47 protein-coding genes (2 of these 47 running past the window's edge) are annotated in these 57,671 nt (G+C 35.6%); 17 read left to right on the forward strand and 30 right to left on the reverse strand.

Annotated features, from left to right (window positions below; all coding sequences use genetic code 11):
* The 7 genes from NHE85_RS16345 to NHE85_RS16375 all read right to left on the reverse strand — a co-directional run.
* Positions 1 to 829 carry the 5' portion of a SpoIIE family protein phosphatase gene (locus NHE85_RS16345; protein ID WP_252813212.1) on the reverse strand. The gene continues 188 nt to the left of window position 1, outside the view, so only the first 829 of its 1,017 coding nucleotides appear in the window; its start codon is at positions 827 to 829; its stop codon lies off the left edge, out of view.
* Positions 822 to 1,238 carry an anti-sigma regulatory factor gene (locus tag NHE85_RS16350; protein ID WP_252813213.1) on the reverse strand — a complete coding sequence of 139 codons (417 nt, stop codon included), beginning with the start codon at positions 1,236 to 1,238 and terminating at the stop codon, positions 822 to 824. The genes NHE85_RS16345 and NHE85_RS16350 overlap by 8 nt, the downstream gene beginning before the upstream one ends.
* The gene (locus tag NHE85_RS16355; RefSeq protein WP_252813214.1) at positions 1,216 to 1,614 is read right to left on the reverse strand and encodes an STAS domain-containing protein; all 399 of its coding nucleotides are present in this window, start codon (positions 1,612 to 1,614) and stop codon (positions 1,216 to 1,218) included. The genes NHE85_RS16350 and NHE85_RS16355 overlap by 23 nt, the downstream gene beginning before the upstream one ends.
* The gene (locus tag NHE85_RS16360) at positions 1,614 to 2,471 is read right to left on the reverse strand and encodes an STAS domain-containing protein (RefSeq protein WP_252813215.1); all 858 of its coding nucleotides are present in this window, start codon (positions 2,469 to 2,471) and stop codon (positions 1,614 to 1,616) included. The genes NHE85_RS16355 and NHE85_RS16360 overlap by 1 nt, the downstream gene beginning before the upstream one ends.
* 433 nt (positions 2,472 to 2,904) lie before the next feature.
* A complete protein-coding gene (locus NHE85_RS16365) occupies positions 2,905 to 4,068 on the reverse strand; it encodes a sugar MFS transporter (protein WP_252813216.1) in 1,164 nt (387 codons plus the stop codon).
* Positions 4,069 to 4,081: 13 nt separating this feature from the next.
* Positions 4,082 to 6,436 carry a GH92 family glycosyl hydrolase gene (locus tag NHE85_RS16370; protein WP_252813217.1) on the reverse strand — a complete coding sequence of 785 codons (2,355 nt, stop codon included), beginning with the start codon at positions 6,434 to 6,436 and terminating at the stop codon, positions 4,082 to 4,084.
* Positions 6,437 to 6,485: 49 nt separating this feature from the next.
* Positions 6,486 to 9,164 carry an ROK family protein gene (locus NHE85_RS16375; RefSeq protein ID WP_252813218.1) on the reverse strand — a complete coding sequence of 893 codons (2,679 nt, stop codon included), beginning with the start codon at positions 9,162 to 9,164 and terminating at the stop codon, positions 6,486 to 6,488.
* A 183-nt stretch (positions 9,165 to 9,347) separates the two neighbouring features.
* On the opposite strand from NHE85_RS16375, the gene NHE85_RS16380 reads away from it, so the two are divergent.
* From NHE85_RS16380 to NHE85_RS16435, 12 genes are all read left to right on the forward strand, one after another.
* Positions 9,348 to 10,076 carry a GntR family transcriptional regulator gene (locus NHE85_RS16380; RefSeq protein ID WP_252813219.1) on the forward strand — a complete coding sequence of 243 codons (729 nt, stop codon included), beginning with the start codon at positions 9,348 to 9,350 and terminating at the stop codon, positions 10,074 to 10,076.
* A gap of 248 nt (positions 10,077 to 10,324) precedes the next feature.
* Positions 10,325 to 11,074, forward strand: coding sequence for a ZIP family metal transporter (locus tag NHE85_RS16385; protein WP_252813220.1), 750 nt, complete (start codon positions 10,325 to 10,327; stop codon positions 11,072 to 11,074).
* Positions 11,075 to 11,235: 161 nt separating this feature from the next.
* Positions 11,236 to 12,588: a sigma-54 dependent transcriptional regulator gene (locus NHE85_RS16390; protein WP_308219368.1), complete on the forward strand. Its 1,353-nt coding sequence runs from the start codon at positions 11,236 to 11,238 to the stop codon at positions 12,586 to 12,588.
* Positions 12,589 to 12,727: 139 nt separating this feature from the next.
* On the forward strand, positions 12,728 to 13,078 hold the full coding sequence (locus NHE85_RS16395) for a hypothetical protein (RefSeq protein WP_252813221.1): 351 nt from the start codon (positions 12,728 to 12,730) through the stop codon (positions 13,076 to 13,078).
* A gap of 38 nt (positions 13,079 to 13,116) precedes the next feature.
* Positions 13,117 to 13,194, forward strand: coding sequence for a potassium-transporting ATPase subunit F (locus tag NHE85_RS16400; protein WP_162075973.1), 78 nt, complete (start codon positions 13,117 to 13,119; stop codon positions 13,192 to 13,194).
* A 3-nt stretch (positions 13,195 to 13,197) separates the two neighbouring features.
* Positions 13,198 to 14,901, forward strand: a complete 1,704-nt coding sequence (kdpA, locus tag NHE85_RS16405; RefSeq protein ID WP_252813222.1) for a potassium-transporting ATPase subunit KdpA — start codon at positions 13,198 to 13,200, stop codon at positions 14,899 to 14,901.
* A 12-nt stretch (positions 14,902 to 14,913) separates the two neighbouring features.
* Positions 14,914 to 16,953, forward strand: coding sequence for a potassium-transporting ATPase subunit KdpB (gene kdpB / locus NHE85_RS16410; protein ID WP_252813223.1), 2,040 nt, complete (start codon positions 14,914 to 14,916; stop codon positions 16,951 to 16,953).
* An 11-nt stretch (positions 16,954 to 16,964) separates the two neighbouring features.
* Positions 16,965 to 17,522 carry a K(+)-transporting ATPase subunit C gene (locus NHE85_RS16415; protein WP_252813224.1) on the forward strand — a complete coding sequence of 186 codons (558 nt, stop codon included), beginning with the start codon at positions 16,965 to 16,967 and terminating at the stop codon, positions 17,520 to 17,522.
* Positions 17,522 to 18,625: a porin gene (locus tag NHE85_RS16420; protein WP_252813225.1), complete on the forward strand. Its 1,104-nt coding sequence runs from the start codon at positions 17,522 to 17,524 to the stop codon at positions 18,623 to 18,625. The genes NHE85_RS16415 and NHE85_RS16420 overlap by 1 nt, the downstream gene beginning before the upstream one ends.
* On the forward strand, positions 18,625 to 19,746 hold the full coding sequence (locus NHE85_RS16425; RefSeq protein ID WP_252813226.1) for a sensor protein KdpD: 1,122 nt from the start codon (positions 18,625 to 18,627) through the stop codon (positions 19,744 to 19,746). The genes NHE85_RS16420 and NHE85_RS16425 overlap by 1 nt, the downstream gene beginning before the upstream one ends.
* A 3-nt stretch (positions 19,747 to 19,749) precedes the next feature.
* On the forward strand, positions 19,750 to 21,468 hold the full coding sequence (locus NHE85_RS16430) for an ATP-binding protein (protein WP_252813227.1): 1,719 nt from the start codon (positions 19,750 to 19,752) through the stop codon (positions 21,466 to 21,468).
* A 250-nt stretch (positions 21,469 to 21,718) separates the two neighbouring features.
* Complete coding sequence (locus NHE85_RS16435; RefSeq protein ID WP_252813228.1) at positions 21,719 to 23,356, forward strand: S8/S53 family peptidase; 1,638 nt, start codon at positions 21,719 to 21,721, stop codon at positions 23,354 to 23,356.
* A gap of 81 nt (positions 23,357 to 23,437) precedes the next feature.
* On the opposite strand, the gene NHE85_RS16440 is transcribed toward NHE85_RS16435, so the two are convergent.
* Both NHE85_RS16440 and NHE85_RS16445 read right to left on the reverse strand, forming a co-directional pair.
* Positions 23,438 to 24,940: a family 43 glycosylhydrolase gene (locus NHE85_RS16440; RefSeq protein ID WP_252813229.1), complete on the reverse strand. Its 1,503-nt coding sequence runs from the start codon at positions 24,938 to 24,940 to the stop codon at positions 23,438 to 23,440.
* A 41-nt stretch (positions 24,941 to 24,981) separates the two neighbouring features.
* A complete protein-coding gene (locus NHE85_RS16445) occupies positions 24,982 to 26,592 on the reverse strand; it encodes a glycoside hydrolase (protein ID WP_256474590.1) in 1,611 nt (536 codons plus the stop codon).
* 396 nt (positions 26,593 to 26,988) lie between these two features.
* On the opposite strand from NHE85_RS16445, the gene NHE85_RS16450 reads away from it, so the two are divergent.
* Genes NHE85_RS16450 through NHE85_RS16460 form a run of 3 tightly spaced genes read left to right on the forward strand, consistent with a single transcriptional unit; the run spans position 26,989 to position 29,388 of the window.
* Positions 26,989 to 27,690 carry an SDR family NAD(P)-dependent oxidoreductase gene (locus NHE85_RS16450; RefSeq protein WP_252813231.1) on the forward strand — a complete coding sequence of 234 codons (702 nt, stop codon included), beginning with the start codon at positions 26,989 to 26,991 and terminating at the stop codon, positions 27,688 to 27,690.
* Between the two features lie 2 nt (positions 27,691 to 27,692).
* Positions 27,693 to 29,111 (forward strand): SDR family oxidoreductase, encoded by a 1,419-nt coding sequence (locus tag NHE85_RS16455; RefSeq protein ID WP_252813232.1) that lies wholly within the window; start codon positions 27,693 to 27,695, stop codon positions 29,109 to 29,111.
* Position 29,112: 1 nt separating this feature from the next.
* A complete protein-coding gene (locus tag NHE85_RS16460; protein WP_252813233.1) occupies positions 29,113 to 29,388 on the forward strand; it encodes a TIGR03643 family protein in 276 nt (91 codons plus the stop codon).
* 40 nt (positions 29,389 to 29,428) lie between these two features.
* Here NHE85_RS16460 and NHE85_RS16465 read toward each other — a convergent pair whose 3' ends face one another.
* The 4 genes from NHE85_RS16465 to NHE85_RS16480 all read right to left on the reverse strand — a co-directional run bounded on the left by NHE85_RS16465 (position 29,429) and on the right by NHE85_RS16480 (position 32,034).
* Positions 29,429 to 30,220: an oxygenase MpaB family protein gene (locus tag NHE85_RS16465; RefSeq protein WP_252813234.1), complete on the reverse strand. Its 792-nt coding sequence runs from the start codon at positions 30,218 to 30,220 to the stop codon at positions 29,429 to 29,431.
* Positions 30,211 to 30,522, reverse strand: coding sequence for a potassium transporter KefB (locus NHE85_RS16470; protein ID WP_252813235.1), 312 nt, complete (start codon positions 30,520 to 30,522; stop codon positions 30,211 to 30,213). Before NHE85_RS16470 ends, NHE85_RS16465 begins: the two co-directional genes overlap by 10 nt.
* A 312-nt stretch (positions 30,523 to 30,834) precedes the next feature.
* Positions 30,835 to 31,125, reverse strand: a complete 291-nt coding sequence (locus NHE85_RS16475; protein WP_252813236.1) for a chaperone modulator CbpM — start codon at positions 31,123 to 31,125, stop codon at positions 30,835 to 30,837.
* Positions 31,126 to 31,131: 6 nt separating this feature from the next.
* Complete coding sequence (locus NHE85_RS16480; protein WP_252813237.1) at positions 31,132 to 32,034, reverse strand: DnaJ C-terminal domain-containing protein; 903 nt, start codon at positions 32,032 to 32,034, stop codon at positions 31,132 to 31,134.
* 151 nt (positions 32,035 to 32,185) lie between these two features.
* Here NHE85_RS16480 and NHE85_RS16485 point away from each other — a divergent pair, with 151 nt between their 5' ends.
* Positions 32,186 to 33,004 (forward strand): universal stress protein, encoded by an 819-nt coding sequence (locus tag NHE85_RS16485; protein WP_252813238.1) that lies wholly within the window; start codon positions 32,186 to 32,188, stop codon positions 33,002 to 33,004.
* 53 nt (positions 33,005 to 33,057) lie between these two features.
* Here the strand turns inward: NHE85_RS16485 and NHE85_RS16490 are convergent, their stop codons facing one another.
* Complete coding sequence (locus tag NHE85_RS16490; protein ID WP_252813239.1) at positions 33,058 to 33,531, reverse strand: hypothetical protein; 474 nt, start codon at positions 33,529 to 33,531, stop codon at positions 33,058 to 33,060.
* Positions 33,528 to 34,061: a DUF892 family protein gene (locus tag NHE85_RS16495; protein ID WP_252813240.1), complete on the reverse strand. Its 534-nt coding sequence runs from the start codon at positions 34,059 to 34,061 to the stop codon at positions 33,528 to 33,530. The genes NHE85_RS16490 and NHE85_RS16495 overlap by 4 nt, the downstream gene beginning before the upstream one ends.
* Before the next feature lie 242 nt (positions 34,062 to 34,303).
* Here NHE85_RS16495 and NHE85_RS16500 point away from each other — a divergent pair, with 242 nt between their 5' ends.
* Positions 34,304 to 34,693, forward strand: coding sequence for a hypothetical protein (locus NHE85_RS16500; protein ID WP_252813241.1), 390 nt, complete (start codon positions 34,304 to 34,306; stop codon positions 34,691 to 34,693).
* Between the two features lie 91 nt (positions 34,694 to 34,784).
* Here the strand turns inward: NHE85_RS16500 and NHE85_RS16505 are convergent, their stop codons facing one another.
* The 15 genes from NHE85_RS16505 to NHE85_RS16575 all read right to left on the reverse strand — a co-directional run.
* Positions 34,785 to 35,690 (reverse strand): glycerophosphodiester phosphodiesterase family protein, encoded by a 906-nt coding sequence (locus NHE85_RS16505; RefSeq protein WP_252813242.1) that lies wholly within the window; start codon positions 35,688 to 35,690, stop codon positions 34,785 to 34,787.
* A 7-nt stretch (positions 35,691 to 35,697) separates the two neighbouring features.
* Complete coding sequence (locus NHE85_RS16510) at positions 35,698 to 37,272, reverse strand: calcineurin-like phosphoesterase C-terminal domain-containing protein (protein ID WP_252813243.1); 1,575 nt, start codon at positions 37,270 to 37,272, stop codon at positions 35,698 to 35,700.
* 2 nt (positions 37,273 to 37,274) lie between these two features.
* Complete coding sequence (locus NHE85_RS16515; RefSeq protein WP_252813244.1) at positions 37,275 to 38,705, reverse strand: SusD/RagB family nutrient-binding outer membrane lipoprotein; 1,431 nt, start codon at positions 38,703 to 38,705, stop codon at positions 37,275 to 37,277.
* A 12-nt stretch (positions 38,706 to 38,717) separates the two neighbouring features.
* Entirely contained in the window at positions 38,718 to 42,161 is a 3,444-nt protein-coding gene (locus NHE85_RS16520) for a SusC/RagA family TonB-linked outer membrane protein (RefSeq protein ID WP_252813245.1), read from the reverse strand.
* Positions 42,162 to 42,232: 71 nt separating this feature from the next.
* Positions 42,233 to 43,171, reverse strand: a complete 939-nt coding sequence (locus NHE85_RS16525; protein ID WP_252813246.1) for a FecR family protein — start codon at positions 43,169 to 43,171, stop codon at positions 42,233 to 42,235.
* Between the two features lie 98 nt (positions 43,172 to 43,269).
* The gene (locus NHE85_RS16530; protein WP_252813247.1) at positions 43,270 to 43,848 is read right to left on the reverse strand and encodes an RNA polymerase sigma-70 factor; all 579 of its coding nucleotides are present in this window, start codon (positions 43,846 to 43,848) and stop codon (positions 43,270 to 43,272) included.
* Between the two features lie 80 nt (positions 43,849 to 43,928).
* Positions 43,929 to 45,881, reverse strand: a complete 1,953-nt coding sequence (locus NHE85_RS16535) for a glycoside hydrolase family 97 protein (protein WP_252813248.1) — start codon at positions 45,879 to 45,881, stop codon at positions 43,929 to 43,931.
* A gap of 104 nt (positions 45,882 to 45,985) precedes the next feature.
* Positions 45,986 to 48,166 (reverse strand): GH92 family glycosyl hydrolase, encoded by a 2,181-nt coding sequence (locus NHE85_RS16540; protein WP_252813249.1) that lies wholly within the window; start codon positions 48,164 to 48,166, stop codon positions 45,986 to 45,988.
* Positions 48,167 to 48,194: 28 nt separating this feature from the next.
* Entirely contained in the window at positions 48,195 to 49,625 is a 1,431-nt protein-coding gene (locus NHE85_RS16545; protein ID WP_252813250.1) for a glycoside hydrolase family 125 protein, read from the reverse strand.
* A gap of 39 nt (positions 49,626 to 49,664) precedes the next feature.
* Positions 49,665 to 51,962: a GH92 family glycosyl hydrolase gene (locus NHE85_RS16550; protein ID WP_374676569.1), complete on the reverse strand. Its 2,298-nt coding sequence runs from the start codon at positions 51,960 to 51,962 to the stop codon at positions 49,665 to 49,667.
* A gap of 3 nt (positions 51,963 to 51,965) precedes the next feature.
* Positions 51,966 to 53,774, reverse strand: coding sequence for a glycoside hydrolase family 2 protein (locus NHE85_RS16555; RefSeq protein ID WP_252813251.1), 1,809 nt, complete (start codon positions 53,772 to 53,774; stop codon positions 51,966 to 51,968).
* On the reverse strand, positions 53,774 to 54,424 hold the full coding sequence (locus NHE85_RS16560) for an SGNH/GDSL hydrolase family protein (RefSeq protein ID WP_252813252.1): 651 nt from the start codon (positions 54,422 to 54,424) through the stop codon (positions 53,774 to 53,776). Before NHE85_RS16560 ends, NHE85_RS16555 begins: the two co-directional genes overlap by 1 nt.
* Positions 54,425 to 54,570: 146 nt before the next feature.
* On the reverse strand, positions 54,571 to 55,746 hold the full coding sequence (locus NHE85_RS16565) for a glycoside hydrolase family 76 protein (RefSeq protein WP_252813253.1): 1,176 nt from the start codon (positions 55,744 to 55,746) through the stop codon (positions 54,571 to 54,573).
* Between the two features lie 66 nt (positions 55,747 to 55,812).
* Entirely contained in the window at positions 55,813 to 56,940 is a 1,128-nt protein-coding gene (locus NHE85_RS16570; protein WP_252813254.1) for a SusE domain-containing protein, read from the reverse strand.
* 35 nt (positions 56,941 to 56,975) lie between these two features.
* Positions 56,976 to 57,671, reverse strand: the 3' portion of a protein-coding gene (locus tag NHE85_RS16575; protein ID WP_252813255.1) for a RagB/SusD family nutrient uptake outer membrane protein. It continues 936 nt past the right edge of the window; only the last 696 of its 1,632 coding nucleotides appear in the window; the start codon falls outside the window, past its right edge; it ends in the stop codon at positions 56,976 to 56,978.

Below are 57,671 nucleotides of genomic sequence, written 5' to 3' on the forward strand. Positions count from 1 at the left end.
AATTATTAAGTGTTCTTGGAATGTTATGCCCAAGAATACCGTTATATGGTGTATAATTTTTGCTGGTTATACCAGTATAAAGAATAGTGGAAATATTTCCAATGCCACATATATGCCATTTCTGAGATTCATAATCCAGATAAGCTATTGTACACACAAGTCCTCGTGTTTTTTTTACACATTGGTGTATATATCTAAGGGTTTCAGACGGGCTTTTTTCCCTGCATTCCTGAAAAGCAGTTACAGCTTCCTGAGCGGCTTCATTCGCATTACTGCCATGACCTAATCCATCGCCCATAAAAAACTGATAGCCGTTACCTATTTTTTTTATATGGTATGCATCACCGCATACTTTTTCACCAGGGTAACATACCTGTACAGCACCCAGTTCAAAATGTTTTTTAGTATTGATTAATGTTACCTGATTTTTATATATTCTACTGTACACAACTGTTCCCCATTCAGGCAACGTATATATAGCAGAATTATCACTAAGCCTGTTTATAGCTCCTAATCCCTGTCCTAATGTATTTGAAGAAGAAATCCCATCCTTGATCATTTGTGAAAGATTTCGAATGCCATTACCGTTATCAAGACAGTACATTTCGAAGAAACAACCGTTTTCATCATTGCAGATACGATAAATTAATTCTCCTTCCTGCGCAAATTTTACAAGATTAGAGGTAACTTCTGATACAATTATATCTATCTCGCCGATCTTTTGTGTACTAAAACCCTCTGCCACAACCATGTTATGAATTTCTCTTTTTACAAAGGATACATAACTCCTGTCTTCAATTTTATAATTAAAGAAAACGGTATCATCCATTCTTCCATTTTATTATTGTAACTATAGTACCCTCACCTACAGCAGATTGTATATTAAATTCATTCACCAGCCTTTTAGTTCCAGGAAGACCTAAACCAAGGCTTTTTCCTGTACTAAAACCGTCTTTCATAGCAAGGTCAATATCCTGAATACCGGGCCCATTATCCTTAAAAACAAGCCGTATTCCATTTTCTCTTCCATTATTTACTACTTCAATCTCAGCTGTACCGCCACCACCATATTTAAGGAGGTTACGCACAAGTTCGCTTGCAGCAGTTATCAACTTGGTCTGGTTCAATATTCCCATACCAACCTTTACTGCGGCTTCCTTAACCTGATTCCTGAAAGGAATCACATCTTGGTCCCGAACAATTAAGAAATCCTGTTTACTCAGTGTTGTTGTTATCATAATAACCTTTGCCCTCACTTAATACAATTTTAGAACGCAAAAGTTCCATACCTTTTTCAACATTAAGTGCAGTAGAAACACCTGTAAGAGTGAGTCCAAGTTCTACCAAAGTCATAGCTACAGCAGGCTGCATGCCTACAATAACTGACTGGGCACCCATAATTCTGGACATTACACCAATGTTACCGAGTATACGCCCCATAAATGAATCAATAATAGAAACAGAGGAAATATCTATAAGTACTCCTTTAGAGTTGAATTTTTTTACAGAGTTTACTAAATCAGATTCCAGATTTTCGGCCAGCTGATCGTACAAATCTACCTGAATGGTGACCAATAAAAAATCACCCATTTTAAGAATTGGAATTCTTTCCATTAATCTACCCTGTTTATATAAGTTGTTTTTTTGTTATTTACCTCAAGCTGCAACATATTAAATGCAGCCTGTAATGCACTCGCCAATGTAGATTTGGTTATTATATTTGAAAGGTCTATTCCTAAATGTACAACTATTTGAGCAATTTCCGGCCTTATGCCGCTAATAATACATTCAGCTCCCAATAATCTTGTGGCACTTACCGTTTTAATTAAATGCTGGGCTACAAGCGAGTCAACTGCCGGTACTCCTGATATATCAAGTATAGCGATAGTGCTACTGGTTTCAACTATTTGCTGAAGCAGGTTTTCCATCACTACCTGTGTTCTTGCGCTGTCAAGCGTGCCAATGATAGGAAGGGCAACAACACCATCCCATACGCGTATAACCGGTGTAGATATTTCTGTTATCTCGTCAGTCTGTCTTGCAATTACATCTTCACGCCCTTTAATATATCCTTCAAAAGTAAGAATAGCCATATTATCAATAATCTTACTAATTTTCAGGCTGTCTTCATACAGTTTTGCAGGATCAGAAATATCTTTTGAAAGCACTTCTAATAAAGCCTCTTTAAATGTAAACATATAAATAGCTGTTTCCCGAGGTGTAAATCCCCGTTTAGCTCTTGAAACAGATATTCCCATAAGAATATCGTGTACTTTTTCAAATCCTTTACCATTTTGATCATTAATAACAGACTCATTTATAGTCCCTAAAAATGCATTAAGAAAATCTTCAGAATCTTCTTTTTGATCTTCTGCGTTAAAATAACTATCCTGAGCCATTTGTTTAGTAATCCAAAGTTCAAGAATTGATTCTTTTTTTTCTTTCAAAATTTGTGTTGATTTATGTTCCATTAGTAAATAATTCGTTTCTAAATTAGCTAACTGCTGTTTGATTAAGAGTCACCTTATTTTTAGGTATGCGCAATCTTAACAAATATAATCTTTCATAAAACCAAAATGTTATATTTTAAACAAATTTTCTTATAGTTTAGCATTTAGGGTATATTATAAGATCTATAATAGCGTCATACAGGTATAGATATTTAGTAAAATAAAAATATAGGGCTACCTAAAAACTAAGCGCCCTATTAGGAATGTTTAATAAAGTATTCGAATAAGAATCTGACCCTTTATTAACATAGGTGTATTATAATTTTATTTAAGACTAAACTTAAAAAAACTTAAATATAGTTTTCGAAAAATTTATAGATTTCTAGATAGTATGACCTTTAATATGCAGAGCCAACAACCATCCAAATGTAAAAAATATAGCAGAATTATTTAATCAGGCATCTTGAGTACTGACTCCAAGCTTAAAAGAGCAATATAGCAAATATGCACCGCATAATAATATTATCCCAACAGCTCCCTGTTGTGATCGTGCCATATCAGTAGCTAAACCCATGAGAGGGGGTATTATAGCACCACCTGCCACACCGGTAATCATAAGCCCCGATATTTCATTTGTAAGGAGGGGTTTAGACCTAAGGGCTAATGTATATATAACAGCAAAAATACTTGAAGACGTAAAAGCTATTATACATACTAAAAAGAGTATTAAAGCCTTTTCATTTGCAAATAACAGCCCTACAAGTGACAGCATTACAATAAACATATTTACCCTAAAGAAATATTTTACAGAAAACTTACTTAATAAAAATACACCACAAATGGTACCTATAGTACGGGCAGCAAAATACCAGCTTGACCCATATGTTGCAGCTTCTTTAGCCAACCCAACTCGCTCTATAAGTAATTTAGGTGTTACGGTATTCATACCAACATCAATTCCTACAATACACAAGATGCCTATAAAAGCTAATAGTATATTTTTATTATTAAGCAATCCAATAGTTTTGGTAAAGCTTGCAGTTTTCTTTTCTGTTACACCTTCTTCTATTCTGGTAAAAAAAAGCCACAATAACGACAATGATGTCAAAGCTGTGTATATATAGAAACTTTTCTCCCATGAACCGTATCGGAGTGAAAAAAAACCAACCAGTATTGGCCCTATAAATGATGATATAGCTTTAATAAATTGTCCCAGTGTAACATAACTGGCAAGCTGTTTTCCACTAATTATGTTTGTAAGCAATGGATTTACAGCCACCTGTAGTATAGTGTTACCAATACCTAACAGTATAAATGTAATATAACATGTTGTTTCAGTAAAAACTACAACAGGTATAAGAGTAGCTAAAAGAGTAAAAAACAATCCTGATAAAACCATTTTTTTTCGACCATATACGTCCATCGCCATAGCAGCAGGAATGGATAATATAAAAAACCACAGGAAAACTAATGAAGGTAAAAATCCTGCCTGAGTTTCTGTCCAGTTAAACTGCGCTTGTGCATAAGTAACCGATATACCCACGAGGTCGCAAAAACCCATTATAAAAAAGCTAAATAAAACGGGTAAAAGTTGTATTGCAGATTGTTTTTTTTGCATAATCTTAATTTCTCTAATTAGACCATTTTTGACTTGGTGCCGATCCAACTTTCATTTTTACAAAACCCCCTTTTGCAATATCTTTTAAATCCAGAGATAATTTGCTTAAATCTTTGCCGTTAAATTGTACTTCCTTAAGGTAAACATTAGTCTTAGAATTATTGCTTACCTCAATAACAAAAGGCTTTCTGTTTAAACCTTTCGGCAGTTTAACAGTAACTTTATCAAATAACGGACTGCTTACCTGAAATGATGGATTAATCTCTGTTAGCCCCTTTACATCAAACAGACCTATAGAAGACATAACATACCAGGCACCCAGTTGTCCCTGGTCTTCATCCTGACCGTATCCGTATCCGTGAATACCTTCCGTACCATAAAATTCATCGCATATTGCATGTACCCATTTTTGGGTTAGATAAGGTTTACCCGAAAAATTAAACATCCATGAAATATGGAGATTAGGCTGATTCCCATGATTATAAAATCCTGATAGCCCTGCAAATGCATCAATTTTAGTTCCGCCGCCAAATACATTTTTCTGAGATATCTCAAATATATTTTCAAGCCTATCATTAAAGGTATCTTTACCTAATGTGCTTACTAACTCTTCAACAGCGTGAGGTACATAAAAAGTATATTGCCATGCATTGCCCTCCTGAAATCCTCTCCAGGGTTGTGATGGATCAAAATTTGCTACAAAATTACCATTGGCATCTTTAGGCCTAATGAATTTAGTTTCCTTATCATATAATAATTTCCAGCCTTCCGACAGTTTCATAAGCTGTTCATAATCTTTAGTTTTGCCTAATGCTTTGGCAAATTGCGCTACAGCAAAAGCACTATATGAATATTCTAAAGTATGTGAGGCAGAAAATCCTGATCCATTTGCAACTGTATCAAAACCAATAGTATCAATTTGAGGTGAATAGCCATGTTCTACAAACTGCTTCACATCCATTTTCCCTGCTCCTTCTATTCTATCCTTCCATTCAAGTTCATTTTTAAGAGCTGCCGCATAGGCTACATCAACATCATAATTTGTAATTCCGCAGTTATAAGCAGATGCTATAGCAAGACCTGTAAAGTTTGTACCTACACCCGACACATACTTACTTGATGCAATACCATCGCCAAGCCAGCCTGCATCTTTATAAACAAGCAATTGGGCTTGTATCCAGTCGGCATAATATTCAGGATAAGCCAGTGCCCATAGCTGGGTTAAATTCCAGAAGCCTCCCCAGATAGCATCAGTATTATAATAATTATATTGTGGCTTGCCTTTATCATCTAAAGGTATCTGCCCGGTTTTACCGTTATTCATCGGGTAGGCACCATTAACATCACTTCCGAGTCCACGTCCAAGTAGTGCATGGTATAATCCTGTATAAAACTTTATTTTATCCGCTTCGTTTTTACCTTCTACAGTTATTCTTCCTAAATAATCATTCCATGTCGTCAGGCTTTGCTTTTTAGCTTTATCAAAACTCAGGTTTTTAGCTTCTGTCTCAAGATTAAGTCGGGCATTTGCTACAGATGTATATGATAATCCAATTTTAACGGTAATCGTTTCATTCTCTTTAGTATCAAAAGTTAAATAAGCTCCTGCGCCTTCACCCGCAATTTCTTTTGCACCTGCCTGAGTTCCTTTTTTACTGAACACTCCTGAAGAAACCGGATTTTTATCTACAACAGCCGAGAAATACATAGCAACATCTGCACCTGCCTGATATTTTTTCACATATTCAGGAATGGTTATAACATAACCTTCTATCCTTCCGTCCTTAGTAATAGTAACTTTTGCCTCTTTAACAGCCCCACTTTCACCCTGCCTGTTGCCAATATCAAAAATAATATTTGATTGGGATGATTTAGGGAAAGTATATCTTTGAAATCCTACCCTTTTTGTAGCTGTAAGTTCCGCCTTTATCTTATAGTCTTTTAATAAAACTGAATAATAACCAGAGGTGGCATATTCATATTTACGGTCAAACCTTGATCTGTAGCCTTCATCAGGATTGTCAAGACTGCCGGGTATAGTTTGCAAAGCACCCACCGATGGTGCAACTACTATACCGCCAATCTGAAATTCGTGCAAACATGCAAAACCTTCTATAGAAGTATCCCTGTCATCATAACCGGTAGCTTCCCATCCCTGTTCATTACCTAGATGCGCATTTGTAGACGGGCCCAGTTTTGCCAAACCAAAAGGCATAGCGGCAGGTGTGTAAAAAAACCATCGGCTATGGGCAGTACCAATATTTGGATCTACATAGTCTGATAATTTTTTATTTGTTTTCTGACTAAATATAGCTTGCGATGTAAAGACCATAGCAGCTATAAATAAGAAGCTTGAAATATTTTTCATATGTAAATATAAAATAGTTATTTTTTTGATTTGTACTACAACCGTGGTTCTACTTAACAAATGATTTTACCATAATTACATTGCTGACGGGGCTAAGATTATAAATAGTATAGCTTTTTGCCGATGCGGGTATTACAAATGTTTCGGCATAATTAAATATCTGGCTAATGCCGTTTTCGGTTACTACTTTTACTGACTGACCTTCTACAATCATCCAAACATGGCATTTATTGTTTGTTTCGATATATGCTTTACCTGTAATGTGGTAACGATAAATATCATAAAAATGTACCGGATGCGTAGGGAGATGTTCTATAGTATACTCATCATTTTCAACTAACAAATAAGGTTGAGAAATAAGCTCTTTTATAACCACATCACCACTTCGCTCAAAATTTAGATTCTCCATACCGCGCTCTATATTAATAGGTCTTGGTTTGCCATCAAGATCTAAACGAAGCCAGTCGTACATTTTAAAGGTAAATATGTAAGGAGCAGCACTAATTTCAAGTACCATATTGTTACTGCCTGATGCATGAATTGTACCATTTGGAATAAGAAAAAGATCGTGTTTTTTTGCTTTGAATTTTTGTATATACTTATCTACATCAAGCTTTTCTACATGTTTCTGGCTGTAAGTAAGTGCATCTCTAAACTCCTGTGGATTTATGCCTTCCTGAAATCCTAAATATACTACCGGGTCTTCTTTACAATCAAGAATATAATACGTTTCATCTTGAGTAAAAGGCATCCCAAAATGCTCTTTAATATATTCTGTACCAGGGTGGCACTGAATAGAAAGATTACCACCATCAAACGTATCTAAAAAGTCAAAACGTATTGGAAAATCATATTTAAATGTTTCGGCACAGTCTCCTAAAACGTCTTTATAATTTGAAAACATTATAGTATCAAAAGAAACTTCAAGCAAATAGCCGTCACTTTCAAATAGCAAACCATTTTCAAGCACCATAAGTTCAAATGACCAAGCCAGATTATCAACATCTTTGTTAAGACCATCCATGTGCTCTTTCATCCAGGTTCCTCCCCATGCACCAGGCTCAAACCATGGCCTCGGCCTAAACACATTAGTAGCCATAGCAGCAAGCCCGTTCCTTAAATCATTTCCTTTTATAAACAGATATTCATCAGGACGCTGCTCATCTACCATGAGATCTATTTTCGAAAATATATCATTTTTATGCTTATTGAGTACAACCCAGTCTATAAAAAAGAATCGTTTATAAGTACGGCGGTTGTCTATTCTATTTTCTACGCCGAGATTACCAGCCATGCCGGCACGGGCCCTGAATTGTAATTCATTTTTAGGCAGGTCAAAATATACTATTGGCGCATCCCAGCCCGAAAGTACTGAACCGCTACCTATTATTATATTTATATCGGCCAAAGCATCCTGCTGTATATGAGACAACTTGTTTGTGTCAAACCAATCTACTAAGTTTTTATCCGTAATTTTACCAAAAAGCGGATCATCACCTCCCAAATAGGGCTCCAGCATTTCATCAAGTTCTTTGGCTGACTTTAGCGCTGCATCAACATGAAACCATCTTGCTTTTTTTCCAAGTTTAACCAACTCGGCATCAATGGATTTTACTACATTGTCCCAAAAAACACCAACATATCCGTCTATAATAACCGCCTTATGATTTGCTATCCATTCTGCCAGTGCTAAAGCACCCGATGCTATTTTACTGTTTCCTAATGGAAAAGAAGGATAAAGATCATAATACTCCTGCTGTATGCTTTTTTTTACAGGTGCAAGAAACTGCTGGGTTTTACGCCATTCAGTATTTTGTTTTTCAACCTTAATTTGTAAACTGTTTTTTGCATGGGTTGCAGCGCCAATAATAGCGGCTTCCTCCCACAATTGGCATATCTTTATATCTAAGGTATTTTGCAAATTGAGCTTAGAAGATAGAATATCTATAAAATAAGGGGCTGCTTTTGCTATTCCTCCACCAAGAACAAGGTTTTGAGGTTTAAATGCATCAAGCCATGGCTTAATAAAACTAGCTAAATTATTTGCAAACGCATCAAATATTCTAAGAGCATCAGTATCATTTTGATCCGCAAGCAGTGTTAATGCTTCCACATTTACTATACTTCCCCTATTTAGGTTTTCCCACTGATTAATAAACCAGCGTGTAGATAAGTAATCATCTGCAATACCGTCTTTAAATGGAATATTATATAAATATCCATTTTCAGGCACACCATTACCTTCTTTAGTCTGTACTGATCCCTCAATAAGAAATGTACTTCCAAAACCCGTACCTAATGTAAGTACTATACTCTTAGAGCTTTTTGCTGCAGCTCCCGCGGTATACTCCCCAAACGCAAAACTCTCAGCATCATTAATAAAATACACAGGAAATTGTGCTATTTTCTCTAATTCATGCTTAACATTAAGCCCAAATAAAGCGTCATATTTTTTAACACCATAAATTTTTGATATCCCATTTTTATAATCAAATGGACCTGGCATTGCTATTCCCATAGCAGCTAAAGAATCTGAATTTATTCTAGCTTCTGCCAGTATTTTATCAATTAAATTTTTGAATCCGGTAAAGAAATCATCACATGATCCATTAGGGTCTATCGCTATCTTTTGATAAGAATTAGCAACTAGCAATCCTGATTCTGAATTTAAAATCGCTCCCGATAAGTGAGAACCTCCTACATCAATACCTAAGTAATACAATGCCATAATATTTTTTTTATATAAAAATCAATATATATGTACATATGTATATACATATTGATTTTGTAAAGTAAAGCAATAGTTATGAAACTACAAAACGAGTTTTAAAAATTGCAAAAAAATAAATTAACTTTGTATAGACATTTATACCAATCCTGATTTTACATTTAAAAAGGGAATACATACATAATGAAGATAAATTTAAATCATAACAGCCCTATTCCATTACATGTTCAGATTGAAGAACAATTGAGAACTGCGATTAAATCTGACACGTATCAGAGTGGTGTAAAGTTTCCTAATGAAGTAGATCTTTCCAAACAACTGGGTATATCCCGCAGTACCCTAAGACAGTCTATTAACAAATTAGTCTATGAAGGATTACTTGTCCGTAAAAAAGGTGTAGGCACATTTGCAACAAAAACCGGTGTAAGTTCTAAAGCACAAAACTGGATGAGTTTTTCGCAGGAAATGAAAGCTTTAGGAATTAGCGTAAAAAATTATGAGTTACATATAAGCTGGGTACAGCCTGATGAAGAGCTTTGTTTATTTTTTGACATTAAACAAGATACAAGAATACTTAAATTAGAAAGGCTTCGCGGAAAAGAAGAATATCCATTTGTGTATTTTATATCTTACTTTAACCCAAGAATTGGACTAACCGGCAATGAAGATTTTTCACGCCCGTTATATGAAATACTTGAAAATGATTATAATTCTATTGCAAAACTCTCAAGAGAGGAAATTAGTGCAATAAGTGCTACAGAAATTTTAGCAGAAAAACTTGAAGTTAAATGCGGAGAACCTATATTAAAACGTAAGCGTTTTGTATATGATCCGGGAAGCAGGCCACTGGAATGGAACATAGGATATTATAAAGCTGACAGTTTTACCTATACTCTTGAATTTGAGCGATAATATAAGTTATGATTTAGTTATGAATGAATTTTATAAATAATTCTTAGATTTATGTACTTCATAACTCATTAACAATTAACATGAATATCACTTTGACTACAGAGAAAGATTATAGAAATATATACCGTAAGAATAAAAGCTTAAAATATAAACTGGTTTTCAGCAAAAACCAATAAGCTTTTTATCAGATAAAATCAGGTCAGTTACACCACTAACTGTCTAACCAATAAACTGAGTATACGTTATATATGGAAAAATGGATGGAAGCAGGTATATGGGGACTAGTTTCCGGGTCTTCACTTTTAATAGGCTCACTTCTGGGCTATTACCTAAAAATACCTCAACGAATAATTGCTGTTATAATGGGATTTGGAGCCGGCGTCCTCACTTCTGCTTTAGCTTTTGAACTAATGAACGAAGCTTATAATAAAGGAGGTCTGACTGCAGCTTCAATAGGGTTTCTGGCAGGAGGTGGCTTATACTCTTTTTTCAATTATCTACTCTCATTAAAAGGTGCTAAACACAGAAAACGCTCTGAAGATCAGCAGCCTTCGGAAACTGAAGACTCCGGAAGTGGTCTTGCTATCGCTATAGGGGCTTTACTTGACGGAATTCCGGAGGCCATAGCAATCGGTGTAAGCATGATTGAGGGCGGCATTGTAAGTGCTGCCACAGTAGCTGCAATATTTATATCGAACCTTCCTGAAGGATTATCAAGTTCTGTAGGAATGAAAAACGCAGGCCGTACAAAAATATTTATTTTTGGTATATGGAGTGGAATTGCATTACTCACGGCTTTAGCAGCAATAGCCGGTTTTGTTATTTTTAGTCAGTTATCACCCATTATCGAAGCGGCAACAATTGCCCTGGCAGCAGGTGCCATCCTGGCTATGCTCGCCGATACAATGATACCGGAAGCTTTTGAAAAAGGGCATAGTTATGTGGGTATTTTTACTGTTATTGGTTTTCTCGTTTCTTTCCTGCTTTCTAAGCTTTAAGGAGTTAATTGATAGGCCGATTACAACCTGATTTTGTAATAAAACATACTATAAAGTAATTGTTTAAGAATTTATCAAAGCTTATATAGTAATTTCCTTCTTAATAACTAATAGTCTAAATCAGTGCATACTTTCTATCTTTGTAAAAAATTATATACTTCGTGAACAAAATCCTTATTATAGACGACGAAGAAAAGCTTAGGACACTCATGGCACGAATTATAAGCCTTGAAGGTTTTGACGTTTTACAGGCTGCCGATTGTAAATCCGGGCTAAAAAAAGCAGAACAGAATGATATTGATGTTATTCTGTGTGATGTTAAACTGCCTGATGGAAACGGCGTAGAATTAGTCATTGCCCTTAAAGAGAAATTTCCTGCAACAGAAATTATTCTACTAACTGCTTACGGCAATATACCGGACGGCGTTACGGCTATTAAAAATGGTGCGTTTGATTATATTGTTAAAGGTGACGATAATAATAAAATTATACCCCTAATTCATAAAGCTATAGATAAACGCAGGCTTACCAAACGTATAATTGACCTTGAAAGCCGTGTAGAAACCAAATACTCTTTTAATAATATTATTGGTGAATCTAAAAAATTAAAAGAAGCTATTGATCTTGCACAAAAAGTAGCTCCGGTAGATACTACTGTTCTGCTTACAGGTGAAACAGGTACCGGAAAAGAGGTTTTTGCCAATGCTATTCACCAGTCCGGCAGCAGGAAAGACAAAAGTTTTGTGGCAATAAACTGTTCCGCTTTTAGTCACGACCTTTTGGAAAGCGAAATGTTCGGTCATAAAGCAGGTGCTTTTACAGGCGCAATTAAAGATAAAAAAGGCCTCTTTGAAGAAGCTCATAAAGGCACCATATTTTTAGATGAAATAGGAGAAATGCCTTTAGACCTGCAGGCAAAACTTTTACGGGTAATAGAAAATGGCGAATTTATTAAAGTAGGCGAAAGCAAAGTTACAAAGGTGGATGTCAGAATTATTGCCGCTACAAACAGGGATTTGCTTAAAGAAATTGAAGCTGGTCAGTTTAGGGAAGATTTGTACTATCGTTTGTCAATATTTAATATTAAACTCCCTGCTTTAAGGGAAAGGATCACTGATATAGAATTACTGTCTGAAAATTTCTTAAAAATATTTAGTCTTAAAACTAACAAAAAGATAACCGGCATATCAAAAGAATTTTTAAAGTTACTAAAACTTCATAACTGGCCGGGAAATATAAGAGAACTTAAAAATATAATGGAAAGAAGTGTAATACTGGAAAACAATACTATACTTACTCCGGACAGCCTACCCTATGAGTTACAGCAATTAAACCCAGAGCCCAAAGAACAGGGTACAAAAACCTTATCGGCTTTTTCACTTGCATCGGCAGAAAAGCTTCATATCCAAAAGGTGCTGAATTATACGAATGGCAACAAAACTGAAACAGCGAGATTGCTGAATATTGCCCTTACTACCCTTTACAGGAAACTAGATGAGTATAAAATAGGTTAATATCCTATCATTTTAAAAGTACAGACCCTATTATTTTGATAGGGTTTTTTATTTTCTAAAAACATAAAGCCCTGTTTATTAAATAAATAAACAAATGGAATAACAATGGTAATAGGGATAGCAAATAAAAAATTTTAAAATGACAATTATTAAATGGTTACGAAAAAAGGCTCAGGAAAACGAAAATGCAGAATCAGAAACCGCATACGAGGTAATGATTGGTGCTGCAACATATTTGACTACCGCTTTAAAAGATAACGCAAAGAAAAAAGAAGTATTGGAATTTATGAATATAATAAATCTTCTTTATAAGGAAGGCTATGCATATACAAGGTACTGTATTGAAAATGAATTTATAGGCAATTTAGTAAAAAATGCGCCTGAAAAAATTCTCAATATTAAAGATGAATTGGGAGATGAACTAAAGCTCCTAATGGCAAACAAATTAAAAGAGCAAAACCTTCAGGCAATGCACTCATACAGGAATTAACTCTTCAATTAAAAAGAAATCAAAACCTTAAATACATTATGACAGCATTATTTATTTTGGCATTAGCCGTTTTTGGCTATATCGCCTATGTATTAATTAAACCGGAAAAATTTTAAATTATGAACAGCGAAATATTAGGCATAATAATTACCTATGGGTTAGTATTATTGTTGGCCATTCCGTTAGGCAGGTATATAGGTAAAGTATTTAATTACGAAAATACCTGGCTTGATAAAATTTTTAATCCTTTAGACAGGCTATTCTTTAAAATTGGAGGTATTAATCCTAACAAAGAAATGTCCTGGAAAGAGCATTTGGTGGCATTGCTTACCATTAATCTGGTTTGGTTTATATTATCTATGCTTGTATTAACCAACATGGCATGGCTTCCGTTAAATCCGGACAATAACCCTTCAATGAGCTTAGACCTTGCTTTTAATACATCGGTTAGTTTTGTTACCAATACCAACTTACAGCACTATTCAGGAGAGACTGCGCTTTCTTATATGGGGCAGCTAATTCTAATGCTATGGCAATTTATTAGTGCAGCAACTGGTATTGCTATCTGTGCCATGGTACTAAAAGCAATGAAAGAAAAAACGGCTACTACGCTTGGTAACTTTTACAGCTATTTGGTACGCTCTGCTACCAGAATTCTGCTGCCTCTGGCCGTAATTGCTGCAGTAATACTGGTTTTTAACAGTACTCCTATGACTTTTGAAGGTAAAGATACCATTACTACCCTTGAAGGTAAGGAACAAAATATAAGCCGGGGCCCGGTAGCCGCTTTTGTAGCTATAAAACAGTTAGGTACAAACGGGGGCGGATTTTACGGCCCCAACTCTTCCAATCCAATGGAAAATCCTGACTACTTAACCAATATAGTGGAAACGGTAAGCATATTTCTTATTCCGATAGCACTGGTTTTTGCTTTAGGCTATGTACTTAAACGCAGGAAAATGGCATGGACAATTTATGGTGTAATGACATTAGGATTTTTATTACTGCTTGTTCCGTCTGTAATTAGTGAAATGAATGGCAATCCTGCCATTAGCGAAATGGGAATCTCACAACATATGGGCAGCATGGAAGGGAAAGAAATACGTTTCGGGTCGGCGGCATCGGCTAACTGGGCAACTTATACTACATGTACCAGTAACGGATCGGTAAACGCTATGCATGACAGCATGACGCCAATAACAGGAGTAACTACCTTATTAGGCATGATGGTAAACTGCTTTTATGGCGGTGTGGGTGTAGGTTTCCTTAACTTTTACATTTTTATTATACTGGCAGTATTTATAAGTGGTTTGATGGTTGGGCGCACTCCCGAATTTTTAGGGAAGAAGATAGAAGCCCGAGAAATGAAGATTGCTATGATGGTAGCCCTTCTGCATCCGTTATTAATTTTGGCAGGTACAGCAATGGCCAGCTATTTATATGCAGGAAGCCCTGAAGAATATGCTGCATGGCTTGCTAACCCGGGGTATCATGGGTTTAGTGAAATGCTGTATGAATTTACCTCATCATCTGCCAATAACGGTAGCGGGTTTGAAGGGCTTGGAGACAATACCCCATTTTGGAATTATGCCTGTGGAATTGTAATGCTGTTAGCAAGATACCTGCCTATAATAGGACCTGTTGCTATAGCCGGAATATTAGCCTCTAAAAAACATGTTCCTGAAAGCTCCGGTACACTAAAAACCGATACAGCCACATTTGGGTTTATGATATTTGCGGTAATATTTATCGTTGCTGCATTATCCTTCTTCCCTGCCCTTACTCTTGGCCCAATTTCAGAGTATTTCTCAATGTTAAATTAAACTATCTTAGAAATGAAATCTCAAAATACATCTTTGTTTCAGGGCGATCTGGTAAAACAGGCTTTAAAACAATCTTTTATAAAACTTAATCCGGCTACGCTCATAAAAAATCCGGTTATGTTTACCGTAGAAATAGGTACTGCTGTAATGCTTTGCGTATGTCTGTGGATTTTAACCGGAGAGCAGTCACAGGGAAGCTTTACTTATAACCTTATAGTATTTATAATACTTTTATTTACGCTTTTGTTTGCAAATTTTGCTGAAGCTATTGCCGAAGCAAGAGGTAAATCGCAAGCTGACAGCCTTAGAAAAACAAGGGAAGAAACACCTGCAAAAAAAATAGAGGCAGTAGGAGAACTCTACGTAAATGAAATTAATATGGTATCATCCTCAAGCCTGAAGAAAGGTGACCTCTTTATCTGTGAAACCGGAGATATTATTCCTGCAGATGGTGAAATCGTTGAAGGTTTGGCTACAATTGACGAAAGTGCTATAACCGGTGAGAGCGCGCCTGTAATACGTGAGGCCGGTGGTGATAAAAGCTCAGTAACAGGTGGAACAAAAGTGCTTTCTGATAAAATAACAGTACAGGTTACCACCCAGCCGGGCGAAAGCTTTCTTGACAAGATGATCGCTCTTGTAGAAGGGGCTTCACGCCAAAAAACGCCAAACGAAATAGCCTTAACAATACTATTAGCAGGTTTCACACTAGTCTTTATAATTGTATGTGTAACCCTTAAGCCATTTGCCGATTATGCAAATATCCCTATAACTATAGCCGCATTTATATCATTATTTATATGCCTCATACCTACTACTATTGGCGGATTGCTTTCTGCTATAGGTATTGCCGGTATGGACAGGGCATTGCGTGCCAATGTGATTACGAAATCAGGGAAAGCAGTAGAAACTGCCGGAGATATTGACGTACTGCTATTAGATAAAACCGGTACCATAACTATTGGTAACCGTAAGGCAACTCATTTTCATGCGGCCGAAGGTATTGACGAAAAACTATTTGTAAAAGCCTCAGTTCTGAGTTCATTAGCTGATGAAACACCCGAAGGAAAGTCCATCATTGAATTATCCGGTACCGATCCCCATTCGGTTAAGATTGAAAATCCAAGATTTATAAAATTTACGGCTGAAACCAGAAGTTCAGGGATTGATTTTGGCGATACACGCATAAGAAAGGGAGCATATGATGCTATCAAAAATATTGTAGAGAAAAGCGGCAATGCTTTTCCTGAATATGTAACCCAGATAGTACATAAAATATCGGGTAATGGCGGTACTCCACTGGTAGTCTGCGAAAATGAAAAAGTACTGGGCGTAATTGAGCTTCAGGATATAATCAAAACAGGAATAAAAGAACGTTTTGAACGATTAAGAAAAATGGGCGTTAAAACTGTAATGGTTACCGGAGATAACCCCCTTACTGCAAAATACATAGCCGAAAAAGCGGGAGTGGACGATTTTATTGCCGAAGCAAAGCCCGAAGATAAAATGAACTACATAAAAAATGAGCAGCAACAGGGTAAACTGGTTGCCATGATGGGCGACGGCACTAATGATGCTCCTGCCCTTGCCCAGGCTGATGTGGGTGTTGCTATGAACAGTGGAACCCAGGCAGCTAAAGAAGCCGGTAACATGGTAGATCTGGATAATGACCCTACTAAACTTATTGAAATAGTAGAAATTGGCAAACAGCTTTTAATGACAAGGGGAACCCTTACTACTTTTAGTATTGCTAATGATGTGGCTAAATACTTTGCCATTATCCCCGCCCTGTTTATTACGGCAATACCCGCTTTACAGGGATTGAATATAATGAATCTTCACAGTCCTGAAAGCGCTATACTTTCGGCAGTAATATTTAATGCCATTATTATACCCATGCTTATTCCATTGGCATTAAAAGGAGTAGCATATAAACCTATAGGGGCTTCTGCCTTATTGAGAAGGAACCTGCTTATATATGGCCTGGGCGGTGTAATAGTACCATTTATAGGTATTAAAGTAATAGATCTTATTGTAGCATTATTTATTTAAATTTTATAAAAATGAAAAATCATATCATACCTGCCGTAAGGCTTACACTGTTCTGCGCAATATTCTTCTGCGGATTTTATACCCTAGGTATACTTGGTATAGCCCAGCTTGTTCCTAATAAAGGAAAAGGTGAAATAATTACTGATAAGGAAAAAACATATCATGTGAATGTTGCACAAAGTTTCACGGAAGATAAATATTTCTGGTCACGTCCTTCTGCTGTAGATTACAACGGTGCGGGTTCTGGGGGAAGCAATAAAGGCCCTTCTAATCCTGACTATCTGGCTGAAGTTAAAGCACGCATAGATACTTTTATGCTTAAAAATCCCGGCATAGAACGTAAGGATATTCCATCTGAACTTGTTACAGCTTCCGGCAGCGGGCTTGATCCGCATATTTCTGTTGAAGCGGCAAAAATTCAGGTAAAACGTATTGCAAAAGTGCGTAATCTGCCTGAACAAAAAGTTCTTAGCATCATAGCCGAAAATACTGAAAAGCCTCTTTTAGGTTTATTCGGTACTGAAAAAATAAACGTATTAAAACTTAACTTAGCATTAAACAATTTATAATGAATACCAAACAAAAAATAACTGCCTTTTTATATTTAGTGGGATTTGGAGCTTTTGCACAGGAAGATTCAATTAAAATACTGCCCGTTCAAATTAAACCAAACCTAAAAATAAGCGGATATGTAGAAACATATTACGCCTACGACTTTAATGAGCCTGAAAATAATACCCGCCCTTCGTTTTTCTATTCACATAACCGCCACAATGAAGTAGCTCTTAATTTAGGATTTATTAAGGCTGCTTATAATAATAATTATGTAAGGGCAAACCTTGCACTTATGGCAGGCAGCTATGCAAATGCAAACCTTGCTGCCGAAGAAGGTGTATTAAAAAATATTTATGAAGCCAATGCAGGTATTAAACTGGCTAAAAATGCTGATTTATGGGTTGATGCCGGTATATTTGCTTCACACATTGGTTTTGAAAGCGCAATAGGTAAAGACTGCTGGACATTAACCCGAAGCATGCTTGCCGATAACTCTCCTTATTACGAAAGCGGCGCTAAAATTTCTTATACCTCCCCTTCCGGAAAGTGGTTTGTGAGCGGACTTGTACTTAACGGATGGCAGCGCATACAAAGGCCGGATGGCAATAAAACATTAGCTTTCGGACATCAGGTAACTTATAAGCCAAACGCAAAAATTACGCTTAACAGCAGTTCTTTTATAGGAAATGATAAACCTGATATTGATAAACGTATGCGTTACTTCCATAATATGTATGGACAATTTCAGTTTACTGATAAATTTGGGCTGATTGCAGGATTTGATATTGGTGCAGAACAAAAATCTAAGGACAGTAAAGGCTACAACTCCTGGTATTCTCCTGTTATTATAGCACAATATCACTTAAACAACAAAATGGCTATTGCTGTGCGTGGTGAATATTATAGCGACAAAAACGGAGTAATAATTGCAATAGATACAGATAATGGCTTTAAAACTTTTGGTTACTCTGCCAACTTCGATTATAATATTTATGATAATGTAGTATGGAGGCTTGAGGCAAGAAGCCTGAATAGTAAAGATGATATTTTCCTAAAGGGAAGTGAACAAGTTAATACCAATACTTTTATAACTACAGCACTTGCAATTTCATTTTAATGACGGAAAAAGATATAAATGCAAAGCGTTTTCTTGACCTGATCCAAAAATCCAGGAAAGGAAAGTTTAAGGTCTACATCGGCATGAGTGCCGGTGTAGGCAAAACTTTTCGTATGCTACAGGAAGCCCATACACTACTTCGCAATGGCATAGACGTTAAAGTAGGTTTTATAGAAACACACAACCGTAAAGAAACCCATGATTTACTGCAGGGACTTCCGGTTGTACCAAAACGATCACTATATTATAAAGGAAAGCATCTTGAAGAAATGGATGTGCAGGCTATTATTAACCTTCGTCCGGAAGTTGTTATAGTAGATGAACTGGCACATACCAATATTGAAGGCAGCAAAAATGAGAAGCGCTGGCAGGATGTAATGGATATACTGAATGCCGGAATTAATGTAATAAGCGCAGTAAACATTCAGCATATAGAAAGTCTTAACGATGATATTAAAGAAATTACAGGCATTGAGGTTAAGGAGAGGATTCCCGATAGTGTACTCAAAGCCGCAGATGAAGTAGTAAATATTGATCTTACAGCCGATGAATTAATTACCCGGCTTAAAGAAGGGAAAATATATACTGCCGATAAAATTCAGGCTGCATTGAGTAATTTTTTTAAAGCCGAACATATTCTTCAATTACGTGAGCTTGCTTTAAAAGAGGTAGCAAGCCAGGTAGAACGAAAAGTTGAAACAGAAGTAACTAAAGGTAATTTAAAACAGGAACGATTTCTCGCATGTATAAGCAGTAATCATACAACAGCAAAAACTGTAATACGAAAAACGGCCAGGCTGGCTAACTACTACCATAGCAAGTGGTATGTACTTTATGTAGAAACACCACAGGAAAGAGGTGATAAAATTGCACTTGACAAACAAAGGCACCTTATTAATAACTTTAGGACTGCTACAGAACTAGGAGCTGAAATTATCCGGGTAAAGAGCAGCCATGTGGCCACTGCCATAACAGAGCAGGCAGAAGCCCGTAAAATAACAACCATATGTATTGGGAAACCCCATATTACTTTATTTAAAGTAATTTTATCAACCAATATATTTAAATCATTGCTAAATAAGCTAACTTCGAGTAACATTGACCTTATTATACTTTCATAACATATGAAAATTAAAACCAAGCTAACCCTGGCAGTTGGAATACTTTTCCTTTTCATTGCCCTGTTATCAGCATTAGCTATCAGGCAGGTACATTTACTTTCCCGGGATACCAAAAATATACTTCAGGCAAATTATATTTCGCTTGACTACACAAGGAACATGCATAAAATGATTGACAAACCTGAGATAACCAAAGAAGATCTTACAGAGTTTGAAACTCTTTTGCAAAAACAAAACAAGAATATTACAGAAGTTGGAGAAAGAGAATTAACACAGGATCTTCTAACGCATTTTAATCAGCTTAAATCACAGCCGGAAAATAACCTGTTTGTTTCAAATATCAGAAAGGATCTGAATGATATTATGAAGCTTAACATGGATGCTATTCTGCGTAAAAGTGACACTGCCAGCCAGACTGCTGATAATTCCATTTTATGGATATCTATAACAAGTGCATTTTGCTTTATTATGGGATTCACCTTACTGGTTAACCTTCCTGGCTACATAGCTAATCCCATTAAAAATCTAACGGACAGCATACAACAGATTGCTGCAAAAAATTATTCGCAAAGGCTTTATTTTAAAGGCCACGATGAATTTTCATCATTGGCAAAGTCATTTAATACAATGGCCGAAAAATTACAGGAATATAGCGACAGTAACCTGGCAAAGCTAATGATGGAAAAAAAACGTATTGAAACACTTATTAATAACTTATTTGATCCTGTAATAGGGCTTAATGAAAACAATATCATTCTTTTTATAAACGAACAGGCTCTAAAAATTTCGGGGCTAAAAAAAGACGATGTAATTGGAAAACAAGCCGAACAGGTTGCAGTTACTAATGACTTAATACGGTCGCTTCTGCAGAAAATAGAAACGCGGGAAAACAAAGACGCTTCTATAAAAATTTATGCTGATAATAAAGAAAGTTATTTTGAAAAACAATTAGTCCCTATTAATATTACACCTACGGGTGAGGAAGAAAAGAAACAAATCGGCTCGTTTATAATACTCAGAAATATTACTCCCTATAAAGAGCTGGATTTTGCTAAAACTAATTTTATAGGTACAGTATCGCATGAATTTAAAACACCGATAGCCTCAATGAAAATGAGCCTTCAGCTTCTTGATAATGAGCAGACCGGAAAATTAAATGAAGAACAAAAAAATCTTGTTGAGAGTATTAGGGAAGATACCGACAGGCTACTTAGGACTACAGGAGAATTATTGAATATATCACAGGTTGAAACAGGCAATACCAAGCTTAAAATTGAACTATGCGATGTAAATTCTCTAATAATTGAAGCCATTGATATTAATCAAAAACTTGCAGAACAAAAATCAATAGCAATAAAATATGCCCCTTCAGTAAACTTATCTCCTGTTTTGGCAGATAAAGAAAAAGCAACGTGGATAATCTCAAATCTGATCTCAAATGCTGTACGGTATTCTTATGAAAATACTGTTGTTGAAATAACAGCTTATATGACGGGCAACAAGATAATACTATCTGTAAAAGATTGCGGTATAGGTATAGACCCCAAATATTTACCTAAAATATTTGATAAGTATTTCAGAGTTCCCGGTACAGAAAAAGAGGGCACCGGACTCGGGCTTGCCATAAGCAAAGAATTTGTTGAAGCTATGGGCGGAACTATTGAGGTTAAAAGTGAACTTGGTGAAGGAAGTGAGTTCTTAATCACTTTACTTATAAGCTGATCTTAATTAAGATTTTTGTAATTTAAATATTGGATTATCCCATGAACATAGTCTCAATTTATTTATAAAACTGTAAAACACCTTAAAAACAACCACTTTTTAGGTCTTGTTACCCAATACCCTATTTTCATTATTTTATCGATATATGTCGCCTTATTTTCATTCAATGTCGCCTTATTTACCATTTCTGATATGGATTTATTTATGATAAAAAAGTAATGTTGTATAAGTTTCACTAAAATTTATGCTCATGAAGAATTTTACTTTTTTTGCTTTTAATAAGAAGTATATATGGCTTCTTATATTCGGAATCAGCTTTGCGTCAGCATTTGCGCAGTCCCGTAAAGGAAATTTACACCTGAAACCAAACAGCAGCTCACACAGACTGTTTGTAACATTTAATGACGACACCGATACCGCTACAGAAGAAATAAAGATTCTGTTAGATCATTATTCTGTAAATCTCAAAATGGCCTACCCTTTACATCCCGAAAAAATAAATGAGCTATCACAACTGGCCCTGAAAAAAGTTGGTAATGATAATGCCGTTAAAAGCCTCACTCATACATTTGAAGTTATAGGTTCTATATCAGATGATGAATTACTGGAATTAGGAAATGAACTTGAAACATTAAACGCTGTTAAATACTGTTCACTAATAAATGCCAAACCCGTTAAATCTCCATCTGATATTCCTCCTGCTACTCCTTTGTATTTTGATCAGCAAACTTATATAACCGACTTTGGAGTAAATATGACGTATGCCTGGGATATTGGTTTAACCGGACAAGGGATAAGGTTAAGAGATATTGAAGGAGCATTTAACCCTGATCATGAAGAATTTAACGACAAAAATGTTTATTATGGATTAACTCTTCACCCGGATATAGATGATCTCACACATGGTACCGGAGTCTTCGGGATTATGTATGCGGATAATGGAAATTATGGTGTTACAGGCTTATCTTATGGTGCTGAAGAGGTAGTAATGTATCCGGAAATTTCGGTAGAATATGGTTATAATGTTATAGCTGCAATTACCGAAAGTATTAACGATTCTACAGAGGGAGATATAATAATATATGAATTGCAGACATATGGTGCTTTGGGAGATTTTGGTCCGGCAGAGTATGACAGCCCCATATGGGACATTACGAAAGCCGCTACAGATGCAGGTATAATAGTTGTGGCTGCCGCAGGTAACGGAGCAGAAAACATGGATGATCCTGCGTATGCATCTTATACATCACGAGGAGATAGCGGTGCTATAATTGTAGGTGCGGGATCTAATGATGAATTTCATAACAGATTGTGGTTTAGCACTTACGGTCAACGCGTAGATATTCAGGGATGGGGTTGGGGTGTGTTAACTGCCGGAAATGACTCCGCTTTTGTAATAGATGAAGACGAAAATCAAAATTATGGCTGGTTTAATGGTACAAGTGCTGCGACCCCAATAGTAGCTTCGTGTGCGGCAGTTTTGCAATCTTATTATCATAGCGTTACAGGAAATTACCTTAACAGCATACAAATGAGAGAACTTATAAAAAGTACAGGGACTCTTCAGGGAACTGAACTGGAAGGGAATATAGGCCCGCTGCCAAATATGCCGGAAGCGATTGCTGCCATTGACAGCTTGCTAAATATTGATAGTATTGAAAAGGAAACATTTATTGCTTATCCCAATCCGGTTTCAGACAAATTGTACTTTGCAGGTAACTTTTATATGGATACTTATGTAACAGTTTATGATATTTTGGGGCAGGAAATTTATAGTGCATTCTTAGAAAATAAATCTCTTAATATGGCTGGTTATGCTACAGGCATCTACAATTTAAAAATAACCCAAAATGGAAAAACATTTTTTAAAAAAATTGTAAAAAACTAAATAGATTCAAAAGTTTAAACACCATCCGGATCTAAAAAGTCAGGATGGTGTTTTTAAAAATTATAATAAAATCTATTATATTTATAAAGATGTATATTTAAAATTTTTAAACGTAACACTTCCGTTACCTATAGAACACAAGGCTATCCGAAGCCCGAGAAAGCCACCAAGAACATTGTGATTATAAGAAGATACCTCGGCAGAATTCTCAATTTTAACCCAGTCCTTTCCATTAAGGCTATAATACATATCTACAGTATTATTTATGTTTTTTAATCGAAGATATACATGCCTTTTTAAAACATTTTTCTCAGTAGGAAACTCCCATCCCCTTAGATTAACCAGTATATTTTCCTTGTCAGCAAAAATACCGGAAAAGTAGTTGTTATTATAAAATAAAACTAAGCCTCCCATAGCATCATCGTGAATTTCCATTTCAACATCAGCCATATAAGAATGATCTGATGGCACACAAACCAATGGAGAACTGCTGCCTATTCCACTTCCTTTACCCTTTATAGTAATACTGTTATTGGCTATTTTAAAACGGGATTCATCTACACCATTAAAAAATTTCCATTGAGGATTAAGTATAGAACCTGAAAAATCATCACTTTGCGAGAAATAAGCAACTTTGCTCCCTTTAGGTTTAGTAATAGGTTTATCAGTTTCTAAACCTTCGGGAATTTTATACCATCCATCTTTAGTCCATTCTACAGGCTGCAAAAGGGTTTGGCGCCCAAGATTATAAAATCCTTTTTCATAAGCGTGGAAAATCATCCACCACTTACCATAAGCATCTTCAAAAACAGTACTATGCCCTTTAGACCACCAGCGCTCGCTACTGCTCCTGGTTTTTACTACCGGATTATATGGTGAGTTTTCCCAAGGACCAAAAGGGGTTTTAGAACGTGCCGAAATTACCATATGGCTGGTAGCCGGACCTGCAGTTCCGCCTTCTGCAACAGTTAAATAATAATATTCTCCTTTCTTAAAAAGTTTTGGACCTTCCATACAAAAGCACTCAATAGACCATTCCCTTGGTATAGGCCAGCCATCATAGACGTGTTTTACCTCTCCTACTGTTTTTAAGACGTCTTTAGATAATCCAATATAATCTCCATTGCTGAAATACAGATAACGATTACCATTATCATCGGTAATATGTCCAGGGTCTATATTACCAATTTTTAAATCGACAGGTTCGCTCCATGGCCCTTCGATATTATCAGCGCTAACTACAAAATTTGTATTATTTGCAGGAAAATAAATATAGTATCTGTCATTATATTTTATTAAGTCGGGAGCCCAAACGTCACCAACATATTTATGAAGAGCATTGGTTAAAGGCATCCAGTTGATTAAATCCTGAGAATGCCATATAGTAAGTCCGGGATAATAATCAAAAGAAGAATGTACTATGTAGTAATCTTTACCATCGCGCAATATACTGGGATCAGGGTAATCGCCTCCAAAAATGGGATTTTGATAGGTTGTTTTATCAGACATTGCTTCAGGCTGATTTTGAGCAGCCATTTTTCCTGCAAGCAAGAATATAAAGAGCATTACTTTGATATTTCTCATCGAATGATGCATATAGTTTTGGATGGGTTTAATATTTGAATTTAGATCTTAATCAGGTTTACCAGTATAACATCATTTTCCCGAAGATCTATTTCTCTTGAGAATGTACCGTCGTTTTTAATAATTACCACATCTGTCAAAAAAGGCTTACCATCGTTCTTTGATTTTATTTCAGTAACTTGATTTTTTGTAAGCTGAGAAGGTTTACCTAACTCCATATAAGTGGCATAAGCATCATTTGATTTATAACCTACTTTATACAGTTCTACTGTATACTTACCTTTTGGCATACCGGTTATAGTTACAGTAGTTTTTCCTTTTGCTTTAGCTGGTAAATCGCGAATATAGTATTGCTGATTATTTACCCCTTCTCCTCCATCGGTATAAGTAAAATCCCAAAATAATAACTGAACATCTCCTTTACTATTTTTAGCCGCCCATGAGCGTGTATCTGTATTGGTGAGTTCTGTTTCACCGAGCTTATTTAAAAACTGGTAAGAATAAAAAGCAGGTTTATTAATTCCTTGAGTATTTAGCAATCCAAAACCACCATGAAAAGGTGTAAAACGCGGGCCTGCTTCCTCAAAAATATCCGTAAAAACCCAATAAGACATTGAGTTGGCGGCATTACCAACCTGTTTTAGCTTTTCTAATATATATGCCGCCTGATGGTAACTGTCGTGTATAGGATCGGCCGGAGTATAGGAAGAACTCCATTCTGTATAATGCAATTCAATATTCGGGAATGCAGAGTTTTTAATCTCATTACGGGACTTAATAACATCACTGCTTACTGCCATCGGGTCTTTGCTTAATATGGTTCCGGTATTTCCAAACTCATCCAGAAAACCCTGATTTACACCATAAGAATGTGTACTTGCAAAATCGATGGGAACATTATTTTTTTTGCAGAATTCCAAAGTTTCAGGAATCCAGGCAGCTCCGGCTGTAGCCGGGCCTCCAACTTTATAATTTTTATTTACGCTTTTTATTGCCTTAACTGCTGATGTATACAATTTAAAATATTCCTCCTGAGTGCCTGCCCAAAATCCATCAAGGTTTGGCTCGTTCCATACTTCAAAATACCAGGTCTTTACCTCTTCTGCACCATAGCGCTCGGTAAAGTGAGTTGTGAGATTTTTAATTAGCGCTTCCCATTTTGCATAATCTTTTGGCGGCGTAACGTTACCCCTCCACCAAAAAATAGTCTTATCTCCACTTGCCAGTGCACTTGGCATAAAACCTAACTCTACAAAAGGTTTTATATTAATGCTAAGCAAATAATCATATAATGCATCAATATACATATAATTGTATTCAGGATTTCCTTTACTGTCTTCTCTGTAAACCGCCATATCGTCGGTAAGCAATCCATGCATACGAATGTATTTAAAATCACATTCTTTTTTTACATAGGCAAGCTGTTGCTGCCAGTCGGCCCGCAAACCTTCATTGGCCCGCCCTGCACCAATGCATTCTTTAAACATTGTATTAAATTTTCCTGATGATTTATTATAATCAACTGAAATAACACGATTATTTTGTGCTAACAAAGAGTACGAAAAAGTGAATATAATCAAACCCAGAAAAAAAAGCCCTCTTCCCTTTATTTTGAATAATTGGAAATAATTTGTAGATAAAAGTATGGACATAATTGTTTATTTGGTTAATAAAAAACAAATATACATTTTATTTCAATACTTATAGTCTTTTTAACCATAAGTATATATGTAAATATTTCATTTATTTAAATATTTCATTTATTTAAATACCTGACACTTTTCAATAAGAATAGTTTACTGCATAATTACTGTTCAACAATATTAAGTACAGGTGTCGTTTATAAAAACATAAAACACTGAAATACAGAAACTTAATATAAAGTTTAAAAAACAAACATATAACATTAGTTAATTTACTGATTATGAATGTTAAAGGATACTAAAAATATTTCCCTGTTTAATTAACTTACCCAACAAACAGGAAGTTTATACATAAAATTGATAGTATAAATTTCATCTTTATAATATCAACCAATAAAAATTAAAATGGATACTTCAGATAATATATATATCATTGCCGGTGCAAGCAGTGGAATTGGATTAGAAATAGCCCGGAAACTTATAGCAGACAATATTATATACTGTATTAGCAGGACACCAGGTGAATTGGAATATCATGAAAATTTCAGGCACATTCCTTATGATTTTTTTGGAAACGATGAACTTCCAGACTTACCAGCCAATGCAAATAGTATAATATACTGCCCCGGCAGCATTACCTTAAAACCAATAGAACGATTAACAAATGATGATATTGACAAAGATTTTATTATCAATGCCAAGGGTGCTTTTCTTTTTGTAAAAAAATACATTACCAATATTAAAAATAGCAAAAATGCTTCTATACTATTATTTAGCAGTGTAGCCGTGCAAACCGGCCTGCCCTATCATAGCAGTATAGCAATGGCAAAGGGTGCGGTAGAAGGGCTTACACGTTCCCTGGCTGCAGAGCTTTCACCGCGTATCAGGGTAAATGCTATAGCCCCTTCATTAACTGATACACCTATGGCTGCGCCTCTGCTTAACACCGAAGCAAAAGTAGAAGCAAATAAACAAAGGCATCCACTAAAAAATATAGGTTCTGCACAGGAGATAGCTTCGTTTGCCTGTCATTTGCTTACCCAATCCAGTTGGGCAACAGGACAAGTCTTTAATATAAATGGTGGAATAGGAACTATAATTAAATAATTATGAAAATATTGCTAACAGGTGCAACAGGCTATATTGCTCAGCGGCTACTGCCTGTACTTTTAGAAAACGGACACCATGTAGTATGTGTTGTGCGCGATATAAATCGGTTTAACATTAGTAAGTTTGAAAACAAAGAAGCCATTAGTCTGATTGAAGCCGACCTTTTAGACAGAAAAAGCCTTGATGCATTGCCAAATGATATTGATGCTGTTTATTACCTTGTTCATTCCATGAGTTCAAACGGTAAGTTTAGCAGTATGGAAGAAAAATGTGCTGCAAATTTTGTAGAAGCTATTAATAAAACTTCGGCAGGACAAATAATTTATTTAAGCGGTATTGTAAACAAAGAAGAGCTATCTGAACATTTATCTTCAAGAAAAAATGTAGAAGATATACTTGCAGCCAGTAGTAAGCCATTGACAACCCTGCGTGCCGGAATTATAGTAGGCTCAGGAAGCGCCTCTTTTGAGATTATAAGAGATTTGGTAGAAAAACTTCCGGTTATGATTGCTCCTAAATGGCTGTATACTAAATGTCAGCCTATTTCAATTAGAAACGTTATAGAATTCTTGTATGGTGTGTTACTTAAGGAAGACACTTTTAATCATCATTATGATATATACGGCCCTGACATACTTACTTATAAGGAAATGCTTTTACAGTTTGCTGAAACAAGAGGATTAAAAAGGCATATTATAACTGTTCCAGTTATGACACCGCGCTTATCTTCCTACTGGCTTTATTTTGTAACTTCTACTTCTTACTCGCTTGCAAAAAATCTTGTAGAAAGTATGAAGATAGATGTTGTGGCAAAAGAGAACCAATTACAACAAACACTCGGCATAAAACTTATACCCTATAAAGAGGCTATTAAGATTGCTTTTGATAAAATTGAACAGAATCTGGTACTATCAAGCTGGAAAGATGCCATGGGCCAGGCAAAGCTTAACAAAAACCTTTCGAAACATATAAAAGTACCTGAGTATGGTGTTTTTGTTGATCTTAAAAAATCAAAAACCAAAGATGCAGAATTAGCTGCCGACAGAATTTTTGCCATTGGTGGCGAAGCAGGCTGGTATTATGCCGACTGGCTATGGAACTTCCGCGGCTTTCTTGATAAGCTTTTTGGCGGTGTAGGGCTTAAAAGAGGTCGTAAAAACCGTAGATTTATTGCTGCGGGTGAATCTCTTGACTTTTGGCGTGTATTATATGCCAACCGCGAGGAAAGCAGGCTGTTGCTCTATGCAGAAATGAGGCTTCCGGGTGAGGCATGGCTTGAATTTAAGATAAAAAATAATGTTGTTACACAAACAGCTACATTTCGCCCTTTAGGATTAGGAGGCAGGCTTTACTGGTATGCAATGCTTCCTTTTCACTATTTTATTTTTAACGGAATGATAAATAAGATTACAGAATAACATGAAATATAATTTTTCTGATAAAGATACAGACAGGATAATAGAAATGGCATGGGAGGACAGAACCCCTTTTGAAGCTATAGCATATCAGTTTGGACTTAAGGAAGATGAAGTAAAAGAGTTTATGAAAAGTGAACTCAAATTCAAGAGCTATAAACTTTGGCGTAAACGTGTTGAAAACTGCAAAACCAAGCATTCCAGCATCAGGAATCAGCATATTAAACGGTTTAAATGCAGCAGGCAAAGGCTGACAGGTAATAAGATATCAAAACGTTAAAAAATTATAGAAGCATTAATTGGGACATAGCCCATAATCTCTAAACCAGCGGTTTATCAAGAGCTTTGATCTGATCTCTGTATTCTGATGGCAGTAATAGTGTTTTAAGCAATTTGTCTATTTTTATCTTTTTACCTTTTTTATAAAGTCTCATAAACATAGCCAGATGTGAATCTTTCATTACCAATAAGTTTCGAACTATTGACGGTGCAACCAATGCCTGAACTTCTAATAATATACGATAGCGTACTATTCCTAAATGCCTGCGATATTGAATAAATAAGTCATTTGTATAATGGCTTTTCTCTAAATTGTTGAATAAATGTTCTTTACGCATGTTAGTATATTCATCATAGTCATCGGGCAAACCTTTTAACCCCATTTGTATTCCCATTCTTTGAAATACATCAAACACTTCCAGCTTTTCAGCCACGGTAAGCCTACGTTCCAGAAGTTCAAATGACCGTACAGAATAATCTATAAGCATAAATAATACATCTCTGTATGCCCAATCCGGAATGTTTGCCCCGCGTTTTGCTTCCACACCTGCGTGAATTCCCGTAATCCTATTTATAGCATTGACAGCAGACTGCTTATCTAAAAAAACAATTTTTCGGGCATAAGCTACGGTTGAGAAAAGCCTACCAAGAGGATCAGCAGGAAGTTTCCCTGTAAAATATAGCCAGTCAACAGCTTTGTTTAAAGCAAACTCTGCAGCAGCGCCCGCAAATATAAAAATAATGGTATCACTCTTCCCCCAAATCTCGCGCACTATCGAGTTCTTATCTACAAAATATTCCGTTGGAACTGGTTTTTCCTTTTTTAATTCCATAATGTTCCGTCAAGGCCTAATACAATTCCTAACCATAGAATAATGATATAAATTATCAGGCCTAGTATAACTATAAAACCTTTCCTCCACCCTTCATACCCAATATTATTTAAAAAATAACATACTAAACCACCAAAAGCACCTGCAAAAGGAACTATAATAAGAGGCCTGAACATCCAATATTTACCCCAGGCAGTATCGTGATTTCGAACAGGTAATAAAAAAACCATAATAAGCAGTAATGCAATCCCGGCACCAAATAGCATGTATCTAACCAATATTGCCCGGTTAAACCTCTCCATAAATAAATTATTTTTTTGTATCATAATAATTACTTTTTTAATTAAACTAAAAGTACTTTGCATTTCAAAGTTATACATTTTAATTTATAATTCAAAAAATAATTTTTACTTCTGGTTTCGCAGCTTTATATTAGTGATTTGTAATTAACTCTTTTTCAGTAAAAAAACACTTATTAGAAACTCAAATTAATATCTTAAACCTTGCTTTTAAAAAAAGAGAGGTGTTTTATAATTGGTAATACTTCAGGTTTAATTGATATAACAGAAGCTATACGGATATACAGTAAACAGAAGGCCCAATTGTTCAAAAAATCATTCGTAAATCTTTAACCTGCTTTTTAATGAATCTATTTCACGCTGCATACCCTGCAGCTTTTGCAACAGGTGAAGTACTGCATCAAGCCCTTCAGGATTAATATTTAGCTCCTGATGTAATCGTATCATTTTTTCAAGTTCCGGCAATTGAGATTGTGGTACAAATTCATCTTCATCAATCTGTACAACTTCTATAAGATTAAATTCATGCAATGTATTAACAAAAGACATCTCTATATGATAATGTTTGCAAAATGCTTTAACCAATATTAATTCATTTTTATCCATACTGTTTTATTTAGAAAGTTTGGCTAGCTCCTCAAAGAGTTTTTGCTGTTTCTCATTAAGATTTACAGGAAGTGTAACATTAAGCGTAATAAAAAGATCTCCATACTGTCCATCCTTTTTATATACCGGAAATCCTTTACCTTTTAATCTTACTTTTGTGCCGTTTTGCGTACCGGCAGCAATTTTTAGTTTTACCTTACCATCCATAGTGGTAAACATAACTTCTCCTCCCAATACAGCCGTATAAAGATCTATATCCTGCATAGCATACAAATCATTCCCGGTTCTTTTAAACTGTGGTGTATCTGCTACAGAAAAAGTTATATATAAATCACCGTTTGGTCCACCATTTTGTCCTGGCCCTCCTTGACCGGCAAGTTTTATTACCTGCCCGTCCTCAACACCGGCAGGTATAGTTATTCGCAAATTTTTTCCGTTAATTGAAAAAGTCTGCTTATGTGTTTTATAAGCTTCATTTAGTGTAAGATTCAGATTTGCATTAATATCCTGTCCTCGAAACCTGGCTTGTCCCCTATTTCTTTGTCTTCCGAACATAGATTCAAAAAAATCTGAAAAATTGCCGTTGTCAAATTCTTCGCCGGAAAAGCCATAACTCCCTCCTCCTGCAGAAGATTGTCTCTGCTGCTGCTGATGTGACTGCCTGTATTTTTCATACTCTTCTCCATGTTCCCAGTCTTTACCATATTTATCATACTTTTTCCTTTTTTCCGGATCGCTTAGTACTTCATTAGCTTCATTAAGCTGCTGAAACTTTTTATTTGCTTCTTTATCATCAGGATTAAGGTCAGGATGTAGTTTTCGTGCAAGTTTTCTGTATGCCGACTTAATATCTTCAGTTGTAGCCGATCTGTCAATGCCCAGTACTTTATAGTAATCAATAAACTCCATAGTTGGTACTAATTATTTAGTCATGTTGCTAATATGCAATTTACGCAATTATTTGGAAATGATTTTTATCATGAAATACTGCCTGATATGATAAATATCATATTGCATAAAATACCCTCTTAATACCTTTATAGTATAAAAAAACAACATCATGAAAAAAATTCTTTTCCCAACCGATTTTTCAAAGACCTCATTGAATGCTTTTTCATATGCCTTACATCTGGCAGCAAAAATTAACGCGCAAATCATAACAATTCATGTTTATGATATACTTTACATACCAACAGAAAATTTTAATTTCCTGCTGGAAAATTATAATATTATTGAGTTAAGTGAATTTGAGAATTATAAAAGCGAAGTTCCGAAGCTTAGAAAAATTGCAGAAAAATTAAAACTTGAGCATGTAAAAATTAGCCATGTTCTTCAACAGGGTAATGCAGTCATTGAGATTCTTAATACATCAATAAAAGAAAAAGCCGATTTTATTGTAATGGGAACAAAAGGTGCTTCAGGGTTTAAAGAAGTATTTTTAGGCACAGTAACAGAAAAAATTATTAACCAGAGTAAAATACCAGTTCTGGCTATTCCTGAAGAAGCTAAATTTAAAGGTATAAAAAAGATACTTTTCCCTATTGAACTGGAAAAACTGAAACTTAATATTCTAGAGAAAATTAATGATTTTGCCTATGTTTTTAATGCTAAAATTGATGTACTTGAAGTAAAGACTGAAAAAGATAAAAATGAAGAACTAACATTAAACAAATGGAAAGAATATAAATCTGTTAACTTTACCATTATTCACTCTAATGATACCGAAGGTATTATCAGTGATTACATTGAAATTCATCATATAGATATAACTATAATGGCTGTTCATTATAAAGACCTTTGGCAACGATTGTTTTTGTACAGTCTATCAAGAAATATGGCTCATCATATAAAAATCCCTCTTTTATCAATACCTGTATAATTCAAAAAAAAGGAAAAAATCTTTGTAATGTTAGTATTAAAAAAGCAGCGGTGTTATTCCGTTGCTTTTTTATAATATTCATCACTTCTCAATTCTTTGAGAGTTTCATTTAATACATGTTGCTTGCGCCTGAAGCTTTCTTCAAACTCCTTCATTGCTATAAATATATCTTCATCATACTCATAATCTGAACGATTAAATTTTTGTGCTCTCAAAAGCTTCTCGCTAAGCTGCTCTAACTGGCCTTCAGCTTTAATAATTTTACCTCTCAGTTTAAATTTTTGATGTATATCCGGATCTTCCAGACAATCGGCTGCTTCAGATATTTTTACTTTTGCAGCATATATTGCACTATCAGATTCTTTTAAGAAATTGTGCCATTCAGCAATGGCTTTACGCACTTTGATATCTTCAGCAACATATCCTACTTCATCAAGCGGTTCATCTTCCCAGTTTTCTTCATTCTCTTCCTGACACCCACGTGGTACAAGGGTAAGAGCTAAACTTAATATAATTAAAATTTTCATAATATAATTTGGTCAGGTTGAGAAAGTGGTTCAATGGCATAATTATATACCTCATGCTTTGCAAGATGAGTGAGCCTTTCATCAAAATATTTTTCATCTTTTACTGCCTGGTGAAAAAAAGCAGCAATACCTTCCATCTCTAACGCGTTAGCGTAAGTACATGCAGTTCCGTATGAGCTTATTTTAAAATGTATCATGTTCTGAATCGCTGCAAGAAAACAGGCATCTTTTACTTCCTGATATTTACACTTATTTAGTGTTTCTTCATTTTCATTTATCATTGCTCCTATTACTGAACTTGCCATAGCAACACTGGAGATTTTTTCTGAAGCTGCAATATTATTCAGCTTGTAAATATGCTTTTCAACCAAATCACGATAATCCAGAAGCAGCAACGACAATGACTGATACATATCCATACTTGCATACCGATATAAAACATCTTTAATTTCTGTTTCGGCACTTAAAAATTTACTAATGAAATTATCGAGAACATTCTTAAGGCATAAAAGCGGTTTATGTGTGTCCATAACATAAGTTTAAATGATTATACAGTAAATTTCAGCAATAACTGCATACCAAAATATGATGAATATCATGTAATGCTATAATTTTTAATAGTATAATTGAGTAGAAAATATAAGTTTCACCAGAGAGTTTAGCGAATCAATATATAACCAGTATTATAATTAAAATGTAAAATAATATAAAGGCTTATATTGTTAAAATATTAATTTTATACATTTTAAATAATTGTTTTAATCGACAAAAAATGAAAACTTTAATCAATTATATTATAATTATTATTTTATTAGGTCTTACAGCCTGTACTGATCACGAAGAAGATACAGATAAGCTAAGTGTTCAGTATAGGGTCAGTGTAGATCAGCCAATTATTAAAAATATTATATATAAAAGTGCCGATAAGCAAATGGTCACACAAACTGAATCGCTGCAGGACGTAACCTTATGGCATAAAACAGTATTTATAAATGATTCTTTTGATGCTTACAAAAATGTAATGTTTTATAATAACTATGAAGACACTATATCTTATAAGTTAAGCATATTTGTTGAGGGTATCCTTGTAAAAACGAATGAAGGCATTATACATCCTGACCAGGAAACTACAGCTTCTCTGGAATATTCAGTATTAGACTGACTGTCAATACATTTATTTAATTTATCAAATAAGAAACCCTCTAAGCCAGGCTTAAAGGGTTTCAAAAAAAATTAAAAAAACACAATAAAACTTAATTCAGTTTTTCTATTACCCTTTCGGGATAATCTGTTATAATACCATCTACTTTAAGTGCCAGCATGGTATCAATATCTTTAGCATTATTAACAGTCCATGGAATAACCTTCATCTTTTTAGATTTTAGGCTATCTATAAACTCAGTGGTAACAAGTTTATAATTTGGGCTGTAAATGTTCGGAATAAAATTCAGTTCATTTAAATTTCTATCAATACCCGGCTTATCGGTTAGATAGGCGAGTTTCATTTTAGGATATATAAAGTGCATTACATTAAGTATATCCGGATCAAATGATTGAATATTAACCCTCTTTGCTATTTTTTTATTATTAATTACCTGCATAACAAGCTTTACAAATTTTTCAGGCATCGGCTGAGAAATGCCATATTCTTGCTTTTCAGACTTAATTTCAATATTGTAGCGTATGTGTTTTAAGTTATGAGTTGAGATGTAAGTTTCAACACTATCTATTACTTCCGATAATAATGGCTTATAGGTCTTTATTCTTCTTTGTTCAGGGAATGATTTATTGCCATTAGAACCTGTATCAAACTTCCTGATACTGTCATATACCATTTTATGAAGATTAAAAGACTTCTCCTGCTCTTTTGTTACAGCAAAGCCATCAGGCGTAATTACATACTTTGAAGACATAAAAGGTTCATGAGAAACCACTACTTTATTATCTTTAGAAATTACTACATCCAGTTCCACAACATCTGCTCCTTTTTTAACAGCGCTGATAAAAGCAGGAATTGTGTTTTCAGGAAAATTGCCACGGTCTCCCCTATGGCCCTGTACCTCAACTATAGTATGTACCTGTTTTGCTACTTCAGTTTGTTTACATGAACAGGCAAAAATGAACAATATGAAACCTAATTTGTAAATCTTATTTTTCATACTTTAATTATTTTGGCTGTTCTATTCTGTAACTTCCTGAAGCTTTATGTTTTTTACCAAACATATCGGTAGCTTCAATATCAATAGTGTGATTTCCCACCGGCAGGTCAGACAGAATTTTACCTCTCCATAAATGTGTACATTCTTCAGGGTCAGATGAACGCCTCCCCGGCATAAGTTCTTCCGCAAGCTCCCATTCAAATACCAGCTCCACATAAGACGGGTCATGTTCTTCTACATATTCCATAGGCATCCACTCTCCCCCATCTATCCTATAATTAATTGAATCATTTTTACTTCCCATAAAAAAGTTTACAAATAATCCCGATTTGGTTCTTTTCCCGTGTGGAACAACCTTAGGTGTAAATACTTTCATCTGAAAATCTTCAGGTTTACCTGCTGCTTTATAATCAATACTATATGTATTACCTGTAAAGTGAATGAATGCATATCCTTTAGGTGTACCATCTCTCATAACAGAAATTGGTATTCCTTTTTCATCAAGCTTGCCCGAATACCAGTCTCCGGAAGTTGTACCAACATTATAATGATGATGTGGTTTATCCTGCAGCCAGCCGTCTTCTCTGCCAAAAAAGTCCTGTCTTTGCAAATGTGTATGAGCCGATAATGATAATGTATTAGGATAATCTTTAAGCAATTCAAAAAGTTTTTGCCTGTCACTATCCCTATAAGAATCATCTTTGGCATCAGGCTCACTTATTGGTATATGAAACGCAAGGACAATTAAATGATCTTTTGGAACAAACTTCAGATCATTTTCAATAAACTTAAGCTGATCCTCTCTGAATCCGCCCCAATATCCATCTTTATCTCTTGGATCCGGATACAACACATCATCAAGAACAATAAAATGAACTTTACCATAATTAAATGCATAATCTGAAGGGCCAAAATGTGCTTCAAAAGTTTCATCAGCAAGATCATCGGCGGTCGCATCAAAATTAAGATCATGATTCCCTAAAAGGTTATACCACGGTATGCCCGCCTTTTTAACAGCCTGTATGTATGGATTAAATAAATCGAGATTATTACCCACAAGGTCACCCATACTAAGCCCGAAAGGCACATTTTTAATTCCTTCAACTTCTGCTACAATCCCTCTTGCAAAATAATCAACCTCTTTAAGATTATAAGGCTGAGGGTCTCCAAATATCAAGGCTGTAAAGTTGTCGTCTTCTTTTTGTTTCATTAATCCAAAATCTACAGACTTAGGAAGCTTACCTGTTGGTAAAACACCTTTAAATTTTGTTTCCGGCGACCCTGATGGCTTATAATTATAAAAAAACTGAGGCAGGTTATCTTTATTTACAGCTACGGCATATCCCACAGGTTTAATTACAGAGATAATAGTGTTATAGCTAACAGGTAATTCATAATTACCTTTATTATCTGTTAAAACCACTTCGCTTCCATTGCTTACTGCAACATTAGCAATTCCTTTTTCTTTTTTTTCTTTTTTGCCATTATTATTGGCATCCTCATACACCAATCCTTTTACGGTCTGTGCATGCAGGTAAGCTGTTAAAAACAGCACTCCTGCAATAATTATAGATCTTTTCATTTTTAATTGTCCCACCAAACTTTAGTATTAATATCATCGTTCCCAATCATTTGCACAGCTTCTTTATAGTTATCAGGATTATATAACTGCTGATCTGTAGGATATGTAAATCTTGAAGGCATTATACCGTTATTAAGCATAGCAGATGTAGTAGGCAGCTCGGGTAAGCCTGTCCTTCTGTATTCAAACCACTGCTGATAATCTACAAAGTATAGTGCATAGTACTTCTGAAGCATAATTTGCTCTAAAGTACCGTTATATTGTACAATGCTATTATCAAAATAAGTATCCGGCATAGTTGCTTTCAGTTGTTCTATAGCTGCTTTTACACCTTTTTCATAATGTGTCTGAGCATCACTTGTAAAGCCTCTTTGCGCCATTTCCGCTTTTATAAATTCAACCTCAGAATAGGGAAGAATAAATATCTGCATTGGATTAGTTACAGGAACGATCTGTAAATTAGAGGCATTATACTCAAATTGTGAATCAGAACCAGCATAGCCACTCGGAATACCTATATATCCAATGTTATTATTGTCCAAATCAGTACCCGTTGCAGCAATAAGAGGCCTTCTTGGATCTTCAAAAGCATTAAGATTATCTATAAAAAATGAAGCCATTTTTACATTTAATCTAAAATCCTGCGGCCTTCCCCAAGGTGACACATTTGCTCCTACACCTGTTACCTGAAGAATGGCCGACTCAGCATTATTTTCAAAAACAGGGTACTGTTCCGGATTTTCTATCATTGCTGTAAGCTTTTGAAAAGCATTGGTCTCAGTACGGTTAGATACTCTTAAAAGTAACCTCATGTGTAATGAGTTTGTAAATTTTTTCCATTTTAGAATATCATTATTAAAAAGAATATCCGGAGCATAAGCCATTGCTTCCTCTAAATTATACAGGCCATTAGCTTTTTCAAGATCTGCAAGAATAGTTTCATAAATCATTTCTTGTGAATCATAAGAAGGGTACAATATATCTTCTTCAGCTCTTGAGGCTTCTGTCATTGGTACAGGACCAAAAATATCTGTAAGATTAGAATAAACCCATGCATTTAATGTAAGTGCAATAGCCAAATAGTTCTCATCTTCCGCTTTTTCAGCTGCTATGCGCATCTCTCTTATATTAGCAAGCCATTTATATGAATTGTCCCATGTAGAATTCCCAACATTAGGGCTAACATCATAACGATGCAGTCCACCTGAAACACTTGGAAAAGGAACAGTTACCTGCATAAGCTCAAAAGTAATATCTGCGCTGCGCAATGCCTGGTGGCTGGACATACCATAAATAATCGGATTTATAAGCGTACCGGGGCTTATTTCTCCAATAAGGTTTGGGTTTTCATTTACTTCATCAAAATCGCCGGTACAGGCTGTACTCAATAAGAGCATTAATAAACCTGCTGCAAAAAATTGTATTTTTTTCATTTTCATATCAAATTAAAAATTCACTTTCAAATTAAAGCCGTAGGTTGCCGGCGACGGCATCTGCCCCATTTCTATACCCGGTAACAATGTATTGCCGTTTAATGCTGCCGTTTCGGGATCGTAGATCGGAAAATCAGATACAATAGCAAGATCTCTTCCAAATACAGAAAACTGTACAGAGCTAAGTCCCGTATCTTTAATCAAAGATTTAGGTAAATTATAAGCAAGGCTTACTTCACGTAGCTTTAAGTATGAAGCATCAAAAGAGTTAGATTCTATATTTGCTCTGCGGTAGTAACGTGCGTACCAGTCAGGGGTAAGTGCTTTTGTAGTGTTAGGAGAATACGAACCATCAGCGTTCTCCACAACACCATCACCTATTATAAAACCATCTTCTCTTCCATAATAAGTAGATGTAAGTTTACCCTGCTCCATAGACTTGTGGTGGGTCTGTGAGTATATTATACCTCCGTATTGTCCGTCTATAGTAACGCTCGCCGTAAAGTTCCCTATTGTAAATATGTTCGTTAAACCAGCTTTCCAGTCAGGACTTGCGTCGCCTATATACTGAATTTCATCGGGATATGCAGGTAAACCTGCATTATCATACACTATTTTACCTTCTGGAGATCTCACAAAACCATATCCGTATATAGCTGTGGTAGTACCACCTACTTTTGCAATTATAGAAGCTGTACCGCCTTCACCAATTACCTGTTGTCCCTGAATACCTTCTGCCAGTGATAGAACTTTGTTCCAGTTGCGGGACCAGTTAAGATTTGCCTGCCATTTAAAGTTTTCGTTGTCAAAAATTTTCCCTCCAAGTAATAACTCTATACCACGGTTCCTTACGTTACCCGCATTTAATACAGCATTATTAAATCCTGTGCTATAGTCAAGAGGTACATTGATGATTTGGTTTTTAGTATTACTTTCATAAACAGTACCATCAAAAGTCAGACGTTTATTCAGCATATACAATTCAAGCCCTGTTTCATAACTGGTAGTAATTTCAGGCTTATAATGATTATTGTGTAAACGTGTTGGAGCTGTTGCCGAGCTTGGAAAATCGCTCTGCCCATAATATTTTTTTGTGCTGTAAGGTGATGTATCGTTACCTACCTGCGCATAAGAAAAACGGTATTTTAAATAATCAACCGCTTTAGGCATGTTAAACATCTCCGACAATATAAAGCTTGTATTTACCGAAGGATAAAAAAATGAGTTGTTTTGTTCAGGTAGCGTAGATGACCAGTCATTACGTGCCGTAACATCTAAAAACATCATGTCTTTATAACCAAAAGTTACTAAACCATATAAACTGTTTACTTTTTGATTACTATCACTCGCTCTTACTAACGGAGCATTAACACCATTAGTCAGTTTGTATACATCCGGCACTACAAGCCCTTCAATTTCCGCCTCTAATTTTCTGTATTTCTGATTTCTCATGTTTCCACCGAAAGATCCTGAAAATGTCAGATCATCATTAAATGTATTTTTGTATGTAAGCAAAAAGTCCGTATTAACTTCCTGGTTCAGTATATCCTTACGCTCATAAAACCCTTTGGCATACCTGTTAATACTATAAGGCCTTTTCTGCTCCCTTTTCTGATTACTCTGATTAAGTGCAGATCTCAATAACAGATCAAAATGTGAAGTAAGTGTAATATTTGCAAAAATATTACCTATAATCTGATCGTTATCCAGTGTATTTGTAGCCTCATAGGCGATAAGGTAAGGATTATCTATATAAGAACTGAACGGATGTATCTGCTGAAGGTTCTCCTGTCCTTTTTGCCATATTGGACGATACCAGTCCAAATCTACATTTGGATTCTGGAAAATCATAAAGTAGGCAATAGAACCGTTATTGTATCCTGTAGATGGTAAATTGTCACTTGTTCTGTTGCTATAATTAACAGATGTTCCAAGTTTTATTCTTTCCGATACCTGATAGTTAGCGTTAACAGCAGCAGTAATTTTTTCGAAGCCTGTATTAGGCATTATCCATTCGTTTTTCTGGTGTCCCAAAGAAAGACGCATAGAACCTTTTTCGTCACCTCCCTGAACCGTTAAATTATTATTCAGTGTCATTCCGGTTCTCCAGAAATCTTTACGATTATCTGTATAGGGTTTCCATTCTTTCCTTACTAAAGATTGTCCTTCAACGGTAGGATCGTACTGGTAAAAATATTGTCCGTTAAACTCCGGTCCCCACGCACTGCTTGTACCACCTGTACTGGTTCCATCGTCAGAACCTCCGTAAGAATAATACGGAGCACCGTCCGGTCCAAAAGACTTACCTGTTCCCTGTCCGTATTTATATTGCCAGTCAGGCCATCTTTGTATTACATCAAAAGTTGCACCTGTACTGTAAGTAACCCCCAAACCTTTGTTTTTCTTTCCCGATTTAGTTGTAATTATAATAGCTCCGTTTGCTGCTCTTGTACCATACAGTGCAGATGCTCCTGCACCTTTAAGTACCGTAACACTTTCTATATCGTCAAGGTTAAGTTCAGATATACCGTTACCGTAATCTATTGGCGAATCTTCACCCATATATGCTGCCGAAGACCCTGAAGTAGTCATAGTCTGATTAACAGGTACACCATCTACAATAATTAGAGCAGTATTATTCTGAGGGTTAATTGACCTGTTACCTCTTAAAATTATATTTTGTGAATTAAGCGGTCCTGACCCTGATGAAATTATATTTAAACCGGCCACTTTGCCTTTAAGTGCAGAAGACCAGTTATTAGGTGTAGTTTTTCCCAGCTCTTCAGCTTTAATGGTCTGTTGCGCAAAACCAAGTCGTTTTTCGTCTCTTTTTATACCAAGGGCCGTTACTACAACTTCATTAAGTTCATTGGCAACCATGTTCAGTTTAATATTTATAGCAGGCTTTCCATCAACAGCAATCTCTTTTGTTTCAAAACCCATATAAGAAATGACCAGTACTGCCGAGGGGTCTGAAACTGTGATAGAAAAATTACCATCAATATCTGTCATAGCAATATTTTTAGTGCCTTTTTCTATAACAGTTGCTCCCGGCAGAGGTAATCCTTCATCATCTGTAACAGTTCCTTTTATTACCTTTTCAAAATCGGATTTAATAGCAGTAATAGTGTTATTAAGCTTTTTAAATCTTATACCTGTTTTGTCTGAAATCTTGTTTAGAACATTGTCTAGCATTTCATTTTCAGCATGTATAGAAATTCGTTTTGAATTACCTGATACCTTTTCATCAAATACGAAAGTATAAGCAGTTTTTTGTTCAATAACATTAAAAATTTCTGTTATTGTAACATTTTTAAGATCGAAAGAAATCTTCGCATCTGTGTTCTTTTGCTTCGGCAAAGCAAATGCCTGTATCACCATAAAAAAGGCAGTAAATACATAAAGATGCTTTTTGTGTGTTAATTGATTTAAAAAAATTTGTAGTTTCGTCTTCATTACTTTTGGGCTATATTTATTAGTCTGTTTTAATGCCCGTTTCTGTTGCAACCAGAGGCGGGTTTTTTTGGTTAAATAGCATGATTATTTTTTCTTATAAGCACGTGGTTTTTAGTTATATATTTAATTTCAAGTTCTTTTAAAAGAGCAATACTGTTTAGTACATTTTCTAATTTTTCATCTTTAAATTTCCCCGATATAATTAATTGCTTAAGGTCTTTATCTTCAAAATCAACCTGTATATTATACCAGTTCTCAATAATTCGGGCAGTTTCGCCAAGTGTAGTATTTTTAAGGAAAATTGTATTTTCTGTCCATGCAATACCATCATTGCTATTTTCTTTAGTAATTAAAAAGTCAAGATTTTTATTTAAAACTGCCTGAAGATTTTTAGTAAGTATTACTTTTTTACCGGAAGGAGAACTAACTTCAACTTTTCCGGTAAGTACACTTACTTTAGTGTTATTATGGTCGTAAGAATTAATATTGAAAGATGTACCCAGTACTTTAACACTTACATCGTGTGTAGCTACAACAAATGGTTGTTCAATATTTCGGTGTACTTTAAAATACGCTTCTCCTGTTAGTGTAACTTTTCTGGTTTTTCCAAAAGTTTCAGGATAGGTTACACTGCTGTTGGAGTTTAAAAAAACCATACTCCCATCCTGAAGTATTATTTTTTTGTGCTCTCCCTTAGCAGCAATTTGCGTGATTTCTTTAATTGGCGAAGTAATTAACTTAGATGTAATTGCAAGTCCTGCAATTACAAATAAAGCAGCAGCAATCTGTAATCTTTTGGCAAATTTTCTTTTTCTTTTTACAATTGGCTGTCCTGTAGCCGCTTTAATATTATTCAGTAATTTATACCCTACCTCATCAGAGGGTGAAAAATAAGCTGTGTTAGTATTTTGCATACTATCAAAAAAATACTCTACAAGCTTCTTTTCTTCTGTAGTGCAATTATTTTCCTCGTATTTTTTTACAAGAATTAAAAAATCTTCCTTCTTCAAAATATATGTTTTGCCAGTAAGTCACATTTAAACGGGCAAACAAGTAGTCAAAAAATGAGTCTTAATATTTTGTTAAAGAAATAATAGTTTAGTAAACATTAAAAAAACATAAAGATCACAATAAGGTGATACTGCCATTTATTAAGGCTGCTTCTTAGCTCTTTTAAAGCATTGCTTATATGTTTTTCTACAGTAAGGGGAGAAAGTCCGAGTTTTTTAGCAATTTCAGAATTGGAAAGATATTCAAAACGGCTAAGCTTAAACACTTCACGGCATTTAGGAGATAATTTATCTATCTCATTCATAATACCGGTTTCAAATTCTTTATATTCAACATCATTTACAGTTTTAACAGGAGTTGGCATCCCTTCCAGGATATCAAGATGATCTTTGGTAAATTTAAGGCTGCGGATATGATTCGCTATTTTATATTTTACAGCTCTAAAAAGATAAGCTTCGAGGTTAAGTATTACTGCATTGGGAGAATTGTTCCATAAACTGATAAAAAGTTCCTGTACAATATCTTCACAAACCTCTTCTTCATTATAAATCTTATAAGCATAAGAATAAAGCCTTCTCCAGTATCTGTCATAAATCACTTCAAAAGCAAACCTGTTTCCTTTAGAAACAAGTTTTTGAAGTTCTTCGTCAGATAATTTTAAAAGCTTACTGTTCATATAGGATTTTAAAATACAAATGAAGAACAATCCTATAAGCTTAGTTTAAAAACAGGTTTATCTTTGCGTTAAATAATTTATTATTCGAGTTTCGCAGCCCAGCCACCATTACGCACCATCTTAATGGTTATAGTATCACCTTTTTTAATCTGCCTAGTTTTCTTTCTGTAATCCATTGCCTGACGACCCGCATTTATACCATCTTCAAAATAAGTCATGGTGTATGTTTTTCCTTTTGCAAGAAAATCAAAATTAATAGTAAGGTTCCGTTCCGTTTCCTTACCATTGGTTATTGCTCCAATAAACCATTTATCACCTTTACGTTTAGCAACAACGGCAAGTTCTCCTGCTTTGGCGCTAAGGGCTTTTGTTTCGTCCCAAGTAGTGGGTACGGAAGTAATAAACTCAGTACAATCTAAATTTCTGTAATACAATGTTGGATTATCCGCAAGCATTTGTATGCCGCTTTCAAAAACAACATATAGTGCCAGCTGATATGCCCTAGTACCGATGCTTGCCGAATTAGGCCGTTCTGATATATAAACTTCCGGCTGCATGCTTAGCATAGCACCGGGTGTATAATCCATCGGACCAACTGCATTACGTATAAATGGATAATAAACACTATTGTCCGGTGTACATTCATTCATTCGCTCCATACCCCTCACTCCTTCGTACGAAATCAGGTTAGGATATTTGTACTCAAGTCCGGATGGCTTAAAAGCACCATGAAAATCAACAAACAACTGATGTTTTGCAGCTTCTTTAATGACATTTTCATAGTAATTAACCATTACCTGGTCGCTACGATCCATAAAATCAATTTTTACACCTGCAATCCCCCATTCATTAAAGGTTTTAAAAAGTTCCATATTTCTGTCTACCGTAAGCCAGGTAAGCCACAAAACTATGCCTACTTTTTTTTCTTTTCCGTATCGAATAAGTTCTTTCAAATCCACTTTTGGATTAGGCGTATAAGGATCTGTAGTACTCATTGCCCAGCCTTCATCCATTATAATGTATCTAATACCAAATTTAGATGCAAAATCAATATAATATTTATAGGTATCAAGATTATAGCCTGAAACAAAATTTACATCGGGACCATAAGGTGAGGCATCATTCCACCACTCCCAGCTGGCCTGGCCGGGTTTTATCCATGCGGCATCTTTCAGTTCACTTTTTGGAGCGAGCTTAAGTGTCATTGTGTTTTCAATAAGCTGCCTGTCATCTTTAGTTATTACAAAATAACGCCACGGAAAATTTCTGGTTCCTTTAGTCTTTGCTATATAATCTGCCTCCTTTAAAATCTTAAGGCTTCGGTCTCCATCAGGGCCAAATTCTAAAGGCACTTTAGGAAATGTAGCTACAACACCTGCCGAAGTTCCCTTAAGAAACATCCCGGGGTAATCAGAAAGATCTGATTCGCTGATTAGCATTTTGTATTGTTTTTTAGTTTCAATCAATACAGGTAATGTAGACATTTTATCAGCTGCTTTCCAATCTTTGGATTCAATATGCGTATAGGCTTCTTCACTGGAAGTTTTAAATCCGTCAGGCTGCTGTAAATGCAACAAATAATTGTCCGGGAAATTAATAGCAAAATCTTCGTTAATTACTTCAATATCTCCCTTTTCAGAAGTGATAAAACGATAGGCAATTCCATCATTAAACACTCTGAACTCTACTGAATACGATCCTTTAAAATTCAGCATTAAATAATTATAATCATTACTAACCGAAGAAAATTTTAAAGGAACAGCCGGTTTTATAATTTCAGTAATATGTCCTGTTTTGCTACTTAATAATTTCGGATTCGCACCCAATACTTTATTTCTCAGATTTAAACCCAAAAATCCATCAGACATTAAAACTTTATTTTCTACTAATAATGAATAGTATATTTTATCACTTAAAGTGATAGCTATTTTTATACTACCATCGGGTGATATTACTTCAAACTTTTTTTGTTGTGAATATGCATCCGACACAAATAAAATTAATAGGAATGTGAATAATTTAAAAGCTTTCATAGGAGTGGTTTTATGAAGCGTCCCGCATTAAGCGGGACGCTGGTGAAATTTCCCCATGTAATGGGTTAAAAACTGAATAAATGTTTGTTGGAACTGTTTTAATCTTATTTAGTCTGAACTTCAATCTTTCCACCATTTTTAAAAAGATCATGCGAGATAAAGTAACCGTTTATTTTTGATCCGTTTACTTTAATCGATTTTAGATCTCGCTTGCCATTAGGGTTAGTTATTGTCAGCTTTTTGCCTGTTGGCATAGTCCAGTCAACCTCTTTAAAAATAGGTACTGTAACTATATATTCAGGATCGGCAGGTGATAACGGGTAAAGTCCAAGCGCTCCAAAAACATACCACGAAGACATTTCTCCGGCATCATCCATACCGCACATTGCAAGTTTCTCAGGGCCAATGCCATACATTGTATCAAGGATCTGATCAATACGCTTCTGCGATTTTTCAGGTTTATTTACAAAATAATACGAAAACGGCGCTTCATGATCCGGCTGGTTTCCATGGCAGTACTGACCAATAAAGCCTGATATGTTCCATGCTATATAATCCGGATTCCACGGTTTTGTGAATAGAGTATCTAATTTAGCTTCAAAAGCTTTTTCTCCACCATAAAGCTTAACAAGGCCTTTCATATCATGGGGTACATAAAATGATACCTGCCATGCATTTGCTTCACGATACATGTATTCATAATATGGAAATTCAGGATTAAACGGAATGATCCATTTACCATCTTCAAGCCTTCCTCTCATAAAATTGGTAGACTTGTCAAACACATTAGCGTAATTTTTAGAACGTTTAACCAAATCGGTATAATGTTCGGTATCATTAAGTTCTTTAGCTAATAGTGAAAGTGCATGGTCATCATAAGCATATTCAAGTGTTTTTGTTACTCCGGCATGCGCTTTTGTTTCTATTTTAGGATCTTTAATATCAGGCTCAGAAATATAACCCTTAGCTATATATTCAGATATATAAGGTCTGGTACCGCCTTCTTTATAAGCATTATTAAGTAATAGCTTATAGGCTTTGTTTACATCATAATCTCTAATTCCTCTCAGGTAAGATCCCGCAATAAATGATGCAGCATGGTCACCATGGAAAAAAGTAGGTATAAAACCTTTAATTTCTCCTTCATTAATAATAGAGTTAATAACGTCATTAGTAACATCCGGAGACATTATGCTTAGTAGTACCAGTTTATTTCTGTAATCATCCCATAAAGATGGTAATGTATAATAACGATAGTTTTCCTTTCTTACTTTGCCGGCTTCATCTGTAAACTGACCGTTTACATCACTACGCAATGCAGGCCACAAAAATGACCTGTACAGCATGCTGTAAAACATAACATCCTGTTGTTTGCTGCCGCCCTTTACCTGAATTTTAGAAAGCAAGTTTTCCCATGTAGTACTGCCTTCTTCAAAAACCTGGCTAAGGGTTTTATTACCCACTTCTGCTTTTAAATTTTCAGCAGCATTTTCTGTACTTACAAAAGATAAAGCTATTTTAACTGTAACAGGATTAGCATCACCATCTTTTATATTAACCAATGCATAACCACCACTTTTTGCCATATCTTTTATATCCAGTTTATCTATAGCGCTGCTTAAAGTGGCATAAAAGTATATTTTTTCTCCACCTGTTCTCTGAAAACCAGATACTGCATTTGTGCCTTCCTGTTTTATCTGCCAGTCATCTACATGATTGTTTGCTGTACCTAAATCAAAAAGAACTTTTCTGCCTCTATTATTTTTAAAAGTATATTCATGCACACCGCAACGCAAGGTAGAAGTTAACTTTACCAAAACTTCGTACTCTTTTAAATAGACCTCGTAATAAGCCGGACTTCCTTTTTCCTGTGTATGACTAAATGATGATTTATAAGGAAATGATACTCCTTCCGGCACAGGCAAAAGAGGAAGATGACAAAGATTCCAATGCCCTTTATTGGTATGTGTAAAGCCCAGAATACTGGTATCTTCATATTCATATCCGGCACCAGACCTATATTTTGTAATAGGGCTTAACTGAACCATTGCATTAGGCACCGATGATCCGGGGAAAACCAAACCAGCCCATACACGCATATCTGAAGGCGGTGTATATCCTATTATTTTAGTGTCTAATAACGGAGCCGTACCTATAAATGGATTTACTAAAGCTGTATATTTTCCTTCGGCAGGTCCGCCCCCTGTTTCCTGTGCTATTGCATTGCTACAAAAACAAGACAGGGCAATTACTGCCAGCGTAATATTCTTTTTAAATTTTATCATTGTAACTAATTTTTATGGCGGTTACTAATTATAATTCAAGTACTTTGGGCTGCTTTTGATAAGTCTCCCATAGTAATTCTCCAAATAATGTATTTGCCCATGCAAACCATGATCTTGTAAAGTTTTTAGGATCATCTTTATGAAATGACTCATGCATAAATCCTGTATCGCCATGAGTAGCTTTAAGAGTTTTAATGCACTCTTTTACTTCCTGAGGATCTGTACTTGTTAACCCTCGCATAATAATTGCCATTGGCCATATCATATCCATACCTACGTGTGGTCCTCCAATACCTTCAGCTGCTTTTCCTTTAAAAAAGAAAGGATTGTCTTCTGAAAGAACAAACTTGCGGGTATTTTGGTAAATAGGGTCTTTAACATCCATAGCATCCAGATAAGGTAAACCTAATAAACTAGGCACGTTGGCATCATCCATAAGAAGGTGGTTACCAAAACCGTCTATTTCAAAGGCATAAATATTTCCATATTTAGGATGTTTTACAATTGCATACTCTTTAAGCGCTTTTTCTACCTCAGCTGCCAATGCATCCAGGTCTTTTGATGTGGCATTGTCCTTTTTTATATCCCTCATCATCTGGGCTGCCTGTTTAAGGCTTACTACTGCAAAAAAGTTAGATGGTATAAGGAAAGAAAAAACAGTTGCATCATCACTTGGACGGAATGCTGAACATATTAATCCTACAGGTTTAACCGGATAACCATATCCTTTTAGGGCTCTTGTATCTGTAGCAAACTGTGTTGTTCTTTGAAAACTATAAGGGTTCTTACCATCTTTTTGCTGCTGATCTTTAAATACTTTTAGCGTAGTTTTTATAGCTTTTACCCAATTTTCATCAAAAGGTGAAGTATCACCTGTTGTTTTCCAGTAATTATATCCTAAACGTATAGGGTAGCACAATGAGTCTATCTCATATTTTCTTTCATGAACACCCGGCTTCATATCGGTATGATCTGTTGTCCATTCTCCCTTCTTATCAGGATCGTTATAAAAAGCATTAGCATACGGATCTTTAAGAATATACTCAGTCTGCCTGTTTATAACCCCGGCAATTAAGTTTTTTAATTTAGCGTCTTTACCCGCAAAAGCCATATAAGGCCATACCTGTGCAGAACTATCCCTTAACCACATTGCATCAATATCTCCGGTTATAACGTAAGTATCCGGTCGTCCGTTTTTTTGTGAATGGGTGACTGTTGTATCCAGCGTATTAGGGAAACAGTTGTTAAATAACCATGCCAGTTCTTTGTCTTTTACATTCTTCTGAAATTCTGTAATTGTTTTTTCAATAAAATCACTTTCAAAATTTCTTTTTCCTTTAGCAACCCTTACTACAGGAAAATCTTTAGTCATATTAGCAGCAGCCATTATTTCCATTGGATCTATAAGGGCCAGACTGCTGAATAAAGCTGTATTTTGTATAAATTTTCTTCTTTCCATTATTATATATTTTTAAATTAAAGGCAAAGCCTTTTTATATTATTCATTAGTTAATGAGTAAGGAAGGTCATCTTTTTTAGTACCTCTGTCTTCGTTTGGTACATCTGTCATTTCAACGTCTATAACAGCACCTTTCATAAGTTCCGTGTAGCTCAGATAATTTTTAGTGTAATTTTTACCATTAAACTGCATAGCGTTTATATACCTTTTATCAGCGCTATTGTCAGGTGAGTTTATAATTACCTTTTTTCCGTTTTCAAGCTGTAGTGTAACCTTTTTAAATAACGGTGCTCCTACTACGTATTGGTCTGATGCCGGTGTAACGGGATAAAAGCCCATGGCAGAAAACACATACCAGGCCGATGTTTGTCCGTTATCCTCATCACCACAATAACCATCCGGATTTGGATTATACAAACGGTTCATGGTTTCTCTTACCCAGTATTGAGCCTTCCATGGTTTACCTCCATGATTATATAAATAGATCATGTGCTGTATAGGTTGGTTACCATGAGCATACTGCCCCATATTGGCTACCTGCATTTCTCTCATTTCATGAATAAATCCGCCATTAAAGCTATTGTTAAATATCGGAGGCATAGCAAAAACACTATCCAGTTGTTTTGTAAATACCTCTTTACCTCCCATTAGATCAATAAGCCCCTGAATATCATGAAAAACTGACCAGCTGTAATGCCAGCTATTTCCTTCGGTAAATCCTTCACCCCATTTAATAGGATCAAAAGGTTCCATAAATTTACCATTGGTCATTTTACCACGCATTAAATTATGGGTTGGGTCAAACAGATTTTTATAGTTCTGGCTGCGTTTTTTATATAGTTCGATTTCTTTTTTAGGACGTTTTAAAGCTTTTGCCAACTGATATATAGCAAAATCATCATAAGCATATTCCAATGTACGGGCGGCACTTTCGTTTACAACATCATAAGGTACATACCCCAATTTTATATATTGTTCAACTCCAGCCCTTCCCACAGCTTTCATCGGGCCTGCATTGTTTGCGCCATGTATAACAGCTTCATACAGGTTTTGAATATCATAATTATTATCGGCTCCAATTTTTAAATAGGCATCTGCAACTATGGATGCCGAATTGTTTCCTACCATAATATCCCTTAAACCGGGGCTAGCCCATTCCGGCAGCCAGCCGCTTTCAGTATAAGCATTACTAAGACCAGCCTGAATTTCAGCGTTAACCTTTGGATACATTAAATTAAGAAAAGGAAACAGCGAACGAAATGTATCCCAAAAACCTGTATCGGTATACATATAACCAGACAGTACTTCACCATTATAAGGACTGTAATGTATTATATTACCTTTTGCATCATGCTCATAAAATTTTCTTGGGAAAAGCAATGAACGATAAAGGCATGAATAAAAAGTTGCAGTTTGAGCAGCCGTACCGCCTTCTGTTTTTATCCTGCTTAAATTATCATTCCAAATCGTTTTGCCTTTAGCTTTAAGTTGGTCGAAATCATTATTACCAATTTCATTAAGGTTAATTTCTGCCTGTTCAAAGCTTATAAAAGATGAGGCTACTTTGGCATTAACCTTTTCTCCATCTTTGGTTTTAAAACCAATTACCGCCCCTGTGTGATCCGCCTGTAATTCAAGCGCATTACTTAAAACATCACCATTAAATGTAGATGTAACAGTAAACTCTTTATCAAAAACAATAACAAAATAATTTTTAAAATTCGCAGGTACTCCACCACTATTCTTAGTCGTGTAACCAATAATCTTCCTTTCCGAAGGTATTATTTTTATGTATGATCCTTTATCAAAAGCATCAACAACTATATAAGCATCTGTTTCCGGAAAAGTAAACCTAAACCTCGCTGCCCTTTCAGTAGGAGTAATTTCAGTTGTAACATCATGCTCGGCCAGGTACACGCTATAATAATAAGGCGTAACAGTCTCTGTTTTATGAGAAAACCAACTCTGCCTGTCCTGCTCTTTAAAACGAAGTTTACCGGTAATCGGCATTATCGAGAACTGTCCGTAATCATTCATCCACGGCGATGGCTGATGCGTTTGTTTAAAGCCTTTAATTCTTGTTGCTCTGTAAGTATATACCCATCCGTCACCCATGTTTCCTGTTTGGGGTGTCCAGAAATTCATTCCCCATGGCATAGCAATAGCAGGATATACATTACCATTAGAAACATCATAATCAGAATCTGTACCCATTAACGGATTAACCCATTCTACAGGAGTTTTAATATCGCTAACAGGTACAGACTGACTACTAACCAGGTTGAAAGTGAATAAACCCAAAAATACTAAAGCAACTCTATTTTTGTTAGTAGCCAAAATCTAATTATTTATTGCATTAATTACTTCTTTATTAATTTTATTAACCTCGGAAAAATTCATTTTTTCCACTTTTCTGTCATAGGTCATAAAACCGTTTACTTCGCCTTCTACATCTGTTGTCTGCGTATATACGGCAGCAGAAAATCCTACTTTAGCAAGAGTTTTAAGCGTATCAGCATATTCTCTGTATTTATCGGTAGTCTCCTGTGTGTTTTTAAATTGTGTGTAACCCCAGTTTTTATCTGTTTGCCATAAATGCCCTTCTACAGGAAGTCCAATACCTCCATATTCTCCTAATACAGTCACTCTTCTTGCATCATATAACTTAAGTTCAGGCCCGGGATAATGGTGAATATCAAGTATATCTCCCGTTTGGAAATGGTTACCGCCACTTGCAGAGTTTACCAGCCTGCTTGGGTCATGATTTTTAGTCCATTCTGTTACTTCAACAGTTTTAAACTGTCCCCATGCTTCATTAAATGGCACCCATACCACAATACTTGGATAAGAATATAAATGATCCATTATTTCTCTCCATTCTTTTTTGTATGTAGCTTCAGATTCTGCCGATCTTTTAAGTTCGGTACCTTCAAAATATTTATGCATTTGCCAAATAGGTCCATCATCACCGCTTGGCATATCCTGCCACACTAAAATTCCTAATTTATCACAATGAGTATACCAACGCGCAGGCTCCACTTTCACGTGTTTACGTATCATATTAAAGCCTAACTCTTTTGTTTTAACAATATCAAACTTCAGTGCTTCGTCTGTTGGAGCAGTATATAATCCATCAGGCCACCATCCCTGGTCGAGAGGTCCAAACTGAAAACAATCTTTATTATTAAGCTGCATTCTCACTATACCACTATCATCTCTTTTATATGATATTTTTCGCATTGCAAAGTAGCTCTTTACCTCATCAACAACTTTTCCGTTGCTGATAACTCTGATTTTAGTATCATACAAAAAAGGCGAATCCGGCGACCATAACTTTACATTATTTAATACAATGTCAACAGACTGTCCCGTTGCCGATTTCCCTGAAGCTATGCTTTTTGAGCCATCAAATACAGTAATTTCTACTATGTCCCCTGTAGTTGTATTTTCAACTTCAGCAGCTATACTAATGCTGTTATGATCAACATCGGGCGTGGTCCTTATAGTAGCAATATACTTTTTATTTACCGGTTCAAGCCAAACCGTCTGCCAGATACCTGTAACAGGCGTGTACCATATACCTTCAGGATTTTTAACCTGTTTACCTCTTGGCTGTGTGCCATCACTCGTCGGATCCCATACTTTTACTATAAGTTTCTGAGATTTACCCGATAAAAATGGTGTAATATTAAAACTGAAAGGTGTAAAACCACCTGTATGAGTACCAATTTTTATATCATTAAGCCAGACTTCTGTTTTCCAGTCTACGGCTCCAAAATGTAGTAGTATATCTTTATTTTTCCAGCCACTTTCTACGGTAAAAGTAGTTTCATACCAAAGTTCATTTTCAGAACCTACCCTTTTCATTACTCCGGAAAGGCTTGATTCTACTGCAAAAGGTACTAGTATTTTACCATCATAATTTTGTGGTGCTGTTTGCCCTGTTGGCTGTATAGCATAATTCCATAACCCGTTAAGGTTTTTCCATTGGTCACGCTCCATAATAGGCCGCGGATATTCAGGTAATGTTTTGTTTGGATCTACCTGCTCTGCCCATTTTGTTTTTATTTTATCACCCTGCGGTTTCCACTGGGCAAAAGATGTTAATCCGGCGAATACTAAGAGTAAGGCTGTGAATTTGTTTTTCATTACTTTTTAGATGTTTTATTGGAAATTTTAGAAAGTGCTTTTTCAACCAGAGGCTCCATTATAGCATAACCTTTCTCATTAGGATGAACCCCATCGTCACCCAGTTCTTTTTTTAAGCCAAGATTATCATTTACCATTGGCGTATAATAATCTACATACTCAATATCATGGTCTTTAGCATATTTAAGCAACATACTATTAAGCTTTACCACTTTTGGTCCCGGTTCCATTTCTTGTTTCCAGGGAAAATCAGATGCAGGAAGCACACTGCATAATACTACCTTTATACCATTTACTTTTGCAAGCTCTGCCATAGAAAAAATATTCCCGGCAGTTTCTTCAAGTGTCATTGGGCCTGTATTTTGTGCAATATCATTTATACCGGCAAGAATTACTACTGTTTCCGGCTTAAGATCTATAACATCCTGCCTGAAACGTAATAGCATTTGTGGTGTTGTCTGCCCGCTAATACCACGATCAATATAAGGTTTACCCTCAAAAAAAGCGGGATGTGTTCTTAACCAGCCCTCAGTTATAGAGTTGCCCATAAAAACAACTCTCTTTTCATTATGTGCAGAACCAGAAAGCTCTGCATTTTCCTTTTCATATCGTTTTAAATTAGCCCAGTCCTGTCCATAAGTGCAGTGCATAGTAATACAAGTTAAGAATAGGCATAAGGCTAAAATTTTGTTTTTCATTATATTTTAATTTAATCCGATAAAGTGATTAACATTATAAAACCTGCAGGTAAAAAATTACCTGCAGGTAAAAATGATTAACTAACACTCTAACCTATTTAATCAAACATTTCTTCTTTATCCAGCTTAGCAGCAGCCTCTATAAGCATAACACCGCTTAACTGTGTTGTAAGGTCTGTAGTACCGCTTGGTAATTTTTTCCAGTCAGGGCCACAAAACATTGAAGGCCTCACAATACCCTTTTTATATAAAGTCTGTGCGTTAAATTTAAGGAAGTCAACAAAATTTGAATGATCTGTAGAATTAACAGCAGATACCTCTATAAGCTCTGTAAAATAACGTACCAGAATACCCTTAAATAATCCGCCGTCTCCCTGTCCTTCATCTTTTAAAATACCTTCAGATACAAGTTTAGGACTTGTTAAAACAGTTTTAGCCGATTTAACAGCATCGTTAAGATATCCCTGTTCTCCAGTAGCCTGATATAGTTTTACTCCTGCTCCAATCCAGGTACCCATATTATAAGTAAATATCCAGTCTTTGTTTGTAGTAACTACACCATCAACTTCGGCTATATTATCCCATACTAAACCGGAAACCGGATCTACAAGATTATTTTTTTCCCATGCATATATTTTCTGAGCCCACTCAAGATCATCCGGATCCTGATCAAGTTCATATAATCGCATGGCTAAAATTGCAGCAGGACCATTAGATACAGCATTCTTTTGTTTTGGAGTATTTTGTTTCCAGGTAATACCGCCGCCAAAAACATCATCACTCCAGCTTAATTTTATTCTTTCCCATAAAAAATCGGCAACATCTTTATATTCCTGATCGTTAGTAGCAACATAAGCACGCACACTTGCATTAGCAAGCCAAAGCATATCATCATTAAAAACATTGTCATAAGTATTGCCGTTTTTAACTTTAATACCTTGTATAAGCGCTTTCATCCTGGTAACATAGTTTTCGTCTCCGGTTCTTAAATAACCATCAACCAAAACATCAAGCATATGAGCATTAGGCCAGTAATTAAAGTTTGTACTACCGGCATTATCCTGTACAAACGTACCGTTAGAGCCTAAATAAGTGTTATACGTTGCCTGTTGCAATGAATCAGCAGTTTCAGCCCAGGTATAGTTAGATTCAGGTTCAACATTATTAGGGTCTCTTAAAGGAATAGCATCATCATCACACGAAACGGTTACCATACCCAAACCAATTACAGATGCTAAAATTATATTTTTACGTATCGAAAAAAATCTCTTCATTTTAAATTGTATTTAAAACATCCCTCAGCATTATATTTATAATTCTGAGGGATACTGTTTATTTATCTATATAACTGTAAAACTGTGAGTATAAGCCGGAGCTGTTGCACTAAAGTCTATTACAGCATTTACATCAGCATTATCATCTTCTGTTTTAAATTTAAAAGAGTTAGCCCAGTAATCATCAGTAACAGGTACCATATACCAGAATGATGCTGCTGTATTTTCATCCGGCCTGCTGTTATCAGCATTAATACTACCCCACCATTCTTCTACAGAACTTCCATCCTGTTTGATTACCGTAAACTTAAACTTGTAGCGTTCGTCTCTACCCCATGATTCCTGCTTGAATTCAATGTGCTGGTTATCTGCTTTCCAAATACCTTTTGCTGAATATGTATATTCAAAAAGGTATTCTCCAAATGGTGGAAACCATATTTCAATTTTCTGAATCTCTTCCATAGTGGTAGAACCGTCACTAAAATCTATTCTTATTCTATATACTTTATCTTCTCCTGAATAGGTAGTAGCACCATCAGCCTTGAGGTCTCCCCCATCTATATAATATGTTTCATGATTATCGCTTTTTCTCGTAATAAACTTATAATCACCAGCTTTCAGCTTAGTATATATTTCATATTTAGTAGCACCTGTTTTTTTGAAAGGAACTGCATCTGCTATAGCATCTCCACCTTCTGAACCGCTACCTGTAATAAATAACTGGTCAGGCATAGGAAAACCTGCAGGTGTTTTTACTTCAAAAATTCCCGAAACTGCAGATTTAACTACATTAATTCCTTTTGAAGAATACACTGTCCATTTTAATTTACCATTAGAATCTGATGGGATACCTGCCATTCCGGCAATTTTATTAAGATCTGTAAAAGAAATATTTAAAGTTCTCTGAAATCCGTTGCCATCAGATGGCATTATATATACAGGATTAGAAAAGTCACCATCTTCACGGTCAAACACTACGTCGTAAAGAACTACCCCGTTATCCTCAGCTTTAGCACCTTCCCATTCAAATAATGCAGAGCTTTGTGCTCCAAGATCAAAAAATGTATTATCTGCTGGAGCATAAAGTGCGTTTACAGCACTAACTTTTGTATGGCTTAAAGTGTCATCATCCTGACAGCCTATAAGTGATATTGTAAATACTATCAATAATAGTTTTGAATATATATTTTTCATATTTATAAGTTTTAATATTTGTTTTTATTTTAAGCTTACCAGCCCGGGTTTTGTGTCAAGTTTCCGTTAACCAAGCGCTCATCTCTTGGTATTGGCCATAAATAATGCTTTCCTGGATCAAAATTTCTCAGGTTTACTCTTAAATAACCATTGTCCTGAGATTCTATACCAAATTTTGCTCCATGTGCATATCCGTTAAGAACATCTTCGGCAATTCTCCATCTTCTTATATCAAATATTCTTAAGCCCTCCATAGCCAGTTCTGTGCGGCGTTCATTTCGTATCACTTCACGAAGTCCATCCTGAGTTAGTGAGCTGTCAAAACTTACTGCTGCTGCATCAGTAAAACCTGCACGCATCCTTAAAGCACCAATAGTTGTACCCCACGAACCGGCATCAAACTGTCCTAATTCATTTTTAGCCTCAGCATTCATTAATAACACATCCGCATAACGAATAAGCATTAAATTCAAACCAGACTGCAATGAAGATGTGTGTTGAGGATCAAAATATTTACGCGTATAATATCCTGTTGATGTTGTCGAAGAACCCTGCCTATATTCATCTGGTCCTTCAACATCAGGATCAGGATACGATCCGGGTTCGATATAAATTGTATGAGAACTTCCGTCCGGGTCTTTCCATTCATATAGGTGATATACTACAGTATTTGTAAGTCTTGGATCTCTGTTTATATAAGGGTTATTTTCATCATACCCGGAATCAGATTC

Source organism: Flavobacterium sp. NRK1, assembly GCF_024054175.1.
Taxonomy (GTDB): domain Bacteria; phylum Bacteroidota; class Bacteroidia; order Flavobacteriales; family Flavobacteriaceae; genus Flavobacterium.

Excerpts from the sequence above, each read along its gene's own strand:
- NHE85_RS16495 (WP_252813240.1), bottom strand. The coding sequence starts at position 34,061 with ATGGACACACATAAACCGCTTTTATGCCTTAAGAATGTTCTCGATAAT.
- kdpB (WP_252813223.1), top strand. The coding sequence starts at position 14,914 with ATGAAATCTCAAAATACATCTTTGTTTCAGGGCGATCTGGTAAAACAG.
- NHE85_RS16355 (WP_252813214.1), bottom strand. The coding sequence starts at position 1,614 with ATGGAAAGAATTCCAATTCTTAAAATGGGTGATTTTTTATTGGTCACC.
- NHE85_RS16535 (WP_252813248.1), bottom strand. The coding sequence starts at position 45,881 with ATGAAAGCTTTTAAATTATTCACATTCCTATTAATTTTATTTGTGTCG.
- NHE85_RS16480 (WP_252813237.1), bottom strand. The coding sequence starts at position 32,034 with ATGGAGTTTATTGATTACTATAAAGTACTGGGCATTGACAGATCGGCT.
- NHE85_RS16490 (WP_252813239.1), bottom strand. The coding sequence starts at position 33,531 with ATGAAAATTTTAATTATATTAAGTTTAGCTCTTACCCTTGTACCACGT.
- NHE85_RS16445 (WP_256474590.1), bottom strand. The coding sequence starts at position 26,592 with ATGTCCATACTTTTATCTACAAATTATTTCCAATTATTCAAAATAAAG.
- NHE85_RS16360 (WP_252813215.1), bottom strand. The coding sequence starts at position 2,471 with ATGGAACATAAATCAACACAAATTTTGAAAGAAAAAAAAGAATCAATT.
- NHE85_RS16380 (WP_252813219.1), top strand. The coding sequence starts at position 9,348 with ATGAAGATAAATTTAAATCATAACAGCCCTATTCCATTACATGTTCAG.
- NHE85_RS16465 (WP_252813234.1), bottom strand. The coding sequence starts at position 30,220 with ATGGAATTAAAAAAGGAAAAACCAGTTCCAACGGAATATTTTGTAGAT.
- NHE85_RS16395 (WP_252813221.1), top strand. The coding sequence starts at position 12,728 with ATGACAATTATTAAATGGTTACGAAAAAAGGCTCAGGAAAACGAAAAT.
- NHE85_RS16375 (WP_252813218.1), bottom strand. The coding sequence starts at position 9,164 with ATGGCATTGTATTACTTAGGTATTGATGTAGGAGGTTCTCACTTATCG.
- NHE85_RS16450 (WP_252813231.1), top strand. The coding sequence starts at position 26,989 with ATGGATACTTCAGATAATATATATATCATTGCCGGTGCAAGCAGTGGA.
- NHE85_RS16370 (WP_252813217.1), bottom strand. The coding sequence starts at position 6,436 with ATGAAAAATATTTCAAGCTTCTTATTTATAGCTGCTATGGTCTTTACA.
- NHE85_RS16430 (WP_252813227.1), top strand. The coding sequence starts at position 19,750 with ATGAAAATTAAAACCAAGCTAACCCTGGCAGTTGGAATACTTTTCCTT.
- NHE85_RS16545 (WP_252813250.1), bottom strand. The coding sequence starts at position 49,625 with ATGGAAAGAAGAAAATTTATACAAAATACAGCTTTATTCAGCAGTCTG.
- NHE85_RS16400 (WP_162075973.1), top strand. The coding sequence starts at position 13,117 with ATGACAGCATTATTTATTTTGGCATTAGCCGTTTTTGGCTATATCGCC.
- NHE85_RS16500 (WP_252813241.1), top strand. The coding sequence starts at position 34,304 with ATGAAAACTTTAATCAATTATATTATAATTATTATTTTATTAGGTCTT.
- NHE85_RS16530 (WP_252813247.1), bottom strand. The coding sequence starts at position 43,848 with ATGAACAGTAAGCTTTTAAAATTATCTGACGAAGAACTTCAAAAACTT.
- NHE85_RS16440 (WP_252813229.1), bottom strand. The coding sequence starts at position 24,940 with ATGAGAAATATCAAAGTAATGCTCTTTATATTCTTGCTTGCAGGAAAA.
- NHE85_RS16520 (WP_252813245.1), bottom strand. The coding sequence starts at position 42,161 with ATGAAGACGAAACTACAAATTTTTTTAAATCAATTAACACACAAAAAG.
- NHE85_RS16485 (WP_252813238.1), top strand. The coding sequence starts at position 32,186 with ATGAAAAAAATTCTTTTCCCAACCGATTTTTCAAAGACCTCATTGAAT.
- NHE85_RS16350 (WP_252813213.1), bottom strand. The coding sequence starts at position 1,238 with ATGATAACAACAACACTGAGTAAACAGGATTTCTTAATTGTTCGGGAC.
- kdpA (WP_252813222.1), top strand. The coding sequence starts at position 13,198 with ATGAACAGCGAAATATTAGGCATAATAATTACCTATGGGTTAGTATTA.
- NHE85_RS16475 (WP_252813236.1), bottom strand. The coding sequence starts at position 31,125 with ATGGATAAAAATGAATTAATATTGGTTAAAGCATTTTGCAAACATTAT.
- NHE85_RS16460 (WP_252813233.1), top strand. The coding sequence starts at position 29,113 with ATGAAATATAATTTTTCTGATAAAGATACAGACAGGATAATAGAAATG.
- NHE85_RS16435 (WP_252813228.1), top strand. The coding sequence starts at position 21,719 with ATGAAGAATTTTACTTTTTTTGCTTTTAATAAGAAGTATATATGGCTT.
- NHE85_RS16555 (WP_252813251.1), bottom strand. The coding sequence starts at position 53,774 with ATGAAAAACAAATTCACAGCCTTACTCTTAGTATTCGCCGGATTAACA.
- NHE85_RS16565 (WP_252813253.1), bottom strand. The coding sequence starts at position 55,746 with ATGAAGAGATTTTTTTCGATACGTAAAAATATAATTTTAGCATCTGTA.
- NHE85_RS16570 (WP_252813254.1), bottom strand. The coding sequence starts at position 56,940 with ATGAAAAATATATATTCAAAACTATTATTGATAGTATTTACAATATCA.
- NHE85_RS16415 (WP_252813224.1), top strand. The coding sequence starts at position 16,965 with ATGAAAAATCATATCATACCTGCCGTAAGGCTTACACTGTTCTGCGCA.
- NHE85_RS16505 (WP_252813242.1), bottom strand. The coding sequence starts at position 35,690 with ATGAAAAATAAGATTTACAAATTAGGTTTCATATTGTTCATTTTTGCC.
- NHE85_RS16425 (WP_252813226.1), top strand. The coding sequence starts at position 18,625 with ATGACGGAAAAAGATATAAATGCAAAGCGTTTTCTTGACCTGATCCAA.
- NHE85_RS16455 (WP_252813232.1), top strand. The coding sequence starts at position 27,693 with ATGAAAATATTGCTAACAGGTGCAACAGGCTATATTGCTCAGCGGCTA.
- NHE85_RS16470 (WP_252813235.1), bottom strand. The coding sequence starts at position 30,522 with ATGGAGAGGTTTAACCGGGCAATATTGGTTAGATACATGCTATTTGGT.
- NHE85_RS16560 (WP_252813252.1), bottom strand. The coding sequence starts at position 54,424 with ATGCACTGCACTTATGGACAGGACTGGGCTAATTTAAAACGATATGAA.
- NHE85_RS16510 (WP_252813243.1), bottom strand. The coding sequence starts at position 37,272 with ATGAAAAGATCTATAATTATTGCAGGAGTGCTGTTTTTAACAGCTTAC.
- NHE85_RS16540 (WP_252813249.1), bottom strand. The coding sequence starts at position 48,166 with ATGATAAAATTTAAAAAGAATATTACGCTGGCAGTAATTGCCCTGTCT.
- NHE85_RS16385 (WP_252813220.1), top strand. The coding sequence starts at position 10,325 with ATGGAAAAATGGATGGAAGCAGGTATATGGGGACTAGTTTCCGGGTCT.
- NHE85_RS16365 (WP_252813216.1), bottom strand. The coding sequence starts at position 4,068 with ATGCAAAAAAAACAATCTGCAATACAACTTTTACCCGTTTTATTTAGC.
- NHE85_RS16515 (WP_252813244.1), bottom strand. The coding sequence starts at position 38,705 with ATGAAAAAAATACAATTTTTTGCAGCAGGTTTATTAATGCTCTTATTG.
- NHE85_RS16420 (WP_252813225.1), top strand. The coding sequence starts at position 17,522 with ATGAATACCAAACAAAAAATAACTGCCTTTTTATATTTAGTGGGATTT.